This window comes from Paenibacillus sp. FSL R7-0210 (genome assembly GCF_038009085.1).
Lineage (GTDB): Bacteria > Bacillota > Bacilli > Paenibacillales > Paenibacillaceae > Paenibacillus_AQ > Paenibacillus_AQ silagei.
Window position 1 is genome coordinate 5073156 of sequence record NZ_JBBPAR010000001.1, and the last position, 57671, is coordinate 5130826.

The window sequence follows — 57671 nt, forward strand, 5'->3', positions numbered from 1 at the left end:
TACTCTCAATGAAGATGCCAAACGCCTTCGCAAGTGCTGTAGAGACCAGCGCCAGCTCTGTTGAATCCAGGGCCAAATCGTCATAGAGCCGCGATGATTCGATAATCTCATCCTCAATGCCAATATCCTCAATGATTGCTTTTACCTTCTCGAATACCATTAGATACACCCTCCCGGTTAAGTTAATGTGCCTTAATGTTCATCCTTCACAAGCCTTCAGCGTTCACAACCAGTGCCGAAGAGACACCCCCCCTCCCTCTGGACAGAATCAGCGAAGACTCCACAGCGGTCCGGCGGCTGATCCCCGGCACGAAGTTCAAGCCATTGTCCTGAACAGATTCTGCCAGATACGGAAGGCCGGGCAGCTCCCCGTGATTCATAGCCAGCACGCTCAGTGCCACATCGAACGCCCCTGCCGCTCCAATCGTGTTGCCGAAGACGGTCTTGGGGCAGCCCGCCCACTTGGCTTCTGTACTACTGCCGAACACCTCCTGAATGGCCGAGCATTCAATTCCGTCTTCGCGGGCGGAGGCGGCCCCATCCAGTGACAGATAGCCGATCCGCTCCGGCTGCGTCTCCGAATGCCCGATTGCCAGCTGGATCGCCCTGGCACACTGCGCTATACTCTCCTCAGGCGGGGCGGCGGCTTGGCCGTCATTCGTGAAGCCGAAGCCCTGGATGCTCGCCCGCACCCGGCGGGACGCCTCGCGCTTCTGGAGGCTGCGCTCTGATTCCAGGCAGAGGAACGCGGCTCCTTCAGCCAGAGCCAGCCCGCTGCGCCCCTCCACGAACGGCCGGTATGCCGTCTGCGGGCGGTCCGCACTCAGATTCAGCAGTCCCTCCGTGTTATAGAAGGAGAGCGCCCACGGATCGAGCGGCGTCTCGGCTCCGCCAACGATCGCCGCATCGATGATCCCGCTGCGGATGGCTCTGGCCGCATACGCAATGGCGAGCAGCCCGCTGCTCCGGTCGGCGATCACCGTCTTGCTGTAGCCCTTGATGTCGAAGGCCAGGGACATATGCCCTTGTGCCGCCGCAGGGAACCAGTTGCTCGCCAGATTTGGGTCAATGAAGGGTGCCCCTTCGGTGTGCAGGACACGCAGGCCATTCCGCGCACTCTCCCAGCCCCCCGAGTTGTTGCCGACGAAGATGCCGATCCGCTCGCGGCTCATCTGGTCAAGCTCCCAGTGCGCATCATCCATGGCATCCTTCGCAGCCAGGATCGACATGACAGAGAAGCGGGAGCATTTCTTGAGCAGACGCTTCGAGATGACCCGCTCCGGCTCCATCCCGCTGACTTGTCCGGCGAAGGGAGGCGCGGCTCCGGCTGTACCCTCAAGCTGAAGCGGAGTCATATAGTTCCGGCCACTCAGGAGTCCCTCCCAGAAGGCCCCGGCACTATTCCCGCACGGCCCCACCATCCCTACTCCGGTTACGAATACTGTATTCTTCATAGGCTGCACATCCATTGTTCAGTCTGAAGCTTGCCTGCCCGATTGCTGTATTCGTTCGCTGCCAGAATCATCGCGGAGTGAATCCCGGAGAATCCGCTGGCATTGGTCAAAATATGGTACAGGTCGCGCTGGATCGCTTGCTTCGGCACATAATTCAGATCACAGGCCGGGTCCGGCTCGTCCAGATTGGCGGTTGGCGGGATATAGCCCTCGTTCAAGGCCAGCAGGCAATGCACAATTTCAATGGCACTCGCTGCCGAGAGCGGATGACCTACCATCGATTTCGTGGAGCTGATCGGGATGGAGTAGGCGAGCTCTCCGAACGTTCTTTTATAAGCCGCGGTCTCAAAAGCATCATTCTGCGGAGTCGAGCTTCCATGTGCGTTGATATATTGAATGTCCTCCGCTGTCAGGCCCGCGTTGCCCAGCGCCTCGTTCATCGTCAGACTGAGCGCATCCCCGTCCTGTGGCAGATCGGTCATATGAAAAGCGTTATTCGTACTGGCGAATCCGGTCACCTCGCCATAGATCGGCGCCAGCCGCCGGAGCGCATGCTCCAGCTCCTCCAGCACCACTACAGCACAGCCTTCGCTGAGAACGAAGCCGCTGCGGTTCTTCTCAAAAGGTCTCGAAGCCCGCTGCGGGTCATCGTTGAACCTGGAGGTCAACGCACCGATGGCATCGAAGGAGGATATGGTCATAGAGCTGACCGGTGCTTCCGCTGCGCCGCAGATCATGACGTCATGTTCCCCGGCTGTAATCGACTCATAGCCATATCCGACAGCATCAATGCCGCCCGTGCAGCCTGTGGACATGACCAGTGCCTCTCCCTGAAGCCCGAACTCATGCGCCACTTCGAAGGCAATATAAGAGAACATGCCTTTGCGGTACAAATCCTCCTGACAGAGTCCATGATCAATCGGCCCCTGCCCGCCCTCCGTCATCCGCAGGAAGGTCTGCTCCGAGAACGGGGTGTCGGCAATCGCATTGGCGATGCAAACCCCGGAACGCTCCCGCAGCTCCTTCGTGAACGCAAGCCCCGCATCGGCAACCGCCCTTATCGCGGCGTTGACCGCCAGAATACCCGGCCGCCCCATGCCTGCCCGCTGCGCTTCATCAGCCGTCCGGCCCAAATGCTCGAACTGCGGTATTGTGCCGGTAACGCGGCTTTTCAACGCCATATGCTCATAGCCCTGCAAGCGGTCATATCCCACCTTGCCCTGCAGGCTGTTCCTCCAGAACTGCTCCAGCGTATTCCCCAGCGGGGTAAGCAGCCCCATGCCGGTGATCACGACTCTTTTTCTTGTCACATTCTCCATATAAGCCCTCAGCTCCGAACCGTTTGCTTCTCGATATTGTGCTTGATCGCCGTCATCTGCTCCTTGGTCGTGCGGTTCAGATGCGCTTCCACCTGCTCTCCGGTCAGCCCGCTTGCCGGATCTACCTCGAATTCCTGAATCCAGGTCATATACGTCCCTTCGTCCTGCTCCTCATAGAGCCATTCGAGATTCATATGCTTGAACGGCAGCAGCGGCGCCAGGCGTCTGGCCGTAATCCGGAAGTTCGGCCGGTCCAGCCAGCGTTCCGATTCCCATGTGCGTGAAGGCCGATTCCCCTCGGGATGTGTCGTCAGCTCAAACCGGATGTAGGCCTCCCCTTGCTCCAGCACCCGCGTTTCCTTATATTCCGTGAATAAATCTGTCCAGTGCGCAATATCATTCGTACGCTCAAATACGGTGATCCGGTCTGCGTGAATCCAGATACTGTTCTGAATCGTTGCCACTCCATATGCCTCCCCATTCGTATTAATGACATCGTAACGCCTAAGCCCGGAAGGGGACATAACCCGGCTGTTAAGCTTGCGTTAATTTACAGTTATTGTTGATTTATGGGAGGAGACGGAAGATTACAATCTATGTGTTTCCCGGGCACAAAAAAAGACCTGACAGAACTCTGTCAGATCAATGGGTTCACCGAATATCCGATCCCCCGGCGAAACAGGATGATGTCGCTTCGTCCGGAGATGATCTCGATTTTGTGCCTCAGCTTGTATACGTACTGCCTCACAATCTCAGGGGATGTATACCTGTCCCATAGCTGGTGCAGAATCTGCTCGGTGGGGATGTACTGGCCCTGGCATTCCAGCAGCAGCTCCAGGAGTTCGAACTCTTTACAGGTAAGCTCAATGACGAATTCTCCGACCTTCAGGGATTTGGAGTGCAGATGAAGGGCGATATCCTTGATTTGTCTGGTGTGGTGTGTGTGAGGGGCCAGTCCTTCGTCGAACCAGCAGCGCAACCGGCTGAACAATTCCTCCTGGAAGCCGTTGCGCTCGAAGCTGCTGATGTACATATGATTGGAAGGAAAAGGGACAGGGGTACCCTGCGCGCTGATCTCTTCTACAATGAAGAATATTCTCAGCGTAAGCATCTGTTGCAGATACTGCATCGTGTGAATGAAGCCCGGGTTGAAATCAGGGGTGCTGATCACTACACCATCCAGCTGTAGGCCTTCCTTCACAATATCGACGAGCGCCTCAAGCTCCTTGAAATGCAATACCTTACAACCGTACACCTGTGAAAAAAAAGAATGAACATTCTTAAACCTGCAATCCTCACAAGGCTCTGTGGAATCTGCACAACACACCAGCGCAACACGCATGAACTTCTCTCCAATCCCATTCTTCTCAAATACTACCGGTTTCACAAAGATTACATTTTCTATAATATAGTATTTTTTGGGATATAAAAGGAAAAATATCATAGCTTCTTACTTGAAAAATGAACAAAAAAGGGCCGCGCATTTTCGCTACGGTCCTCTGTTTTACGGACAACCCTCTATCTGCATTACTTACCCGCTGTTTCTCCCCCCTCTGCCTGCTTAGCTACAGGGTAGTCGAAGCGTAGACGAAGCGCTACCAAGGCCGCCAGCATCAAAATCAAACCGGATAGCATATAGACAAAGATAAGCGAGCTTTGCGCCACCAGCATACCAGAAAGTCCTGTCCCGATCAGCGTACACCCGATAAAAATTGGAGTGATGAGGCCATTAATCCGTCCGATATATTCAGCTCGAACCAAAGTCAGCATATACGTGCCAATTACAGTCTGCGTTAAAGCCAGGAACAGACCGGTAATCAGCCGCATCCCGCCTGTTAGAATGGGCCAGACCGACCATACTTCAATCATCGTCCCCGCCCCGAGCAAAATCAAACCGGCGAAAACCACCCCTTTGCCCTTCAGGCGACCGGACAGGCTGGCGGCGATTATTGCCCCGATCAGGAGGCCCAAGCCGGACAAGGCGGTAAACCACTGCAAGTCTGCTTCTGCCAATCCCAGCCGCTCCGTAACCAGAAAGATGTCAAGCGGAGCGGTCAGACCAGCTCCCAGAGCAAGGACGCCAAACATCACCATCAACACTTTCAAGTTGGCATGTTCCCGCAGGTAGAGCAGTCCGCCGCGTAAATCCCTGACCACAGCCTGCACTGACAACCTTTCCATGGAGCGCGGCGAATCCGGCAGGAAGAGCAAAAAACAAGCGGAAAGCGCAAAGATTACCAGCAGGCTGCTCAAGGAAACCATAACTCCGAAGGTGTAGTAAACAAAGGTGCCGAGGATGGGGCCCAGAATGATAAACAGCGAGCCGACCATCTGGGTCATCGCCATGGCAGCCGTCAACTCTTGTTCAGGAACATGGGTTTTAAGCAATTTGGCCGAGGATGGCTGGGAGAACTGCGACACAATCGCGGAGATCATCGTCACAATAAAAACCGCCTGCCAGTATCCCCATGCCACCACAAATAAAATTGGCACAATGGAGAGAAAGCTTAGAACATCGCCCCAGATCATGGTGCGTTTGGGGCGCCAACGGTCAGCCAGCACACCGCCCACCAGGGAAAATAAGAAAATCGGCGCGTATTCCACCACCGTAAGCAAGGACACAGCCACCGGGTCACCCTGCGTCTGCTGCACCACATAATAGAGCAAAGCCATATTTCGCACCCAAATCCCCACCTGCTGCAGCACATCCGAGGCCATCACCAGCAGAAATACCCGATTTCGCAACAATTCTTTCATCGTATTACCTCCTTTTTCAATAAAACTGACCGTTCGGTTTAATAATTCTCAAATAAAGCGTGCCTGCCCGAGTAGTGCGGTTCAACGACTCGAACAGGCTGCGCTTCATTCATTTCTTCTTAATTCCCTCCAATAACACAGCCACCGCTTCTTGCGTATGCTGGTGCATCCCGTCTTTGGGGAACACTTGGGGGTACAGCGTCAAGCCGCTTAACATACTGGTGAATAACACAGCCAGTCGGCTCGAGTCCGCCTTAGTAAAAACCTGCTGCTCCATTCCCTCCCGGAAGATCTCGGTAAATACTTCAATCTGCACCATTGAGATCTCAATCAGCCGCTGATGTATCTCCTGGTAACCATCCTGCATATTCATGGAGAACTCTTCAGCCACCTTCGTCAGAGGACTCTGGAAGCTGTTCACAAAATGCAAGCTTGCTCCCATCAGTCTGCTTCCGACCTCCGGAAATTGGCGGCGAATCTCCGACCACTCCTCCACCCATTCGCGGTTGATTTTTTCGACCATACTCACAAACAAATCATCTTTGCTGGAAAAGTGGTAATAAATGCTGCCCTTGCTGACCCCGGTGTGCTTGACGATATCCTCCATCGAGGTGGCGGCATATCCCTTCTGCACAAAAAGCTCCAACGCCTGGTCTAGGATCATACTCCGCTTTACCGAACCTTTTGGTGTACTCATTTCATTCCTCCTAAAAAACCGACTGTTCGGTTTAATTATATGGGTTCATATTTGGGAATGCAAGCCTGATTATTATACGGAGTGCGACAGCGGAGAAAAGAGCATAATCCATGCTATCTCCGGATTATTTTTTTGCTTTTCTCATAAAAATCCTACGAAGTGCATCCGTCTCGATTTTCTTTCCCAATGATGATTCGTTGCCTTCTTATGCTATAATCGTTGACCAAGAGGGCTGGTTATACGAACTCAAACGGAAAGGAAGATGCGAAATGGAACATTTCGTTTTGAATAACGGAGTCCAGATGCCGAAGGTGGGTCTGGGTGTGTATAACATCAAAGACAATAATGAAGACGCTCTAGTATGGGCGCTTCAGAACGGGTACCGGCATCTGGATACGGCAGCAGCTTACCGCAACGAGGAGCTGATAGCCAGGGCTATTCAGAAATCGGGTGTACCTCGAAGCGAGCTCTTTATTACGACCAAAGTATGGAGCACGGACCTGGGGCGAAAGACCCGTAAAGCCTTTGAAGCCAGTCTTCAAAAACTCCAAACGGATTATGTCGATCTCTACCTGATCCACTGGCCCGCCAAGCACTATCTGGAAAGCTGGCATGTCCTGGAGTCTTTATACAAGGAGGGGAATATCCGGGCGATCGGGGTGTCCAATTTTGAGCCGGAGCATCTGGACAAGGTCATGAAGCAGGGGACGATTGTCCCCGCAGTGAATCAAATTCAGACGAACCCGCTGCTCCAGCAAGGGTCGCTTCATGATTATATGAGGGGGCACGGTATCCAGCATGTTGCGTGGAGCCCTTTTGGACACGGTAACCTGGAGATGCTTGCGCACCCTGTACTCACCGAAATGGCAGAGAGGTATGATAAAACAGCGGCGCAAGTCATCCTGAGATGGAACCTTGAGCGGGATATCGCTGTGATTCCGAAGTCCGTTACTCCTGCAAGGCTGAAACAGAATCTGGAGCTGTTTGATTTCTCCTTGTCGGACGAAGAGATGAAGAGAATCGCAGCCCTGGATCAGAATAAAAGAGGATTTACCGATCCGCAAAATAAATTTTACCTGTGGACCACCCGGTTTACCCCGTTGTCCTAAGTTTTTTCGTATTATTTTCCGGACAACTGCAACCTTTCGCCGTAAAGAACCATCTGAGTATATAGAGGTGATGCACAATGAAACCAACTAATCTAACGAAGCACGCAAAAAAAATGAGCATCGCGTGCGGAATCCTGGCTGCCAGCTTATCCTTCGGAGCGTCCGCATTTGCCTTTTCGGACCTCAAGGGAAATTCAGCCGAAACCAAGATCAATACACTGCATAGCGCCGGTGTAATTAACGGAATTACGAACGACCTGTTTGCTCCCAATGCCAAAGTGACGAATGCGCAAGCCGTACAGTTTCTTGTAAAAGGATTGGCGCTTGCACCGAAAGCCGGTTCCGACAGCAATACTAAGGCCAGCCAGCTCTTTGACAATGTAAAAGATAATGCCTGGTACGCCTCCTCCTTCGCCCTTGCGAAGCAGAGCGGCCTGACACTGGCAAAGGATATCAACCCGAATGCACCGATGACCCGCGCGGAATTCGCCCATCTATTGACCCAAGCCTTGCAGAGCAAGGGCAATTTCCCGGTAACCAAGATGTTCTTCATGATTGAGGATGGCGATAAACTTACTCCAGAGGTTAATTACAGCCTGCAGGTGCTGCTGAACACGAAGGTGCTCACACTGGATAACGGGAAATTCCGCCCGTCCGATGCGATTACCCGCGCTGAAGCCGCTGTTATGATCCATGATGCCGCTGAATTCGCCGACCGGGTGATTACGCCGAACAATCCGGGCAATGAGCCTTCTGAGCCGGAGCCGGTTCCGGCTAACAATTACGTCTCTGATGTAGTCCTGGACAAAGTCGCTGAAGGCGTTAACAAAGCCACCATCACCGTTGACAATCTGCCGAACCCCGGCTACGGTCTCGCGGTAGAGCGTATCGAGTTCACCAGCGCCACTAAGGCGGTAATCTACTTCAAGGTAACCCTGCCTGACCCGGATAAAATGTACCCGCAAGTGATCACCAAAGGCTCGGTATCCACATACCTGCCCGCAGGCTACACTGCAACGGCTGAGCCTGTAATGGGTTCGCGCTGGCTTGATCCGTCGGCTCCAGCGAAGTAAGCTTCTCTATCTATAGATAGATAAAAGCAGTTCCCGTATAGGGAACTGCTTTTTCTTGTTTTACGCCTACTTACTCAACCGCAGCCGGTTCCGGTAATCCATCGGGCGGCAGCCGTAGGTCTTCTTGAACATCTCCGTGAACCGGTTCACATTGCTGAAGCCGGTCATGCCGGAGATCTCCATGATCTTCTTATCCGTGGTCTCCAGCAGGCTGACCGCCTCCGAGATCCGGTATTCGTTCAGGAAGTCCATCGGGGACAGGTCGAACTGCTTCTTCATGAACCGGCAAAAGTAAGACGTGCTCATGTTGACCTGCTGCGCCATATCGGAGAGCGTGATCCGCTTACTGTAGTTCTGCTGGACGTAGGCCAGCGTTTTTTTGGCCAGCATGGAGCTGTTGCCGCCCCGGGACTGCCCGGGCAGTCCTGCCCGCGGATGCTCAGCCGCACACTTTTCCAGCCGGTACAGCACCTCGAACAGTCTAGCCTTAATCAGCATCTCATAGCCGTGCGCCTCCTGCTGATAGAGATCCCGCACCTCCTCCAGCAGTGGAATCAGCCGCAGCTTCTCCTCCAGCTCCCGCCCGATCAGCAGCGGATAACGCCGGTTGTCGAGGAAAAGCGGGGAAACAAACTGCTGCTGAATCTGGTCTCTCTCCAGGCTGGAGAGGAAATTGAAGTGCACCAGCACCGCGCAGAAAATAATCTCCTCCTGATCCACCCGAATCGCCGAATGCAGCATATTGGGTTGAATGAAAACCGCCTCTCCGCTCTGGACGACCAATTTCTCCTGCCCCACATGGAATTTGGCCGTGCCCTTGATCATGAACAGCAGCTCCAGCTCTTCATGCCAGTGGGAATACAGCACCAGATTATTGAGCGAGGATAGCTTGGTTACATGCACACTCATGCGGAATTGTCTGCTGCCATGCATAAGCTTTTCCTTCATATCCTGAGATACGGGTTCGCCGATGGAATCGAGCAGTTCAAGACTTTTTTTCACTGAGGTTCCCTCCTCCCGGCCCACTGGATGCTGCACGCAGCGTCAGCTATACGCTCAGCCCTTCACCGCACCGATCATTACGCCCTTCTCGAAGTACTTCTGGATAAACGGATAGATAATCAGCACCGGCACCGTCGATACGATAATGACCGCATATTTGATCTGATCCGCGAACTGCTGGGCATAGCTGCCCGCACCGGCCCCGGCACCTGATCCGGCTCCGCCCGCGAACGCCTGATTGGATAATAGAATATTGCGCAGGACGATCTGCAGCGGCTGTAAGCTATCCGTGTTGATATAGAGCAAGGCGTTAAAGAAGTCGTTCCAGTGACCCACCATATAATAGAGCGTGATGACGGAGATCACCGCCTTGGACAGCGGAACCACCACCGAGATGAAGTAGCGGAAGTGCGAGCAGCCATCCAGGGTAGCCGCTTCGTGCAGCTCCTCCGGTATAGAAGTCTCGAAGAAGGTTCTTGTAATAATCAGATTGTATACACTAATGGCGCCGTTCACAATCATTACCCAAGGCGTATTCAGCAGATTCAGGTCACGGATAAGCAGATAGGTAGGAATCATGCCCCCGCCAAAATACATCGTGATCACGAACAGCGGCATAATGAACCTGCGTGCCCGGAATTTCCGCTGGGACAAGGCATACGCCGCAGGGAGCGTGACCAGCAGATTGAGCAGCGTGCCCAGCACCGTGTAAATAATCGTATTTTTATATCCCTGCCAGATCCGGGTGTCCTTGAATATCTGCTCATAGCCGTACAGGTTAATGTCCTTAGGCCATAGAATAACCTGTCCCTGGTTCACCATGGTGGAGTTGCTGACGGAAGCTATGATGATGAAATACAGCGGGTACGCGACCATGATGAACGCGGCGATGCTTATAACCGCAACCACCAGCGTATACAGCCTGTCTGCGATACCGCCCGAATGCTGTATCTTTTGCGAATGAGCGGCGTGACTGTTTGACATCCCATTTCCTCCTCACATCAGACTGATTTTTGAAGTTTTTTTGGCCAGTGCATTCGCCAGCATCAGGAACGTGAAGTTGATCAGGGTATTAAATAGTCCGACCGCTGAACCGAAGCTGAACTGGTTGGATTTCACGCCCACATTGAAGACATACGTGGAGATGACCTCCGAGACGGGCTTGTTAAGACTATTTTGCATAAGAAAAGTCTTCTCGAAGCCCACACTGAGTATGCTGCCCATATTCATAATCAATAAAATAATAATCGTCGGCAGGATGGCCGGAAGCTCCACGTGCCAGACGGTCTGCCAGCGGTTAGCCCCGTCAATCCGGGCGGCGTCATACTGCTGCGCATCCACCGAGGACAGGGCGGCGATGAAGATAATGCTGTTCCAGCCGCAGGCCTGCCAGATGGCAGAGATGACATACACCGGAACGAAGGCACCAGGGTCACCTATCAAATTCGTATCCGCAGGGATCAGGTGCAAGGCCTTCAGGAAGCCGTCGATCAGTCCGGTGGTAGGAGACAGCATAATCTGCAGCAACGCAACCAGAACAACGGTAGAAATGAAGTAAGGCATATACACCGTAGTCTGCAGGATACGCTTGCGTCTGTTGCTGCGGATCGAGTTAACCACCAGCGCCAGCAGAATCGGCATCGGGAAGCCTAGCAGGATGGAGAAAAACGCAATGATAAACGTATTTCGCAGCGTAGGCCAGAACATCGGGCTGTTGAAATACTGCTCGAAATATTTGAACCCGGCCCATTCCCCGCCCGTCAGTCCTTTACTGAAATCAAATTCACGAAAAGCAAGCTGGATACCATACATCGGACCATAACAGAAAATGGCGATGTAAATGACCGCAGGAAGCACCATCAGCCATAGCTGGTAATGCCCGGCCTGCTTACGAAGCCATCCGTTCCCGCGCAGCGTCTGATGCGGCACCGTGGTCTGTGCTGGTTTCATTTGGGAGCGCCCCTTCCATTCAAGTCCACTATTTCAAGGTCGAGAGGTATTCGTCATAAGCCTTTTGGCGGATTTGCAGATTCTGCTCCAGGCCGGAGCTATTGACGGAGGCGACATACGCAGCCCACTCCTTCTCAATATCAACCTTGGTGGTCAGCCAGTTGGCCCACTTTTGATCCGTGATATTATTGACGTTCGCCTGATTCATTGCCAGGGTGTTGGTGTCCTCCGTGCTGTACTTCATGAAGTTCTGCGGGTAGACATTGCTCTTCTCGTCTGCCTTATTCAACAGCTCATCATAGACAGCCTTCTCCTTCAGCACATTCTGCATATCCGAGCCAAGCGTCACCTTGTCCTTCAGCGCATCGGCAATGTACATCGGACCATTATCCGCGAACGAATTCGTCCATTTCCACGAGCCCGGGTCGAGGGATGCATCCGCCGGAGGAAGAATCGCATACGTGCCGTCCCCGTTATCCTTGATTCCCTTATCTGTGTCATTCATCCCGCCGAACAGGACCTGCAGACTAACCTCCGGCTCATAAAAAGCATCAATGAACCGCATCGCGGCTTCCTTGTTCTTGGAGCGGGCACTGACCGACACCGCATTGGAGCCGTAATTCTGGTAGTAGTAGTCATTGCTCCAGTACAGCTCATTCGTAGAGTCTGCATGCTGCTTCAGCTGCGGCAGGGTAACATATTGATCCTTCAGCTCATTGCCGAAGCGGTCTCCTGTCTCCCAGCCCCAGGTGAATCCGACCTTGGCTGTAGTTCCATTCCCGCGGGCAACGGACTGGTATTTGGAGTAATCCTGCGTGACCACTTCCTTGCTGATCAGGTTCTGGCTGTACAGCTTCTGCAGGAATTGCATGAGTGTCTTGAACCGCTCATCTACATAGAAATTCTTAACCTGGGCCCCTTCGGTGAAGTAGCCGTCGCTCGCCCCGTTGGACAGAGGCAGCCCAAGGCTGCCCAGCAGCAGCTTCGGTGTGAAATCCCAGCCGATCGGGTTGAAGTCCATCGGAATCTCATCCGTCTTATCCCCGTTCTGATTCGGGTCTCCCTCGCGGAAGGCAAGCAGCACAGTCTCTAGCTCATCCCAAGTCGTAGGCACCTGAAGGCCGAGATTGTCGAGCCAGGTTTTGTTAATGAACATTGAGGCGGTGGAGCCGGGCCAGATCCCCTTATAACGCGGAGTGCCGTAGAGCTTCCCGTCAATTTGAGTAGCAAGCGTTTTCAATTCCGGGTGCTCGCTGAACATCTTTTGAATATTAGGAGCGTCCTTCTCAATCAGCGGGCCCAGATCCTCGAACAACCCGTTGAATTGTACAAAATCGGAGTTAGAGGTCGCATTGAACAGCAAATCCGGAATTTCACCGCTGGCAAACAGGGCACTTTTCTTCTGATCCCAGTCCGCAGAGATTTGCTGCCATTCAATTTCGACATTCGCCTTCTCTTCTATTTCAGCGAGCCATTTCATTTGCGTGACATCTTTGGTTAGTGAATGCTTCACGATAATCGCCTTCAGTTTCGTCTTCCCCTCCGGCGTGTTGCTGCCGTCGTTCCCCGCATCCGGGCTGTTCCCCTTACTGCTGCAGCCTGTGAGTGATAGTCCTGCCAAAGCGCCTGCCAGCATCAAGGCAAGAATACTCTTTTTTCTCATTTGACTTACCCCCTTAGTAGGAATTCATAAATGATCTATGCTTAAGAGCGAAGCTCTGTTAGCCGGGAGACTCGGAACTATTAGGTCACAAAACACTCAGGTAATACAAGCTATTCCTGCTTCGCATTATTCACGAAAGCGTTATCATTATTATAATTTTTCTTCCGCACCCTGTCTCACCGTATATTACCTTTTAATCATCGTATATTGACCTTTTTGGCTGCAAAAGTAGCTGAATTCAGGCGAAGATTCGACTTTCGGTAGGTGAAAATTGACACATGATGAATTTTTTTCGAGTGTGGAGAATCAGTGCTGCGGGGTTAGAGAATAATAATTCCATCTATGGAGTGGCGGGCTGCAACCTTTTGCTCCTAAATCCCATCTAAGAGGATACGAGGTGATGTACAATGAAGAATACATTAACCCGGATGCGCACGGCCAAAATCTCGCTGGCCTGTAGCATTCTGGCGGCAACCTTAGCTATCGGGGCACCGGCTTCCGCTTTCTCAGATCTGAAGGGCCATGCGGCCGAAGCCAAAATCAATGCCCTTCATCAGGAGGGCATCCTTAACGGAGTGACCAGCGACAAGTTCGCGCCGAAGTCCAGCCTTACGTATGCGCAAGGCGTGCAGTTCATGGTGAGCGGCCTGAAGCTTGCTCCGCAGCAACCCTCTGGCAAGAAGGCCAGCGATTATTTTGACAACGTAAAAAATACCGCCTGGTATGCCTCCGCATTCCTGAAGGCCAAAGAAAGCGGCTTGTCGCTGGAGCGCTCGGTTGACCCTAATGCTGTGATGACACGGGTACAGTTCGCACAATTGCTGCTTCAGGCGCTTCAGAACAAAGGGGACTTCGCCTATACGGAGATGTATGCCAACATTACAGACGGCGGCAAGCTATCCCCTGCGGAGATGAACAGCCTGCAGATTCTGATCAACACCGGACTGGTCACGCTGGAGAAGAATAACACCTTCCGTCCGAATGAGGCGGTTACCCGTGCAGAAGCTGCCGTCCTGGTCTACGATGCCGCCAAATTCGTGAAGGAAGTGATTATGATGGATGAGAACATTTCGGCCCCGTCCACCACATACGATGCCGCCGTTACGCTGGACAAAGCCGCCGCTGGTGTGAACAAAGCTACGGTGACTGTATCCAATCTGCCGAACCCGGGGTATGGCCTGGTCATTGAACGGATTGAGTTCGGTGCTGACAAAACCGCAGTGATCTACTTCAAGGTCACCTCACCGAAGCCCGGTTCCATGAACCCGCAGGTCATCTCGGCAGGCACCGCCGTCACCTATCTGCCGGAAGGCTATACCGCAGTAGCCCAAGCTACACCAGGCTCGGCAACCTCGGCTGCTTCCAGAGTGACAAAGTAACAGCCTCCACCTAACTAGTACAGTGTCAGATTTAAAAGGGTGAGTAGGAGCGATAAGGTATGAAGAACTTAAAGAGCGAAGTCATTGGACCAGATGTATGCGAAAAAGAGAACACATTGTGCTGGTGCCAAGGTAATCCGCCCAAATGTATACGAAAAACGGAACACAATCGCAGCATCAGATTTAATAGGGTGGATAAGCTTGCGAAACTCCATCCCAAAATCTAACGGACCGGAGAGGCCTTATCCCCACGAGAACGCCACCTTTTGCAGCGTAACGGACTCAGGCGACCTTATCGCCTCTCTACGAGACGTTTCGGAGCTGAATTGCAGGGGATAAGCTCCATGGGGTCCGTTACCCGCCCAAGTGACGACTTTCTTACTTAATAAGAGCGCCTCAGTCCGTTACGCTAAGCCAAACGTCCCTGAAGAACAACCCCCGCTTGGAAAAGATGATATTTTGAAGGGGAATTGCATCTGTTCCACCTTTTTAAATCTGACGATCTACTAGATGCATCACAAAGAGCGCACCGCCGGATACCCGGCCGGTGCGCTCTTTGTGATGCTTGATTTTACAATATCCATGAACCAGTAAGTCCACCCGTTGCGGACTGAAGATCTCACACTCTGGATCGGCTGGTTAGCGCGGCCTGCGGCTGGCTGGTTAGCGCTTAGTCCAACTCCTTATAGTACCGGATCTCCTGACGCCCGGTCTGGAACCCGGCTGACCGGTACAGAGACAGCGCGGAATCATTCGTGGTCAGTGCGACCAGCTGCGCCTGCTCCAGCCCTTTCTCCTGAAGATACATTAACGCATGATTCAGCAGCGCCTTGGCAATGCCCCTTCTTCTCCAGGGCTTGCAGACAAATACATCTTCAATGATGCCAAGCTCCTCTTCCTGCCAGACCATCAGACTGCCCGCCACCCGGCCTGCATCCCGCACAACCATCCATGTCCAGAGCGGATGCTCCTGATATTCCAGCAGACGCTCCATTCCGAGCGGGGTCTCCGGCCAGATCTCCGCCTCCAGTTCCAGATAAGCCGCCCGCTGCTCCGGCGAATCCATAGGCGCATTGGTCAATTCAAGGCCTTCCTCCAGCTCCACCGCATGGACGGGTTCACGAAGGTCGCGCTGGAGCGTATACAAGCAGCTATCCGGCAGGTAACCAAGATGCTTTGCGAAATAAGCATGGCAGCTCTCCTCCGGCGCATAATTGCCTGTGCACAGGAGGGTCCCATATTCCGGGGGCAGCGTACGCTTCAGCACCTGTGCCCGTTCCAGCAGAAGCGCGTAGACGCTGTCACGCAGCTCCAGATCCTTTTCCCGTCCGGGCAACGTCTTCAGATTCACGAAAATCTTGTGTTTACTCTCCGCCGCGCGTCCCGGAGGCACCACATTAAAGAGCTGCAGCTGGCCCTTGGCCACCATCTGCTCCCCTTCAAAAGCGCAGAAGACATTCTCCCAGTTGTCCGCATCCCCGACCCACCAGAACAGCACATCCTCCTGCGCCGACACCTGCTCGTACATCGCGCCAAGCGCCGCCATATCCCTCTCTTCAAACTGCCGGATCACTCTTTTGCTCAATTCCCAACCGCCACCTTCTGTTTCTGTCCATCATAACACCACCTGGCAAAGGGCTTCCGTTCTTGAATAACTATAGTTGTTTTATACTGCTGGGGTGGTGGCGCTTGCGTCCTCGTTACAAAAACACAGCTGCGGATTTCACAAGGGTAACTACACCGAATACAAACAGTACTCCCCCGGACATTTTGTTAAATAGGGAGAGCTTGAAGGGTCCCTCCAGTACCTTATTCCGAAGCAGCGCAGCCGCTCCTGAGAGGAGGACCCACCATAGTGCTGAGCCCAGGAACACGCCTGTAACCAGAAACACCATATCTGTGAGCTTATGCGACAGTAGAACACCAGTAGCTCCGAATACGCCCAGAAAAAATATAATCGTCATCGGGTTAGACAGCGTGAGCAGAAACGTCATAGCATAAGAACCCAGCACACCTGGGCTGGCAGTAGAATGAGCTGCTTCTATGGCCGGAACCCGTAGTAACGATCTTATCCCTAAGCAGCAAATAAACAATCCGCCAACCACCTGCAGTATAATGTTGTAATTCACTAGAGCAGCAGTCAAAGCTGTCAATCCTAATCCTGCCAGTATGCCGAACACAGCATCTGCGGTTGCCGCACCCAGCCCGCTGTACAGCCCTGTTCTGAATCCTCTGGTAATTGTCGTTCTGATGCACAAAATACTGATAGGCCCAACGGGAGCCGCGATGGACAGGCCCAGCAATATACCTTTCGATATCCATTCCCATGACATAGATAACCGCTCCTTCGCTTCTATTCCTCTTTCAGGGCAGATAGACTGAAAATGGTGTTCGATCGGACAATGCTGTAACGGGCTTTAAGCGTTTGTGTAATGAAGGTCTCAACACCGGATAGATCTGCTAATGCCACTTTCAGAAGATAATCATATTCACCGGAAATATGATGGCACTCCAGTACTTCCTGGGATTGGATGATACTCTCACGGAAGCCTTGAGTATCCACCGAGCTGCTGAGCTGGAGGAAAATATAGACTACACAGTTCTTGCCCATAGCCTTACGGTCCAGCTTGACGGTGAACTGCGCTATGACCCCGTTTCGTTCCAGCTTCCGGATTCGCTCCGCAATGGATGGAACCGACAGATGAATCATTTTCGAGATATCGGAGCTGGTCATCCGGCTATTCCTCTTCAGTAACCCCAGGATTTGCAGGTCAATATCATCCATTTGCATCCCCTCCATTTTAAGTAAATTATACAATATGTATTAAATAAGAAAATACTTCCTGGTAAATACGTAATTTTTTTAAGCTCATTTGATTTTGTATTAAAAAGTTTAATAATTACCAGATTTCAACGCGGGCAAACTTAAATAGTTAAAGTCCCTTCAATCATCTCTAATCAAAACGCCAAAATAGGCCAACCGAATAACTGGCTGACCCATTCTTTTATTCTCTCAACTTTTACTGATTAGAGTTGGAATTGAGAATTCTAAAGCCCTTTGACCAAGCCGCCATCCACCAATACGGTCTGGCCTGTACTGTAGGAATTGGCTTCGGAGCAGAGGAAGACGATCATTCGCGCAATCTCCTCAGGCTGGCCGTAACGCCCAAGGGGAACGCTCCGCTCGGACTCCGCTTGGACCTCTTCTATACTGACCTTCCGGGCCTCTGCCTTGAGACCATCCAGATACAGCGTCCGGTCCGTGGCAATGCGTCCCGGTCCCACCGTGTTAATCAGAATACCGTATGGAGCGAACTCACCAGCCAGCGTCTTGGCCAGACCGGCGATCCCGGTGCGGAACGTATTGGACAGAATCAGTCCATCGATGGGCTGCTTCACGGAGATGGAAGCGACATTGGCGATTCTGCCGGCACCGGATTTCTTCAAATACGGCAAGGCGCAGCGGATCAGCCGGATCACGCTCATCAGGTTATGCTGGAACGCCAGCTCCCACTGCTCATCCTCCATTTCCTCGAAGGTTCCTCCGGGCGGGCCTCCTGCATTGGTTACCAGCACATCAAGCCCGCCAAAGGATTCAACGCTTCCCTGTACGAACGCTTCAATGTCCGCCTTAACCGTTAGATCGGCCTGGCGGCTGTACACCTTCACCCCGTAACGCTCCCTGATCTCCTCCGCCGTCTTGCGGAGCTGCTCCTCATTCCGGGAGCAGAGGGCCACATTCGCGCCCTCCCTGGCAAATTCCTCGGCCACCGCTCTCCCGATGCCTTTGCTGGAGGCAGCCACTAGTACGTTTTTACCTTTAAGATTCAGATTCATGAATATCTACTCCCTTTTAGTGAAATATCGTTAGACAGCTTAAAGTTTGCGGATCGGTGTCACCAAGGCAATAATTACCTCAAGCAGTTTGGCAGCTGCGGCCACAGCGAACACTGCACGGGGATCCGTCCATTCTGACAAGGCCGCTCCCGTCATTGCTCCCAGAGGCATTGCCAGCCGGGTAAGCACTCTAGAGAAGCCCAGAACACGTCCAATCATATCCTGTGGAATCGTCTCTTGCCGGACTGAGGTTACAATGGTATTCCAAGCCACATTACAAGTAGTAACCCCTAGAAAGGCAATGCCGGGAGCCAGCCAAAAGTCGCTGATTGCAGCAAAACTGAATCCCAGAGTCCCCACTCCGAGTAATACAGGAATTAACAGTCCCCGGCGGAAACGTCTCTCCAGCGGAACAGCAAGCAGACTGCCGATCATTCCGCCAAAGCCTAACAAGGTATAATTAATGCTGCTCTGCTGGGTATTCAAATGCAAGGTGTTTAACAAATAGAACATTAAGACACCAAAAACAGCACTATACCCGAAGTTACCGATCATAGCCTGAAACGAAAAAGACAAATTGATCTTCGAGCGTACCAGCCACTTGAACCCTTCTCCGATATCGCTAAAAATCCTCCCTATACTCGCCGCTGAGCGAGAGTGCCCCAAGTCTGCCATTAACATAAGAACAATAAGCGTACCTCCAAAGGACAACGCATCTAGCCAAAGCGTATTGAAGCCGCCGATCCCAGCAATAATCACTCCGGCAAGTAAAGGTCCAGCCATCTCAGCAATTTGGTTGGTCAATTGGTACGAAGCATTGGCTCTTGTCAATTGTGCAGGCACAAGTTGCGGGATGATCGCGACTATCGACACATCGAACATCAAAGACAGTATAGTAAGCACGAAAGAGATTGCATACAGGTGCCAAAGCTGAAGCAGGCCGGAAAAATGCAGCAAGGGAATCAATGCGACCAGTAGCGCCCTTAAAATATCCGTTACAATCATCAGCCTTTTTCGGTCCCATCGGTCAACCAGACTCCCTACAACCGGACCAAACAGAACGATGGGCAAGACACTTACCGCATACATAGAGCCCATTACAATACTCGATTTCGTTAATTCGTAGGAGATCCATGGAATCGCAAAGGTGAACAAAGAATCCCCCAACCTGGAAATAAACATCCCTGCCAGAAACCGGATATACGCCAGTGGCAGCTCCAGCAGCTTGCGCACCGGCACTGCCTGCTCGTCCTGATCCGTTCGCAAGGGTGAAGCCGTCTGTGGATCACTCATAAATTAACCTCTTTCGTTTTGAATGCCTCCTTGTGCCATAGTTTTATCAAAGCATATGTCATGCTTAAAACAAATGATATTCTCCACATGAATCTCCAACTCAAATTCATAAGCCCAGCCTACAAGTGGAAACGGCTTTGCCGTCCTTTTAAAGGACGGTACCGTTTCAGCGAGAAATAGAAGGATAAGTTATCGTGTGAAACATATGAATTCTATATTTCAAAAAAACTGTGCAATCCTGATGAAGGAAAGCACAGCTCATTTTTGATTCTCCGGTCCTTTGCGGACCAGGATGCCGTTATTCACTTTGAAATGCCTCTTTTGTCAGCCTAAACGGACTCAAAAGACGCTAAGGAGGCTGTCAGGCCTATTTACAGGCTCCGAAGCCTGACTTAACGGCTCCTGAGTCCGCAAACGATCAGCACAACGCCGATTTCAGCGAAATAAGGTGCTCTGAGTCCGTAACGTCCTCTACTTCTACTCCCCGCTGCCCGCCGCCTCGCGCGGCTGGCGCATCGTCAGGCTGACGCGGCCTTTCTTCACATCCACGCCGAGTACCCATACGGTGACATTGTCGCCGACGGAGACCACGTCCATCGGATGCTTCACATAGCTGCCGCTAAGCTGGGAGATATGGACCAGCCCGTCGTTCTTGATCCCGATGTCGACGAAGGCACCGAAGTCGATTACGTTGCGCACCGTGCCCTGCATCTCCATGCCGGGCAGCAGGTCTTCCATCTTCAGCACATCCTTGCGGAAGATGGGCAGCGGCAGCTCCTCGCGCGGGTCGCGGCCCGGACGCTGAAGACTCTCCAAGATGTCGCGCAGCGTAGGCACGCCCACCGCAAGCTTCACCGCCAGCTCCTCCGCATCCTGAGCGCTTAGCTGCTCTGCAACCTCCTTGCTGCCGAGCTGCTTCACATCCAGCCCCAGCTCGCGGAACAACTTGTCGACCACCGCGTAGGATTCCGGGTGGATCGGCGTGCGGTCCAGCGTATTGTCGCCTCCGGGGATACGCAGGAACCCGATGCACTGCTCGTAGGATTTCGCGCCCAGGCGCGGTACCTTCTGCAGTGCCTTGCGCGTAGTGAACTTGCCGTTCTCCTCGCGGAACTTCACAATATTCTTGGCAATCGTCGTATTCACTCCTGCCACATAGGAGAGCAGCGAGGCCGAAGCGGTATTCACATCGACGCCGACATGGTTAACCGCCGACTCCACGACGCCCCTTAGGCTCTCTTCCAGATGCTTCTGCGACACATCGTGCTGGTACTGCCCGACACCGATGGCCTTCGGGTCGATCTTGACCAGCTCCGCGAGCGGGTCCTGCACGCGGCGGGCGATGGAGGCGGCGCTGCGCTCCGCCACATCCAGATCCGGGAACTCCTCCTGCGCCAGCTTGGAGGCCGAATACACACTGGCCCCTGCCTCGTTAACGATCAGGTAGGCCAGCTCAGGATCGCCGACCTCGGCAATGACCTCGGCCGTGAACTGCTCCGTCTCCCGCGAGCCGGTGCCGTTGCCGATCACGATGAGCTGGATGCCATATTTGGCAATCAGCTCCTTGAACTTGGCCGCCGCCTCACGCTTCTTGTTGTTCGGCGGCGTCGGATACGTGACCGCTACCTCCAGCAGCTTGCCGGTATCGTCCACTACGGCCAGCTTGCAGCCGGTGCGGTAGGCCGGGTCGACGCCCAGCACATGCCGTCCCTTCACCGGCGGCTGCAGCAGCAGGCTGCGCAGATTGCCCGAGAAGATGGAGATCGCCTGCGTCTCCCCCTTCTCTGTCATCTCTCCGCGCACCTCGCGCTCAACGGAAGGGGCAATCAGCCGCTTGTAGGCATCCTCGGTCACCGCTTCCAGCAGCTCCTTGACCGGAGAAGGCCCCTTCACCAGCTTGCGGATGATGAACGCATGGATCTTGTCCGGCACCACCTCGATGCCGACCTTGAGGATATTCTCCCGCTCCCCGCGGTTGATCGCGAGAATACGGTGCGGTGGCATCCGGTGCACAGGCTCCCGGTACGCATAATAATTCTCGTATACACTTTCCTGCTGGGCATCTTTGGCTTCGGAGACCAGAATCCCCTGACTCGCTGTATACTGGCGCACCCAGGAACGGATAGCCGGATCATCGGCAATATTCTCGGCAATGATATCCATCGCCCCTTGCAGCGCCAGCTCGGCACTCTCCACACCTTGGTCCGCATTGATATACTTCGCAGCCTCTTCCAGCGGAACCCCTTGGCGTCTCTGCTCCATCACCCAATCCGCCAGCGGTTCAAGTCCCCGTTCCTTGGCGACACTGGCCCGTGTCTTGCGCTTCTGCTTGAACGGACGGTACAGATCCTCCACTTCCTGCAGCTTCACCGCCTTCATGATGCTCGCCTGCAGCTCAGGAGTAAGCTTGCCCTGCTCCTCGATGCTGCGGATCACATCCTTCTTGCGGTCACCGAGGTTACGCAGATATCCGAGCCGTTCTTCGACATCGCGGAGGACATTCTCGTCCAGCTCCCCGGTCATTTCCTTGCGGTATCTGGCGATGAACGGAATGGTGTTGCCCTCATCTAGCAGCCCCACCGTAGTTCTTACCTGCTTCAGACTGATGCCCAGCTCCTTCGCAATAGCTGCAAGTATCAGTTCCTGCTCCTGACGGGCAGCGGCATCTTCCGCCGCCTTCGCCGCCTGATTCGTATCAACGCTCAAGTAGATCCCTCTTTCTATACACAGTCTGAGTTCATAACTCTCTACTGAAATACTATCACAGTTTGCCGCAGGACCAAAGTTTGTCCCTTACACAAGAAGAAGCGGCTGCACCGTCCCCACCGGGATAGCGCAGCCGCAATCATAATCATAAGTCCGTTATTCTATTCACGCTCCGGATACTAGCGCACCGCAGTAACCTGCTTGCTTCTTCTCCGCCGGGCATAGCCAACCGACAACATGAAGCTGATGAACAAGACGAGCGCAGCCACCGCATAAGGGAAATTGATATCCAGGTCGAACAGAACCCCTGCCACAATCGGGCCGGCAATGTTGCCAAGGCTCGTATACGCGGAATTCATTCCCATCACCAGGCCTTGCTGCGAATCATCTGCCATCTTGGAGAGCTGGGTGCCGACCGCCGGGCGAAGAATATCCATAGCCAGAAAAACAACAAAGGTCACAGAAACAATCGCTACGAAGCCATGCACGAACAGGGTCAGGAGAATCGACAAGCCCGCGATCAGCAGACAGGCGGAAATGACCCGGCTCTCCCCGAATTTGTTCAGAATCCAGCTGAAAGCGGTAATCTGCACCACCGCCCCGGCAATGGAGCCGAAGGTCAGAACAAACGCAATATCCTTAGGGGTGAACGCGAATTTATGATCCACGAACAGTCCGAATACCGTCTCATAATTGGCCAGTCCGAAGGACAGCACGAATACAATAATTAATCCGAAAAAATAAGGCTCACGATACGAGCGCATGAGCTGCATGATTAGACTATCATTATTCCCTTCCATCGTTCTTGATTCTTCGCGCAGCTCCGCTGAACGCGATTCCGGCAGGACTAACAGGGTGATAACCGCAACAATGGCGGCTGCCCCCGCAGCGACGAAGAAGGGGACGCGAATGCCCAGCTCAGCAAGATAGCCGCCGATTCCCGGACCGATGATGAAGCCGGTGGTAATGGCTGCGTTGATGAAGCCCATGCCTTGGGCCCGCTCCTCTGAAGTCGTGGTGTCTGCCACATAAGCCATAACCGCAGGCATAATCATCGCGGCACCGATACCGCCAAGCATTCTGGATACGAACAGCACCCAGGAGGCATTGGCCAGACCGAATAGAAGCTCCGAGAAGGCGAATACGGCCAGCCCGCCGACAATGATTTTTTTGCGGCCCATCTTATCCGACAGTCTTCCGGCGAAGGGCGAGACCAGTAGCTGCGTCAGCGAGAAGGCTGCCACCAGCAGTCCGACCACACTCCCGCCAATGCCCAGCTCGTTCATATAGGTCGGCATAATAGGGACAACCAGACCAATCCCCGTGAACGCCAAAAAGATATTTAACATCAGGAGCAGCATCGCTCCCCGGTTTTTTAACAGTAATGACATGGTGTTTCCCTCCGTATATCCCAGGGCCTTGCTATAAGCTCCGGTTGTAATACATCTATTTCTCTATTTATTGCTCCATCTTCCCCGACCCTATCCCCTGAAGCAGGATCTGAATTCCCGCACGGTAGTATGCCCTGATCGTCTCCGGGGTATCGGTCCTGCCTGTGATCTCATGGACCCGGCTGATTCCCTCCAGCATAGCACTGAGCGTGATTACATAGTTATCCAGGTCACCACGGACCAGGTAGCCGGAATCCATCCCCTCTTGCAGCAGCACACGGCAGGCCTCTGTGACCGATTCGAAAATATGTGAGAGACGCTCGCGGATATCCTCCGACAGCGTATGGGATCTACCGTATTCCTCCAGGGCATGGATCAGCGGATTCTGGATATCCTTTGCATAGTGATCCCCCAGCGCGTATAGACGGGCCTCCGTTCCGCTAATCCCGCTCCGCAGCTCCTCCCACTCATTGAGCCACTTCTGGGTATCCACCTCCACCACGTACAGGAACAATTCATCCTTGCCCGGAAAATGGTGATACAGACTGCCCTTGCTGACCTTCGCGGCTGTGCAGACCTCGTTCATGCTTACAGCGCCGTAGCCCTTTTGCGCAAATAAACTGGTGGCATGCTCCAGAATCCGGCTCTTCGTTTCTTCTCCATCTGAACGTCCCTTAATGGTTAACCCTCCTCTAGACCGACCGATCGGTCCAATTATAGCACGCAGTTATGCCCTCGCACAACCCCCATCATCAACACTCATCTATCCTCGGGTATATCAATAAGTATATATCGGTTAGGCGCCAAATAATCCCACCAAGTGGGGTTTTAGCTTCGATGACTCAGGTACTTTGCGGGGACCCCAAAACATCAAAAAGGCAGCACCGGAGCTGATCCGGCCTGCCTTTTGTTACGATGATTGATGTTATATCCCCGTAGGGTTCAGAAATCAATCAGCCCCAGGCTGATTTGCAGCGAATCATCCACCAGCTTCATGGTCTCATCGTCCAGGTGGGTGATTTTATCCGTTAAGCGTTGCTTGTCAATGGTACGAACCTGCTCCAGCAGAATCACGGAATCCCGGTCAAAGCCATGTGCAGCCGCATCAATCTCCACATGAGTCGGCAGCTTGGCCTTCTGGATCTGGGCAGTGATAGCTGCCACAATCACAGTCGGGCTGAAACGATTGCCAATATCGTTCTGAATAATCAGTACCGGCCTTACTCCACCTTGCTCAGAACCCACAACCGGTGAAAGGTCGGCAAAAAAAACGTCGCCGCGTTTAACAATCAATAGTTACACCCCGCTTACTAAGCGGCCAAGAGTACTGTCTGCATCTTCCTCAGCGAGAAAGGCCTCGCATGCCATGGTCAAATTAATCTTAGCCATTTCCATATAGCCCCGCTGCATGGACTCGCGGATGGTGCGTTTCCTCCGATCGCTCAAGTACAGCTTCATGGCCTGCCTGATCAATTCACTACGGTTAGAGTTCTCCAGTTGAACGATCCCATCTACTTCCTGCAAGAGATGATCGGGCAAGCTGATCATGATTCTTTTGGTGTTCTGCAAATTGGCCACCTTCTCTTCCACCCCCACAAACCTTCTGCCCTTGTGTTCCAGTGTTACAATATACAAGGAATTTTATACAAGGAATATATGCCGCCAGTATATCAAGTATGCTGCATCCCATTATAAACTAGAAATGGCGGTTCGTATAGACTATAAGTCACAAGCTCTATACGGTACGTTCCTTATATTCAGTTCCTGTACTAGGTATCTGGTCAGGGTATTAGGCTTGCAGCAAGGGATTAACGAGGTTGGGTAGCATACCATGGCGTACATACACGCGCGGTACCCGGTGAGCCAGCATACAGATTACTTCGTAGTGGATCGTCCCTAAATGGAGCGCCAGTTCATCTGCCGTGATCGACTCGGTGCCCTGGCGGCCGATGAGTACAACCTCTTCGCCTGCTTTGATTTGTTCCGCTTCTAGAGCGAAAGATTTCAGTGATACCATACACTGGTCCATGCAGATCGTTCCGACGACAGGAACGCGGCGTCCGCGTATTAGCACCTCCGCTTTGCCTGTTAGCATGCGGGAATATCCGTCAGCGTACCCCACGGGGAGCGTAGCGATAACCTCATCGCCTGCCGTGAAGTACCGGGTGCCGTAGCTGATGCCTGAGTCAGGCGGCAGGGTTTTGACATATACAGCCTGCGTCTTCAGCGTCATTACCGGGTGCAAGGCCACCAGCTCACGGTTCACCTCAGCCGAGGGGTAGAATCCGTACAAGCTTATGCCTACACGCACCATGTTAATGGATAGTAGAGGTGTATCAATGGCCGTAGCGCTATTGCCCGTATGTATGATCGGGATGGTAATGTTCATGTCCCGAAGCGCTTCCGCCACGCTCATGAAACGTCGGTGCTGCATTAGTGTATAGCTTTTGTTGTGTTCGTCTGCTCTGGCAAAATGGGTGAACATGCCCTCCAGCTCCGCCTGTTCCACCGCATGCACCTCAGCGATGAATGCGGGCGCATCCTCCGGCAATAATCCCAGTCTGCCCATTCCGCTGTCAATCTTGATGTGTACCTTCAGCCGGTGCTCCTTCTCAACAGGAAGGGCGCTAACCGCTTCCAGTACCTCCGGTGTGAACAGTGTAACGGTAATATTGTTCTCCCAGGCTACGGCAATGCCTTCCGGTGAAGTATAGCCCAGCACCAGGATAGGAAGTAGTATTCCCGCCTGACGCAGCTCCAATGCCTCATCGAGAAAAGCAACACTGACGTAGTCCGCTCCAAGCCGCTCCAGCTCCCGCGTCACTTCCACTGCCCCATGTCCATACGCATTTCCTTTGACGCATCCCATGAACTTGGTCTCCTGCGGCAATACGCCGCGAAAAGCTTCGTAGTTGGCACGCAAATCATCCAGGTTAATCTCGGCTGCTGTCGGCCGATAGCTTGCCTTCACTTCAGGTCACCTTCTTACATTGTAGTAAAACATCTCTGCCTTATTCGCACAGATCAGAAGTCTTACTGCCAATGGTAATGCTCGTGAAGGCCGCTGTCAATGTGAGCAGATGTAGACAAAAAACGGATACCGCGGGTAGAGGAATGATTCCCACCTTGCGCAGTATCCGCCCACTGTTTTTTATTTACCCGATTGTTCCTCCATAGAAGCGGCTATTTGCATCATTTCCGTAACTGGCAGATTTGCGCTTGTTATCCGGTACTCTACACCCTCGCTCATCCAGGTCAGCGTCTGCTGCTCATCCCCGCTAAGCAGGCCTGCCGTGAAGCCCAGATCGACCAATGTTCCGGGAGCCAGCGACACCGCACGGTCCAGCGGACGGGCTTCCATAATCGTATACTGGTAAACGCCGTCATAGCGGATCAGCACCGCATGGTCCTTGCTGCCTTCAATTTTGTTCGTGTCCTTCAGCTTCACACCAGCCGGAATGTAAGCCGGCTCAATGATCCCGAAGTCGCCCAGCTCGGCCGTAACCGGCTCACCGGCCTGTTCACCATCTTCAGAGACCACCGGATTACCTTCTTGGTCCACTTCCGCCATCGTGTTCTCGGAAGGGCTGCCGGCCGCCATATTCTTCTGCATATCGAAGGAATCTGCTGTGAATTCCGGATCGAACTTGAAGCTGTCGAAGGTCACATTCACCACAACCTTGGCTTCGGAATCCGATACCTGCACCTGCTTCGGCTCATAGGTCTTTTTATTCAGCCAGATCTTCTGGCGGACCAGCGCACTGCTCTGATAGTTCGCAGCGACCTCGAACACATAATTATCCCCGTCCTCCACGAACTGCCGGTTGTTGTCGGAGACAATTCCCTTCAGCAGCGTCTGGTACAGATACACCTGACCCTGGCTGTCCGGCCAGTCGCTCTGGAAGCGGAAGCTTTTGCCAAGGCTCGGGGTCAGGACGAATACGCCCTCATCATTGCGCAGCACAATCTGCTTCACATCCTTCTGGACGTTCGACAGGCTGATCCGGTAATACGAAGGATTCTTATACCATACCTCCACCTTGTAATCCTGCGGCTGCTCCCCGGTGTACAAGGTCATCGTGCCTGAGCCCTGATAAGCTCCCTGCTTGCTCTCCAGCTTGTCAGACACTTGATTCAGATCCTTGACCACAGAGGCGGCATCCTTCTTCCCGCACCCCGCCAATACTAAGGCCACGCTCATAATGATCGCGAGTACCCATGTTATCCGGCGCATGACATCATCCCCTTAACCTGTTTTGAATGCATTGATTAGTACATGTCTATGAAGGACTTGGCCTCAATATGCAGACGGGCATGACAAGCATGAAGAGAAGTGTTATTCCAGCCGCGAATCCGCTCCCGCCACCCGGGAATCTAACAATCTATGTATGGTTCCTCTTATTTCCTTATATATAGTAGAAACACTATTGCAAAAAGCACCAGCCCGCGATCCCCGCCACGCTCCGGGGTTGCAGTCTGGTGCTCTGATTCATCCCATGCCTGTCTATGCCTCGTACTTGTTCCCTTATCCGCTGCTCAGCAGCTTACCAGTTAATGGATTCTGCAATCTTCAGGACCTCTGCACGGTCAAGGCCGCGGGTGCTGAGACCGTATATCACGCCGTTCGCTTCCCAGTCCAGCGTTCTGCCACCGACAAGAGCTGCATCCGTCCCCTTGATCTTCACCTGCTCAACCTTATCATCCGTTGCCATTGAAAAGGCATTCTCCTCATTGGCCAAGCGCAGCTGCATCCAGATTCGCTTATCCTTATCTTTGCTAGCGAAGAACAGTTCAACAATCTGCCCGCTTACACCCGCCTCGTCCTTATAGAACTCCCCGTGGTCAAAGGCAAAGCCCTCTGGCAGGTATTCCGGCAGCTTCACCTTGAAGAGAGCGTATTGATCCAGCTTAACTGCCTCCTTGACGGTAAACTTCTGCTCTGAAGCTTCCTTGTCAAGCTGCTCCTGCTCGCTCAGGGTAATCAGCTTATCCCCGTCGAAATTGACGATGGCCTCCCCGGCAGCATTGAAGATGGCTTCCGGCATGGGGTTAAACGAAGTGACGGGATTCCCCTCCTGGTCAAATATCTTGCCCTTCCAGGCATCCGGGAACTCCTTAGGGTGACTCCCGTCCATCTGAGCGACCTCAATATGTCCCAGATGGACGGAATTCAGCACACGCTCCAGCATTTCCTGTGCGAACGAGGGTCTGACGAAAGACACGCTCACCACGGCTGCCACCAGCAGAGAAGCTGCAATCATCACCGGGCGTCTGATTCGTTGTTTGTTCTTCATTCTATTATCCTCCTGTTGTTTCTGAATGGAACGGCTTCTCACTTGGCGCAGAACCGCCGCCGGATCGGACTCTCGGGAGAAGTCCTGCTTCGCCAGGTATTCGCCCAGCTCGTGAAGCTCCTGAAGTTCAAACCCTTCCGCCTGTGCAGCGTTCTTCTTGTTATTCATAGCTCTTCCACACTCCCTATTTCAGATTTCAGTTTTCGCATGCTGCGATAGAGAATGACTCCGACATTGCTCTCCGAGATTCCGGTAATCCGGGCAATCTCCGTATTCTTCAGATCCGCCCCGAATTTCAGAGCGATGAGGTTACGTTCCTTCGGGCTGAGCGTGTCCAGCGCATCCTGTAGCCTATCGCTGCGCTCTCTGCCGAGGATGAGCGTCTCCGGCTCTTTTTTGCCAGACACCAGCTCCCGGATACTGTCCAGTGAGAAGAAGCGCTGCCGCGCGCGGCTCCGGTAATAATCATTCACTACGTTGCGGGCAATGGCGAACAGCCACACTTCCAGCGGTGCTTTCTCCGGGGAGTAGGCGGGCAGCTTGGATAGCGTCTTCTCGAACACCTGGCTGGCCAGATCCTCAGCGGTGTAACGGCAGCTCACCCGGTAGGCGATATAGTTGAATATCCGTTTATAATAGACTTCGAAAACGGCTGAAAACTCCAGCTCTGTCTCTATATGGGATGAAACCCTGTCATGTATCAAAGGCAGCAATGCGCGCTCTTGCATTCCTTAAGCCCTCCCTTCCAGGCTGAATTTACTTGGCCAAGTATTCTACATGAGCTAATACGCTCTATCTATCGAATCCATTACATATGCAGACGAAAAAAGACAGAGGATCGAAGCTCCCCTGCCTACTGTAGTTTTTTTAGGATTCACTGGCTATGCGGATTATTGCTGAACGCCACGGCTCCTTTTCTCAAGCGTGCTCCTTCTTCTCGGTCAAAAAGTAGATCAGCGCCAGCACTGGCAGTGCCAGCCCGATCAGGGTTGTCAGACTCCAGCCGCCGTAAGCATATGCCCAGCCCCCGAGTGATGATCCCACGGCTCCTCCAATGAAGAAGATCGCCATGAACAAGCCGTTCAGCCGCCCCCGGGTCTCATTGCCCAGTGAATAGATCGCCCGCTGCCCCAGCACCAGATTACCGGACACGCTCATATCGAGCAGAATGGCCGTCAGCACCAGCAGGCCTAGAGTAAGATTGGAGGTATCCCGCAGCAGGTAAGCCAGGATAAAGGAGAGAACGGCCAGTGAAATGCCAAGACCAGTCAATAGCCGGGTCCAGCCCTTGTCAGCCAATCTGCCCGCAATCGGCGCTGCTACGGCTCCGCCCACACCAGCCAGGGCAAACAGGGCGATTCCTTGCTGGGACAGGTGATACTCACTGGACAAATGTAGCGGAACAGTCGTCCAGAACAGACTGAAGGCACCGAACAGGCTGGCCTGGTATAAGGCGCGGCGCCGCAGCACCGGCGTATGCATGAGCAATGTGCCCAGAGAGCGGAGCAATTGTCCGTATCTCAAGCCGGGAGCGGGCTTCCGGGCGGGCAGGACACGGGCTAGTAGCAGCGTCAGCAGCGCAGTTACGACAGCGGAGACGATGAAGATGGACTGCCAGCCCCAGAGTCCGGCCATGAAGCTGGCAACCGGGCGGGCGAACATAATGCCCAGCAAGAGGCCGCTCATCACATTGCCGACGACGCGGCCGCGATCTTCCTCAGTGGCCAGATAGGAGGCATACGGCACCAGGACCTGTGCGGCTACCGAGCCCAGCCCGATCAGCAAGGAGGCGGCCAGGAACAGCGGTGCATTTGGTGCCAGAACGGACAGCACCAGGGCGGCCACCACCAGAATCAGCGACATCACCGTCAGCCGGCGGTTCTCGATAATATCACTGAGCGGGACAATGAACAGCAGTCCGGCTACGTAACCGATCTGCGTCAGGGTAACGATTAGCCCTGTCGCTCCGGCGGACAGATGAATGGCCTGCCCGATGGGCCCAACCAGTGTCTGGGTATAATAGAGATTCGCCACGATTAATCCGCAGGATACAGCGAGCAGAAAAGTGATCCAGCCGGGGACAGCCTTTTGAGTAACAAGGGATACTGTTTGTTGTTGCGCAGGAATTCCATCTTTCATTTGAAGCGCCACCTTCCAATTTTTAAATAGTGAACGTCAAGTACATTAATTAACCATGACCAAATAATATACTAAACGTTCAGTATTGTAAATAGGCAGTTTTATGGTATACTCCAATTATAGTTGAACTAGCACTGTCAGGAGGAATCACCATGGAGAAAAAAAGAGGCCGCCCGCGCAATACCGAGGCCAAGAACGCTATTCTGAACGCTTCATATCAATTATTGCTGGAGACGGGCTTCGGCGCAGTTACCGTAGAGAAGATCGCGGAGCAGGCCCAGGTCAGTAAGGCAACGATCTATAAATGGTGGCCGAATAAAGCGGCGGTGGTGATGGACGGATATCTGTACGCTGCTAACGCCAGACTGCCAATCCCGGATACAGGTTCCGCCAAGGAGGACATTCTAATTCATGCGGGGACGCTCGCGCAGTTCCTCACCAGCCGGGAAGGTAAAGTCATTACGGAGCTGATCGGTGAAGGGCAATCCGATGCCGGACTGGCGGAGGCGTACCGGAGCAGATATTTCGGCCCGCGCCGCGAGGAAGCCCGGAAGCTGTTTGAACGGGGGATTGCCCAGGGCGAACTGAAGCAGGGACTCGATATCGGGAGTTGTATTGATCTCGTCTATGGCCCCATCTTCTACCGTCTGCTGCTGACCGGGGGAGAGCTGAGCGAAGACTCTGTCAGAGCCCTTGTGTTACTTGCCCTTCAGGCGCTTGAAGCTTGAGGTTTCTGCAAGTCTTCTATTAGGATATGGCAAATTGCATTTGTCCAGGCACAATGCAGTATGGGCAGTATATGCTAGGGCTGTAACAGGCTTGTCTTATCTTTGTTAACAGAACGTGACCGCAGGCGGAGTTTTTCATTTATAATACAAGAGATTGGAATTTCCAGACTCCGGAGGTTATCTTATGAAAAAATTAATTACCGCTGCCGCTATTGCCCTGCTCCTCGCAGGCCATGCGGCGGGTTCATCCATAGATATTGCCCATTCTGCTGCTGCTCCTCTATCCCTTGTTGTGGACGGACAAGCCGTTCTCCCCGGGGCTCCCCCCTTCCACTCCGGCGGCACATTATACGTACCTGCCCGCGCGCTGCTGGAATACTTCCCGATAGAGCTGCAATGGAATAACACCCTCAAGCAACTAACCCTGTCCACAAGCTGGGACAAGACTATTCTTACGCCCGGCAGCGCTTCCATGCAAGTGACTTATACGCAAACGGACGGAGGATACCAAGAGGATCTGGACGCCCCTGTGCTGCTGAAGGCAGGCCGTGTATACATCGCGGCAGCTGCTCTGGATTCCCTTACGGGAGCTGTTACAGAGCTGAATCCGGGAGGAAGCCGGGTTAATATTACCCCAGGCAGTCTTAGCACAACCGTCAGAGTACCCGCTGCCCCCCTTGCCGTTGCAGAGAATAATTCCAAGGTGAAGCTGTACGCCGCGCTTAAGGACGGCGATACCTACAAAGGATTCATCCTTGAAGTGAACGGGAAAAAGCAACACTTCAACTGGACGGTATCCAGAGACTACTCGCATCCGCCTCAGCTCTTCTATGCTGATGTAGATTCTGACGGCAAACCGGAGGCTACGGTTGTGTTCACCCTGGGAACCGGAACCTCGCTGGTTGCACAGGAGGTTCATGTCGTGAAGCCGGAGCAGGGGAAGGAGCTCTCCGTGCCTGCTGCGGACGAGGCCGCCCGCGCAGCAGTCTCATCCAGTATTGTGCTGGATCAAAAGGACGTCCTGCTGAAGCTTGAGCTTACAGGACTCAAGCCGTCCAAGATGACGCTCAGACTACAGGACCGTGCTGAGGACGGCCTGAAGTATTTCGGCAGCAAAGCGGCCATTGGCGCAGTAACCTACTATTCAGTAGAGAATAACAAACTGCTTGCGGACACCAGCTTAATGGTCGGCATGACCGAGAGTGTCGGTACCCTGAAGCTGGAATATAAGGCAGGCAAGACGGGGATGGAGCTGGGGTCTATTGCTTTTGAGCCGGATGAACGCGGTGAAGCCATTTTGGAGAAATAAGAAGGTTGCCGGGGAAGGAGCTTAGCCATGATTGATGCCCATATTCATCTAGACCAATATGAGGATCACGTAGTGTCCTCGCTGCTGGAGGGACTGCCAGAGCAGGGCATAGAGTCGCTGATAGCCGTCTCGATGAATCTCGCTTCGAGCAAGCGAACTCTGGAGTTAGCAGCCAGCTATCCGGGCCTCGTGAAGCCTGCGTATGGCTTCCATCCAGAGCAGGCGCTGCCTGCGGAGAAAGAACTGAACGTGCTACTGAAATGGATTACAGACCATGCTGGAAGTATGGCCGCTATTGGTGAAATCGGCCTTCCCTACTACTCCCGGACCGAGGCTGTGGAGCGTGGCGAAGCTTGGGATATGGCACCCTATATTCAGCTTCTGGACAGACTTCTTGGACTGGCTGCACGTTTGGGCAAGCCTGTAGTACTACATGCCGTCTATGAGGATGCGTGGACCGTATGCGATCTGCTGGAGCAGCATGGCCTTACGCAGGCCCATTTCCACTGGTTCAAGGGCCCCGCTGCTACCGTTGACCGGATGATTAGCCGCGGTTACTACATTTCCTTCACTCCCGACATCCTCTACGAACCGGAGATTCAGGAGCTGGCACGCCGCTATCCGCCGGAGCTGGTCATGGCAGAGACGGACGGCCCGTGGCCGTTTGAAGGACCGTACGCCGGGCGCACCACCCATCCGGCTATGGTCCATGACGTTGCTGCCGCCTGGGGGGCGCTGCATGGATATTCCGTTCCAGAGGCCCAGGCCCTGCTGACGGCCAACACAAAACGATTCTATGGGCTATAGGGTTAGCAGTTCCACTTAAATACAGCACCAGACTTAAATCTGTTAAGGTACAAACTAAGCTATATACTTAAGTGCATTCCGTACAATTAAAACGTTTGATTCACTGCCAAATATACGTTTAGTTGTATTTCATACATTTAAAATAGCTCATTATCGGGGATCTCGCCCACTCAGGCAAATTTAGTTGTACAAACTACAGTTAGAAGAGCTACTCCTTCCTTTTGACTGTTTTTAAATGCACATAATACAACTAGCCCTGAATGTTAGCTTCGACCAAACTAATCCAATTGCCCTTAGGGCCCGTAACGCTGGTCCCGATAATCAATTAACAGCTGCTGCATTTTTTCCACCGTGCCGTCTTGATGAGGAACATGGATGGATACGGTCAAATTTGAGTCGTTCAAATACTGAAACGATACAAGATCGAAATTCAATTTCCCGAGATTCGGACAATGCAGCGTCTTCGGAGCATCTATGGCATCGAGAATCTCATGAGAGTCCCAAAATTCACGAAACTCACTGCTAACCTTGGACAGTGCCTCGAACTGCTCAGACCACCAAGGGTCTTCGCCGTGACGGGCGTACCCGGCATGGAAAGTAGCAACGATTCGCCTGGCATGCATTTCCCATTGCTCTCCCTTAACGTAGCGGAAACGGGCAGAAGTAAACGTCATCCAGACAAAATTCCGTTCACTCTCCGACATAGCCGCGAGATCCCCATTCATTGCACAGTAGGCTTCATTCCAGGCAATGATATTCATATGCGCATCCATGACATTCGAAGGTGACAGGGTTTGGCTATCCAAAAAACGTTGAAGTTCCGCTGTTACCTTGGAGGGTTGATGAGTATTGATCAAGGGAAATTGCTTTCGAGCCAGATGGTACAGATGCCTGCGTTCTGCTTCATCGAACCGAAGCACTTCTGATATTTGGTCAAGTACCTCAGCGGATACGTTAATAGGACGCCCTTGTTCCAAATAGGTGTACCAGTCCAATCCTACATCTGCCAGCTGGGCTACCTCGCTTCGGCGAAGTCCAGGTGTACGTCTGCGTCCGGTTTCCGGCAAACCCGCTTGCTTAGGAGTCATTCGTTCACGGCGTAAGCGCAAAAAACGAGACAATTCCCCGTAACGGTCCAGTCTGTCCGCCATAATCTCCTCATGCCTCCTATCTATTCTTGAACGTAGGATTTCCAATCCTACGATAACCAGATATCTCCCTAACCTCGTTAGGCTCATGTACACTAGTCTATGTCCTCCATAGGAGAAGAGCAAGAATGGTTAGGACAAGTTGATATTAGTTTTGGGGGGATTAAGATGTTTGAGCATATGGTGCTATTGAAATTCAAGCCTGATGTTTCTATTGCAGAGCAAAAGGACGCTGTTAGGCGCGCGCAGAACTTTAAGGGGGAAATTCCAGGTATCGTAGATCTTAGCGCGGGGATTAACGTGACTGAGGAAATCGAGCACACCCAGGGGTTCACGCTGGGGATCAGAGTTACTTTTGAGAATCAGCAAGCTTGCCGTGAATATATTCAACACCCGCTACATCAAAATTTATTGCAATCCATAGGCCCATTTGTTGATGGAATCATCGTTATTGATTATCCGTTTGCGGCCAGTTGATCACGAAAAGCTAAAGAGGCAGCCACCACATTGGTCGGCTGCCTTCTTGAGATTATTATTGAGTATCATTCAGCTTCGGCTGTTTCAAACCCTTTATAACATTGTGGAATCACCTCGGACTCTACTCAGCTTAAAGCGACATCCGCCGGACCGACACTTCATCTTCTCCGAACTCCATGACATAAATATCCGGCTTGGTCGTCTGTAGTAAGAAGTCCAGACCGTATCCCGGGGAATAATGGCCCATCATCAAGGACATCACCATACCATGGGTTCCGATGGCCACTCTTTTCCCTTCATGGGTCCGCAGAATATTCTGCAGCGCCTTCACTGCCCGTGCCTGGCACTCCCGGTTCGATTCCCCGCCCGGCAGGGCATAATCGGGATCGGTGTACATCTTCTGGAGTTCATCGTATAAGCCTTCGTCGGATAGCTGCTGGTTGCCCTCCATCCAGACCTTTTCTCTAAGATCATCGATCAGAATGATTTCCTGCCCCAGCTTATCAGCCAGATCGGCTATCGTATTGACAGCCCGGATATACGGGCTGCTGTACAATACATCTATCCCTTCATCCTTCAGGCATTCCGTGACCTGCAGGGCATCCTCCTCCCCCTTGGGCGAAAGGCCGCGTGTCCATTCATCCACCCCGGTACGGAGCGAGTCTCCGTGCCTTACCATGTAGATATAAGTTGTCATAAGCTCCTCCTAATCGTACATACAGAAATTAGTGATCCGTTAACCTTCTTAGCTACTCTCTACCGCTGGCTGAGCGGCTTCCGCTGTAGACCTCGCCACCGGCCAGAGCTGCCGTCTGAACGCCACACCCATCAGACCCAAGAGCAGCTGCAGTAAGCCAATGTTAACAAAAATGCGGGCCGGACCTGCATATTGCACAAGCACGCCGCCCAGCAAAGGTGCCACAATGAGTACCGTGCTGAGGACGGTGTTCTGAATGCCGAAGATGCGGCCGGTCATGTGCGGCGGGGTTTCTTTTTGCAGACAGTAATTGAAAGTAATCATGAATACCCCGTTGCCGATCCCCAGCACAAACCCGATCAGCAGCACCCAAATCATAGATGCCCCCGGCTGAAGCAGACCCAGCGCCGCAATTGATCCGCCGATCAGGACATACCCAGATCCCAGCTTCCAGCCATAACCTTCTTCCAATTTCAGCTTGTTCAGGATTAGGATGATGAGCACAGCTCCAGCTCCGGTAGCAGCTACCATCCAGCCGAGCAGGGATTCCCGGTCTGGTGCGAATACCCGGAACAGGCTGGTGAATTGAAAGTCGACGACCTGAATCACTAACGACCCGGCAAGTCCGAACAGCATCGTATTCAGCAGCAGCCGGCTGCGGAGCATGAAGCTCCAGCCTTCCCGCCACATGGTGCGGAGTGGTATCTTGTTGTCCGGCGCTTCCGGCTGCTTGCTGTCTTCTTCCTCCGTATGGATGTTTTTTACGGATAGCAGCAGCAGATAAGAACAGCCGCGCAGCAAGGCATTGAGCAGGATGCACCACTGCGGCGTAAGGAAGGCGAGCGCCAGACCTCCGAGCAGCGGCCCGGCGATTTTGGAGCCTTGGTTGACCAGTCCGTTGAGTGATGAGGCTTGCAGCAGCTGGTCCTCTCTCACAAGACTGCGGGTCAAGGACTGCTGGGCCGGCATATTCAGTGTAGACAGCGCTGAGCGCAGCGCCAGCAGCGGCAGCAGCCAGACCATACTCGGGGCGAACAGCACCAGCAGGGTCAAGAGCGCTGTCAGCAGATCGCAGATGCGCATCAGCTTCAGCTTGTTCAGCCGGTCGGCGGCTACCCCGGCAATCGAGCCGAGCAGAATACTCGGCAGCGCCAGCGCTACCGGAATGAGGGCCAGCATCAGCGGCCCGGCCTGCCAGCGGTAACCGACCAGCACCTGAATCGCCAGTGCATCGAACCAGTCGCCGAAGCTCGCTGTGGCAAAAGCGCTGTACACCCGCATATACGTTTTGTTATGAAGCAGACTGTTTCCCTGCTTGGTTGATCGTTCCATCTGACACTCCTCCAGGTTACCTAAGATCGTAGATGAAGCTTCATCTATGATTCTAAAGTAACGGAGAATTGTCAGAGAATTATCATGGGGTCTCCAGCAGCGGCAGCAGGATGCGCTCCAGAGTGTGTTCTAGTCTGTCCAGGCCACAAGCTTCAAGCTCGGCCGCAAACAGGCTACTATACTTTCGGTCCAAGGTACTTCCGGTCAGGAACATCCGGCAAAAATGATGAATCTTGTACAGTGCATAGAAGCGCAGCGGCACGAATCCCGACATATCCAGCACCTGCAATCCCTCATTGATGAGCCGCTCCCCCTCTGCCCACTGTTCACGGCGCAGCTTCCAGAGTCCCTTCACTACCTTGTAGTTGCCAATCTCCCGCAAAAAGGGCTTGTCCTGCAAAATCCGGCTGACGGCTTCATCCATCCGTTCCAGCTCTTCATCGCAAGCTCCCGCTGAGAGATGGATGAACAGCTCTGTAATTACCGTGACCGGGATGAAATTCTCGAAGCCGGGTCCGGCGATCACCTGGTAGGAACGCTTCAGACGTTCCAGTGCTTTTTCCGGCTGACCTGCAAGGGTGTACATGTCCAGCATCGTCAGAATCTCAAGCTCGGTTTGTTCTGGCGGGTTCAGCAGATTCCGCGCAATCAGGCGCTCGGCGTACGCCACCTTCTCCCTGGGATCACCAATGAAGAAGTAGAACAGATTGAGGTAAAAGAGCCGGTCCTTCAGCGGAATCTCGTCCGTGTGGACCAACCAATCCAAATCTCCCTGCACAAAATGAACAACCATAGAATAATGCGGGTCCAGCTCGTAGCCGAGGATGTCCTGCTGGCGGGCAAGAGTGAGCATGGAGTTCCCCTGACCGTAGACATGGAACTTCATGAACACCTCACGCATCGTGTCGCGCAGCTCCGGGTCATTCGTTGCCGGATTTACCGCTACGCCCGCAAGGCCGCCCGGAATTGCCAGACTGTACCCGAATCCGCGAATCGTCTTAATGTCAATCCCGCCCAGTAACCGCAGCTTCTTGCGCAGCCGGTAGATATGATCGTCAACGGTCCGTTCCACCGGATATTCCATCGGCCACACTTTATCCAGCAGCTGCTCCCGGCTGAAGGTCCGCCCGCGGTTACGGTACAGAAACTGCAGCAGCGCAAACTCCTTGGGCAGCAGCTCTACCGTTAATCCTCCGGCAGATACCTTATATTCATTTCCGTTCAACTCCAGATGCATGGCGGTGCCTCTTTTCTTCTTCTTCTGCTAATAAATCCACAAGTCGATTATATCAGCTTGAGCCAAAAAATCCCCCTACAGTTGCCGCTGAAAGGGGATTTCTCTTTACAATATTGATGTGACTACAGTCGCTCTAATCGTCCCACCTGTTGACGCGAGGCTAGCCTGCCATATTATTAATGGAGTCCTGCTCCGAGAACACCGAGATATGATCTACCGTTCCTGTGGATTCCGGGATGATGAATTTGAGCTGATACTGCTTGTTGGCCTGATAAATATAGATGTTATGCTCGCCATTCACGGTAGTATCATCCGGCTTGCCGAGTACTTCTTCAATCTGATCCAGTGTCAGGTTACGCAGGTCTGGGGCGCTGGAGCGCACATCGAAAATCTTGCTGCCCTTATTGAAGCCGATTACTACCTGCTTGCCTGAATATGTGGAATAGATCCCTTTGCCTGCCGATTCCTTGAGGTCCGGCTCTCCCCACGCGGCTTCCACCTCATCAATAAGTCCGGTGTGTGCAGCATATTCGACGCCGGGCACCTTGCCCTGCTTAGCAAGCTCCAGCAGCTCCTTCAGCTGCTTGCTCCGTTCCTGCGGGGTGGCGGGAGCTACGGTATCTGCTTCAGCCCCTGCAACCTCAGTAACCGTAGACTCTGTTGAGGCTCCCGCTGCGGCTTCAGAGTCAGCAGTTACAGGCTCTGCGCCCGCAGCAGCGCCGTCATCTGTACCAGATTCGCTCACCTGCGCACCTTCTGCTGCCGATGAAGCGCTATCCCCTGGCTGTACAGTTGCTGTAGCCGCAGCCGTATTGTTAAGCGATGGTTCCGTTTTGCCGGAATTACAGGCTGTAAGGCTGAGCATCGCCCCAACGATAAGAATACCTGTGATTGTTCTAATTAATGTAGTCATGCTGCCATCTCCTTCGTTATGGGAACCATCCTCTTTTGTCTAAACTGTACCCTATGACGCAGGGGCTGTAACAAAGGTTGCAGGTGCAGACCTCCTGTTTCAGGTATTATACGCATTGCCTTATGCTATGAATTTCCCTGTCTGATAACGGTCCAGCGCCGTTTTATTCACCACATAAGTTCGGGCCATCAGATCATGCAGCGCCCGCTTGCGCGGGGTAAATGCGATGAATAGGCAATCCACGACCACTACCCAGCCAATAAAAGCATTCAAATCCGCTGCAAGCGGACTCCAGTTCACGAGACTGCTTGGGATGGAGGACAACGCCTCAGTATTCAGACCCACAATCACTGCCAGGAAGCTGTTAACAATAATAAAACTATCCCTGATCAGAGCCTGCCTGAGCAGTGGATATCTTCCATTCTCATCAACGATTCTTGCCCCCAGAAGCAGCCTGCCCGGTGTGCCTCCGTACCGAACAACCATAAATACATTGAACGCCATAAGCAGTACAAACTGTATAAAAAGCGGGAACGCTGACCCTGCCGATTCTGCAGCAGAAACTGAAATCCGTTCCAGCAAGTAGGTTGGAAAAATAAGAATCAGAAAATCGATGAAATTAATCAGCACTCTTTTCCAAAAGCCTACAAAATCGTACACATCAAGCTGCTCCTCGATCCTCGGCCCCATACTTTCACCCCTCACGCAAAAGTAGTCTCATCAATCATGTCCATCACTCGTTTCCAACACACCCTTCCCCCGCACATACCTGCCCACATGCTGCAAAATCTCATTATTCTGCTGTACGATGATCCGCTTAGCCTGATACTGTTCGGTTAATGCCATGATCGCAGGAATACCCTCCCTCCTGAAGCTGCGGTTCCATTCCAGCAGCATCACCCGGAGATACTTGAACGACTGCTTATAATTCCCTTGCTCCAGCCCCAGCCTGGTCTTCACGAACCTGCGGATGACCCGGGCATCCTGTACATAAGCGTTAGGCTGAATCAGGAATATCAGATCTGCTTGCCGGAAGCTTTCTGTTCCCCACTGGTAATGTACGCCCTCTATGATCCACGACTCCGCATCCATAGCTTCCGCGAGCTTGCCATCCCGTACCTCCGGGGAGTTCTTGGTGTTGTCCCTGCGATCCCAGACAAAATTATCCGTTTCATAGCACGGAATTCCGTAACTTTGAGCTAATTTCCGGGCGATATACGTCTTCCCGCTGCCGCAGCCGCCTATAATACGTACTCTAATCTTCAGTCCCTCCCCTGGCAGATCAAGAATATAACAAATCTCTCTCATATTACTATTCTCTATGTATCCTGTCACTCTACTCCACCCGGTTAAACACAGAAGCCAACCCATCAATAATCGATCGGCTGGCTTCTGGAGCCGCAGTATACGGCGGCATCTTGGTTGGATAATCTGGCCTTGTGCAGCCACTACTACTTTACAGCTTCACTGCTCCCTCTTTAGCATTCCAGGTGAACGGCAGGCCGAACAACGGCGTTAAGCTGCCCAGCGGAATGTACAGGCGGCCGTCTACACTTTTGGAGGCTAGCATCTCTACTGTTTTGCCGTTCACTTTGGCCTTCGTGCTAAGCGGCTTGTGAACTGCTGTCTTCTTGCCTATTGTGATAATGAGCGCCCCGGTTCCCGCCTCCTGCATCAGGCTTCCGCCCAGCAGCTTCACGGATTCACTCAGTGGAATGTATACCCGCGAATCCTCCAGCAGGAAGGAATTCTTCACCGGCAGCTTCTCCCCGCCCTTGACAAAAGCTCCCGCAATCATCGTAGATCCCAGACGGTAGCCGTTCTTCTCGGCAATGCCCGCCATCTCCAGGCCGGAGGTTGTAATGATTACCCGGGTATTCTTCTTAATCTTCGGATACAGCCAGTGAATATCATCATTGTGCATGCGGATGCATCCGGCGCTGACATATTTACCGATAGAAGATTCATTGTTGTTGCCGTGAATGGCGTAGGTGGTGCCGTAAGTATCATTGACCTCCAGCCCCAGCCAGCGGTCCCCCAGCGGATTGGCCGGATCGCCTCCGGGAATCTTATCCTTGTAGTAGGGTCTGTTTTTGATTTTGACCACCATCTTGAAGCTGCCTTCAGGCGTCAGGCTTTTCGTTTTACCGGTAGCGACCGGAAAAATCTTCACCAGCTTACCATCGCTGTAATACGCCAGTTTGTTCGTTTTTTTGTTCACAATGATCAGATCTGAGGAAGACGATGCCGCAGCAGCCGATCCTGTGAAGCATGCGGTCACAAGCATTACAAATACCAGTATTAGTGCGATGCTTTTGGGAAAATACGTTTGAATCCGGCTTACCTGTTCACGCTGACTCATAGTTGCCCCACCTCCAGGTTATGGATGATTCTGGATTGTCTTTTCTACATAGACGTTCATTTGCCGCAATAGTTGCAGAGCAGCCTGTACCTATTCTTATCAACTCGTCCCGCCCGGAGTGACGCAACGTTTGCAATATTGTAACCGTTCTGGGCGGAAGCGCCTCCCTTGCACACCGAAGCATGAATATTCGCCAGCGCCATCAGAGATAATAAGCCCGCATGACCAAAACACCCATCTCAAGGAGGCCAACTATTTTGAATACCAACTCATCTGCACAGATCCGGGAATGCGAGCAAATCGTTCAACAGCTGATGGCACAGACCCAGCAGGGAACGCAGAATTACCAGCAGCTTCTTCAGCAGGAGCAGCAGGATGCCGCCAAGCTCCAGGAGCTTAGCCAGCATAACAGCAAGGCCATTCAGATGATCCAGCAGGCGCTGCAGGGCCATCAGACCGCGATGCAGCAGCTGCAGCAGATCTCGCAGTCGGTCAGATCGATGGAGCAGTTCCCGCAGACTTCCGGCTTCAATACCCATACAAGCATTCCAAGCTTCAATTCCGGGAACCAGATTGGACTAATGCATTCTATGGGACAGAACCAGCCAATGGGCCAGAGCCACAATACAGGAATGGGAGGGTATAACTCCTCCTTCAGCCCGTCCTTCACTTCAAACAGCCAGCCGGTGAACTCACTGCATAGCCCGATCAACGCGGGGATTAACCATCAGCCGATGCATACGCCAATGCAGACACCGATGTCCGCAGGCTCCTCCTATAACGCTCCAATGAACCAGGGACGAAGCTTCCAGTAGGAAGAGCGGGGAGCATAGGCAGCTTCTCTTGAACGGCTGTTTTGTATCTAAAAAGGGTTCTCTCAGACCGCAGCAGCGGAAGCTGAGAGAACCCTTTTGGCGTACCCGCCACGCCATGAACGGTCCGCGCCTCGTCTAGACTACCAGCCTGCCGGTCTTCTCCGCGAGCCCAACCGTCGCTTCCACCCCGGAGTTGAACTCCAGATAATCGCTCTCCACTCCATCGCTGAAGATCACGCCATCCTCTGGCATCTGCGACGTAATGCGCAGCGGCAGACTGCTGCTGATTCTCCCGAATACCAGCTCCGCTGAGGTCGTCCGGCTTGGAAAAGGCTCCCGTACGGTGAAATACAACTCCGGATGATTCCAGGCCAGCCCGCTGCCCGCATTGACTGCGGCAACCTCCGCAGACACCCGGGCTGTCTGGTCAGCAGTTGCATCCTGCATTTGTGCGGCACGGCTGACGATACCCGCAGCTCCGGCGAGCACACTCTTGAGCCAGCCCGTGGAGCCCAGGCCGGTCGAGACAATAATGCCGCTGGAGGACTGCTGCTCCAGCTGCCCGTTCAGCTCCAGCTGATACCGGGCCGAGACATGGGTCCGGCGGCCGATGAACAGATCGTTCACCCCGTACAGACTCTGCCCGTCATTCAGCTCCACCTTGGCAAGGGTAACCTCGCGGACCTGGCGCTGGGCACGCAGCACCTCACTCACCACTTGCCGCACCTCCTTGACTCTGAAGGGCAGCAGCACGCCATCCCAGCGCAGCGGGTCAGGATTCACTCCGATCAGCGGCTGCTCCTGAAGGTATTTCAGCGTATTGGCGACCAGACCGTCCTGGCCCAGGACCACTACGGTATCCTTAGCCCCGAAGATGAAATTCGGCACATGCTGCCGCTCCAGCACCTGGAGCCGGCCGATGGCGCTGAGCTCGGTCACTGCGGTCTCCACCGCTTTGCGGTATTGGAAATCCTCGCTTAAGTAGTCGCTGAAATCGGCTCCCAGCCGTTCAATATAGAACTGGGCCTGCTGGATTGTGTTGTAGCGGACCACCAGCTCCTCCAGGCGTGTCTTGCGCTTGATCAGTATGATTTTGTTCTCCGAACCCCGGCTGCTCATCGTCCGTTACCTCCTCTTTCTGCTCCGGCTCCACCTCCTGCCGAGCCGGCCATGATTCCTTGCAGCAGATCCGGTGTAATGTTAAGCTGGCCGATCTTCCCGGCATTCACCGCTAGCTCCTGGAAGGCGATGGCGATCAGCTTATCCGGGTTCATGCCGACATTCGTCAGCGCCTGCAGGACGTTAGGCGATACATTTTGCAGCGAATTCATTACCGCCGTCAGCTCGTAAGCCTTGGCATCCGCTTCGGCTCTCTTATTCGCTATGGCCAGCTCAATCAGCGCCTGCTTCTTCTCCTCCAGCTCCGTATCAAAAATCAGCTGCTCTTCCTTCATCTCATTCTGCTTCTGCTTCGCTGACCGGTCAGAATCAAGCAGCGCCTCACGCATCTGTCTCTTCTTCGTCTGAACGGCGATCTCCGTATTCAGCTCATTCTCCTTCACCCGCCGCTCCTGCTCAATCGAAGCATTGCGCCGCTCATATAGCGCGTTATCCGCGCTGCGGAGCATCTCCTCCCTGGCCTGCGCTTCCAAGGCCCGCAGCGTCTCCTTATTCGGTACAATCGCCAGAATGGACAGGCCCATCAGCTCAATGCCCAGCTTCTCAATCTCCGCACTCTGGCCGATTTCATGGGTAATCATCTTGGCAAGACGTTCACTCGACTGGATAGCCTCCTTCAGCGGGAGCTGCCCGAGCTGCTTCTTGGTCAGGACCTTGGCGATATTAATCACCCGCTGGGCCAGCTTGTGCGGATCGTCGGAGAGATAGGTGTTCTTTTTGAGATTATAGGTGTAGTTGAGGATCTGGGTGGTCTTGCGGTAATCGACAATCCGGTAGGTCAGCTGCCCCTGGACGGTTACCGTCTGATAGTCCGCCGTAATTTCCTCGAACATAAATGGAACATCGATCGAGGAGACAGGCACGACAACCACCGAAGTTGTCGGCGCATAATAATGAAAAGAAAGCCCGACCCCTTCACGCACTACCTTGCCATTCTTCACCTTGAGCACATAATCACTAGGCTGAAATTTCACAAACCGGAATCCAAACATGATCATTACCTCCTAGGGGGTGTATTCTGAGTCATCTGTTGAGCAAAGGTGAACTCAGTTATTAATTAATTGTTATTATTAATTTGTTATTAACAACATCATAGCAGACCTTTTTGATATTATCAATATGTTATTAACAAAACGAGCAAAAAAATATTGTACAAATTCAAATGCTGCCTCGTGTTTTGTCCATTGAGTAACAACTGGCTATAATTTATGATGATCTAAACGATAATGATTATCATTATTGGTAATCACAATACCTTTGGGAGGCATACATACAATGAACAAGACTCGACAACCCTTCGCTATCCTGGGCATGCTCTTCCTGATGGGCACTTTACTGCTCGCCTGCAGCAGCAATAAGAATAATCAGGGGAGTAGTGCAGCAACCACCGCACCTGACGCGCAAACCACTGCTGAAGCTGCAGCTACTACCCGTTCACACACGGATTACAAAGGCCATACGGCAGAGATTCCAGTGAATCCGCAGCGGATTATCTATTCCGGAGAAACGTATGGCGATCTGCTGGCACTTGGTGTACAAGCCATCGGCTATCCGCTCTCCATGGGGGAGGGCCAGGTCTTCGAGGACAAGCTGACCGGAATTGCAGATGTCGGGTTCCCGATCAATCTGGAGAAGACGCTGGAGCTTCAGCCCGATCTGATTATCTACGCCGGTATTGATGAAGCTGATTACGACGCTCTCTCCAAAATCGCTCCAACGATTATCTTCGATACCTTCGCCCCCCTGAAGGAGCGGATGCTGGATATTGGAGATATTTTAGGCAAGAAGCAGGAAGCGGAGGCTTGGCTGGCCCAGTATCAGGCGAAGGAGGATGCGATGTGGGCCCAGCTTAAGGCTGCGGGCATGAAGGACGGTGAGACCGCTTCGGTCTTCACTTATTATCCGGGGGACCGGCTCTTCGTAATGGCAACGACGGGCCTCTCGCAGGTACTGTACGGAGAGCAAGGCTTCAAACCTACCCCTGCTATTCAAAAGGTGCTGGATGCCGATATGGGCTTCCAGGAAATCTCACTAGAAGTGCTCCGGGAATACGCCGGAGATCGTATCTTCCTGCTGACTCCGGTAGCAGACGAAGCCAAGCAATCGACCGACAATCTGCTGAAGAGCGCGGTGTGGAACAGCCTGCCTGCCGTTAAGAACGGCTACGTCTACACACAGGACATCACGAAGACCTCCAGTGATGCTACCACCAGAGAGTGGCTGCTCGGCGAGATTCCTACCATGCTGGGCAAGCAATAATTCCGGGGCAGACAGACTGAAAAGCAGCTTATCAACGCCTGTTGATAAGCTGCTTTATTTTATATACAATATTGTTTATTGATAATCGTTCTCAATATAATTCAATTCTAAGCTGTCTGAAAGGAGTGCCTGCCTTGCGCGAGCCTGACCACGACCACCTGCCTGCACTCCCGTCCGCCCCTCTCCGTTCCCTGCTGTTTCAATTCAGGAGCATTGAACTGGTGATGCTGAGCGCTGACACTATATCGGCTATGCAGACAGCGGAGCAGCATACGCTACTGCTGTTTACGGGCGGGCGCGGTGAACTCGGAATCACTGAGCAGACCTCACTCTCTGTGCATGCGGACAAGTGCTGTCTGCTGCCTCCCGGAACCTCATACAGTCTGAATAACCGGGAGCTGACGCTTTATTTTTATGTGTTGACTTTTGCCGCTTTGACTACAGGGGATTCCCCTGCGTTCTACGTAGATGAACTGCTACCGGGGCAAAAAGAGCTGATTGTCCACCCCTTCACCAGAGTGATCCGGCTGGCGGAAGAGCTGCTTGCGGATCATAACGGCAGGGATGAGCTCCAGCATGTCAGACAACAGCTCCAATTCCAAGAGCTGCTGCTCCTGCTGCTTGAACAGAACTACTCCACCCGCCAGCTGCCAAGTCCGGCGCAATCGGTGGAGAGTACGATACACTTCATGCAGCAGCATTATAGGGAGAGTATCACGGTGAAGCAGCTCGCGGAGCTGGCCGGTGTCTCCCCCTGGCAATACACTCCGATCTTCCAGAAACTGACCGGCCAGCGCCCACTCGATTATCTGACGGATCTGCGCATTGGGCACTCGAAGACTTATCTGCTTGAAGCCGCCGAGCCGCTGCGCGAGATTGCCCTGCGGGTAGGCTTCTCCGACGAATACTACTTCAGCCGCCGCTTCCGGCAGAAGACGGGAATGACTCCCGGGCAATATGCCCGGTCGCAGCAGCGCCGGATTACGGTCACGGACTGGACCGGACATTCGGTGGACATCCCGGAGCGTCCGAAGCGTGTTGTCTACCACGGGGAGACACTGGGCGATGTGCTGGCGCTGGGGGTGAAGCCTGTCGGCGGCGACGAGGCGTTTGCCCGGGGCAGCGTCTATAGCCACCGGGTCAAGCGCTTAGCCAATGTCGGATTTCCGCTGGACCCGCAGCTGACCCGGTCCATCCGGCCTGACCTGATTATCCTCGCAAGCCCGGATGAACAGATCTACCGGGGTGTATCCGGCATCGCCCCAACACTCACCTTCGACTCCTTCGCACCGCTGGAGCAGCGGCTGCGGATTCTTGGAGAGTGGCTCGGGAAGCAGCGCGAAGCTGAGGTCTGGCTGCAAGCCTATCATGCCAAGAACGCAGCCATGTGGCAGCATCTGTACGCCGGGGGACTCTTGAAGGGTGAAACAGCTTCGGCGCTGTTCTATGACCATGGCAACCATCTATACGCCATGGGAATGACCGGCTTGTCCACGGCCTTGTATGCCCCTGGCGGCCTGCAGCCGACAGCGGAGATCAAGGACATTCTGGACAAGGATCTGGGGTTCCGCGAAGTGGACCCGGCGATGCTGCACAGCTACGCAGGGGACCGTGTCTTCATGCTGATTCCAGAGCGGGAGGACTCCCGGGAGGCCATGGAGCAGCTGCTCCAGACGGAGCTCTGGAGCAGTCTGCCTGCCGTGGAGCAGGGCCATGCCTATATGCTGGATGGAGCCAAATGGAATTCCGGCGATGCGCTGACCCGGGAGCGGCTGCTGACGCTGCTGCCCAGACTGCTGGGCCTCTAACAGGGCTTGAGAAGCGCACGGATGGCTTGGAGCCGCTCCGGGTCAATAGGCTTTAGCGGATCGCCCTCCTCCCGGACCGCCGATCCGAAGTGTACCCGGCGGACTCCGGTCCTTGTAACGAAATCCTTCAGATCTGCGGCGTTCAGACCGCTGCCTGCCAGGATGGAGAGCGAAGAACCGGCAGACAGCCGTTCCAATACGGCGAGCCTTACCATACCGCCGGGTGTATTGGCCGCAGCAGTCCCGCCGGAGGTCAGGATATCGGTAATCTGCGGATACCGCTTCAAGACCTCAAGGGCTTCAAGCTGGTCCTGCACCTCGTCGAACGCACGGTGGAAGGTAACCTCCATCCCCCCTGCCCGCTCCAGCAGCCGATTCAGCAGTTCTTCATCTATTGTCCGGTCCTGGCGGAGCATGCCCATAACCAAAGACAGTCCGCCTACCCCGGCTATATGCCGGATATCGCGCAGCATGGTCTCCACATCGGATGTATCATACACGAAGGAGCGGGCGTGCGGCCTGACCATCACTCTCACAGGAATACTGACCTTCTCCCGGACCGCTTCGATCAGTCCCAGACTGGGCGTTAATCCGCCCTCCCGGATACCCGTGACCAGTTCAATCCGGTCAGCACCATAACGCTCCGCTATGACCGCATCATTTACTGTAGTTGCTATAACCTCTAACAGCATAAATTGCTACACTCCCCTTCTTAGTCGTAATCCTTATAAACCGCTCTACCCTTAGTATAAAGATAAACATTGTAAATAGCAGGAAGATTCCTGACTATGTCAGTACTAGACCTGCGACCAGGATTTTTCCCGCCTTTTGGAGAGTGTGTTCTCTGGATGAAGCCTCTATACTGAAGAAGTTGAAATTTGGAAATCCGGAATGGAGCGCCCTGAATGATAAGACAAAGTATACACGCGTGGAAAATGCTGATCCTCTCTCTGCCTAAAGGAATCATCGCCTTCGTAATTGCTGTTACAGGTCTATGTGCAAGCCTGCCCTTGATTATTGTATGGGTAGGGCTGCCGCTGCTGGCCCTGACCTTGGCCTGGTGCCGCAGTATGATGTCCAGTGAACACAAAACAGTTGAAGCCTGGTCCAGCGGCAACAGCCGACGTGGAACAGGACTGCCTGCTGCCGCAGATCATGCTCCCGCCTTCCACTGGGAGGGGCTGCGGGCATTAGGACACCAGCTCCGCGAAAGGGAGTCGTACCGGGGAATCCTGTACAGTCTCCTCCAGCTGCCCGCAGGTATTCTGGGGTTCACACTAGCACTGGTTCTGCCTGCGGTGGCCTTCAGTGCTCTTGTGTCACCTGTGGCCCAGCGAATCAGTTCATCGGTATTCTCCTATGATCTGAATATGCTGGACCCGGAGTTCTTCTTCTTCCTGTCCGGCACAACCTCAGATGAACGCTCGTGGATTCTATGCGGAACCGGATTTGTACTGCTGCTGATTCTGCCGCTGCTGCTTGTAGGTCTTGGACGTCTGTACGCGGCCTGGATCAACGCAGTTTCAGGAACACCTGTGAATTCCACCAGTACCCCGCTTGAAGTCATACATACCTGATCTCTTACCGCATATCTATTAATAGTTCACTTGCCAAAGCTTACGAAGCGGGTTGTGCCCGAAGTGATTGCAGCAAGGGCAGCCCGCACAACCTTGTGAGGAGGCGGTTCAGTGCTCATGATTCTGGTGTATCTGTTTGCTGTGCTTGGCGTGTCTCTCCTGCTGTTGGCTGCGGTTCTTCAGTACAGACTCTCCCATCCCAGGGCTGCGGGCCATAGCGGGGCTACCCATGCCCTGTCCGCCTTCAGCCTGAAATTCCCCCAGCGGTTCATAACTCCAGACGAATCCCATCTGATTGCCCTGGATGAAGAAGGCCAGGCGCTCGCCATCGGGCTGCTGCATCCAGGGAAGCCGGAGCCGGCGACAGCCACCCTGTATACGTTCGATGCCATCCTTGGAGCAGAGATTGTCGAGAATGCCCTGACGCTCAGCAAGGTCAGCAAGACCAGCCGGATTACCACCAGTGCACCGAGAACAAGGGCAGGTACCGCCGTAAGCTATGAATTCACAGAGCCTGTCCAGGGCGGCAGTCCTGCCGAAGAGATCCGCGAGCTGACGCTCAGAATCTATTTTAGCAGCGCAGATACGCCTGTGGTATCCATTCCTTTTCTCCCGCCGCGCCTGCCGGCCCGCAAAACAGATCTTCAATATTCCGCAGCCTTCCTGGAGGCGCAGCAGGTACATGAGAGAATCCGCGACATCGTCTCTGCATAAGGGAAGCCTTAGCCTTCAGAACTCGCAATTACCGGACAACCGCTGTAAAATCCTCCAGAGCCCTCCCCTGTCTCAGCTTATCAATAATTGTAAGCAGGAAGCTCTCCGCGAGGCTGCCGGGTAATATGGCGTCCGCAGCTTCATCCAGTGTGAACCAGGCTGCGTGGTCCAGCTCGTCGCTCATGGCACTCAGGTCCTCCGTGTCAGCCACACTAATGTAATTGAGCATTAATGTATTAGACGGGGGGAAATACTGGCTGCGCATATATTCATAAGCAATCACCTCAAGCCCCGCTTCTTCCTTCACTTCACGGGTCAGGGCCGCTTCGGCGTTCTCTCCCTTATTCACATACCCGGCGAGCAGAATGTAATCCTTGCGCTTATACTGCTGGATGAGCAGGATTCTATCAAGTCCGCGGTTCAGTACGGCTGTACTCATCGCTGTGCTGAACACAGGGAATCTGAAGACGGCGCATGAATCACAGTAGGGTACCTCACCTTCTCCATTGCATTCCTTCATTACCAAGCGGCTTCCGCATTCCAGACAAAACTTCAAGCTTTATCGCTTCTTTCTGTAGGTAGTATAGTTGTTGTCTATTCTAAGCGATTGCTTCCGAACGTACCACGGTAAAATTCAAGAAACCCGTCCTTTATAGAACAGGGGACAGGGTTTCTTGACGTGATGTGGAATATACTATAAGGGGCCCGGACACTACGGGCTGCATTACATCATAGAGATGGAGGGAACTACTCGACATGAACATCATTAATTTCGCGCATCGCGGCGCATCCGCAGCCGCCCCGGAGAACACAATGGCGGCCTTCCGCAAGGGTCTGGAGCTTGGTGCAACCGGCATTGAGACCGACGTACAAATGACCAGTGACGGAGCAGTAGTAGTGATCCATGATGAGAGTCTTAACCGCACCACTTCAGGCAGCGGTTATGTGAAGGATAAGACGCTTCGTGAGGTGCTGGAGGTGGACGCAGGCTCCTGGTTCAGCCCTGAGTTCGCAGGAGAACGGATTCCGACACTGGACGAGCTGCTGGATCTGCTGCAGGGCCGGGAGACGATTCTGAATATAGAGCTGAAGAACGGGACCTTCCTCTATCCCGGTATGGAAGAGAAGGTCATCGCCGCTGTAAGGGAGCAGGGCATGAGTGAGCGGGTGGTGATCTCCAGCTTCAACCATTACTCCCTGGCGTACTGCAAGTCGCTGGCACCGGAGATCCGTACGGGTATTCTCTACGGAGAGGGGCTGTACCGTCCTTGGAATTACGCAGCTACATTGCAGGCAGATGCACTGCACGCCCATCATTCCTCGGTCCTGCCGGAGTTCGTGAATGCCGCAGCGGAGAAAGGCATTGTCTATCATCCGTGGACGGTTAATGATCCCGAGCGGATGCAGGCTCTTATCGATGCTGAGGTGGCGGGGATCATTACCGATCATCCGGATGTTCTGGCCGGACTGCTGGCTGCCAGAGGCGTCTGACATATGTAACACGGCTGCGCTGTCCATAGGATGGCGCAGCCGCTATTGTCAAAAAAAGCCCCACAAAGTGGGGCTTTAGACGAAATATTTATTGTGCCCTTGAGCTGCTGACCAGCTTCACGGAAGGAATACGGCTCTCCTGCTTGTATACGGCATAACGCCCGCTTCCCAGCTGCTTGGCACTGTACATAGCCGAATCCGCCTCTTGAAGCAGCTGCTTCGGGTCAATCCGGCCCTGGCTAATCGTCACGCCTACACTGGCGGACACGAATAATTCATGGCTCTCCAGCTTATAGGTCCGGGTGATGCGCTCCAGAACCTTAAGGGCAAGCTGCTCTGACTCCTTACGGCTGCAGCGTTTGGCGATAATGACGAATTCATCTCCGCCCACCCGGAAAATATGCCGCTTGCCTTTGCAGGTAAATTGCTGCAGGCTGGTTCCTACAGCCTCCAGTAAAAGATCCCCTGTATGATGGCCGAGGGTATCGTTAATCGATTTGAACCGGTTCAGGTCCAGATATAATACCGACAGCTGCTCGCTCAATTTGCAGTGATCCCAGAAATGATCCATTCCGTTCTTGTTCAGCAGGCCGGTCAGCGTATCCCGGTATGCCAACTCCTTGAGCTGGTCACGCTCTCCAAGGATCATGCGGATCCGCAGGAACAGATACAGAATACCGGCAAGTGTCAGCATGTACAGGAACAAAGAGATCAGCAGGCTTCTGCCTTCTGTAGTGAAGCCGGTTATGGCTCTTCTGCCCAGCAGATGCATGCCGCCAAGCCCGGCACTGATTACCAGCACCACAAGACTCGAGCGGACCGCCCGGGTTCTTTGCGGTTGTCTGGAGAAATCCTTTGTCAATCTGAGCGTGCTATATACGGTCAGGACCCCTATAAGTATGGATAGAATCGTCAGCATATAATTGCGGGCCTCTTCCACTAGTCTTACGCCCTCCTTCAGCCTATCAATGAATTTATGGTTTTATCGCTTTTAAGCGCTACTGTACAGGATCCGACTGAACATATTCTGAACAACTCCGGCAGGGGATGCTGGACATTAATACCCCCACCGGATCAGCACTAAGCATATTATCGGCAGGACCGGCGCTTTATTGTAATGAAATGCTCGGAAATATCCCGTCCTATCCGTCCATATGCTCCGCGCTGTTGTACAATTCACAGCTCCAGCTGTCATTCTCATTGACCAGGCAGGTGATAGAGGTGTTCTTCAGCAGCACGCTCACATCCAGGGAAGGCACAAGTCCGGCCAGCGTACTCCGCAGAATAGCCCCGTGGCTGACGACCAGCACATTGCTGCCGGGATGGCGGGCAGCAAGCTCTTCAATCGCCCGGACTCCCCGCTCGCGGGCCAGCTCCTGGCTCTCCAGCTTCAGATCCATCGTCTTCCACTGGCTGCCGAAGCGCTCGATCCGCTCGCTCTCTGTGGTTCCTTCAATCAATCCGCCGTTCATCTCCCGGATGTCCGGAAGGAGACCGGCCAGCGGGATGCCCAGCCTCCCGGCGATAGTCTCCGCCGTCTGTCTGGCCCGCAGCAGGTCGCTTGAATAGATATAATCCCACGCTTCGCCGCTAAGCCGCTCCGCAAGCACGCCGGCCTGCCGGAAGCCTTCCTCGTCCAGAGGATTATCCGTGTGGCCCTGGACCCGGCCCTCCTGATTCCAGCGAGTGCTGCCGTGCCGGATTAAGCCTATTCTTGTCATGATCGCTACCACCCTTATATGCAGATATTCTAATGTGTTCCCATTATAAACTAACCCGCTGCTGGATGCATGCTCCATTGACGGTAACGGAAGACGATTATATGATGGTAGCTCAAGTGCTGCATTCTGGGGCCTGTTCCAGAATCATCCTAACCTGCAGATCAACCTGCTATAAGCAAAGGAGATTTTGTGTATCATGAAAAAAATGCTCACCCTCTTTACCGCCTTCTGTCTGCTGGCTGTCCTTCTTCCAGCACTGCAATCCGGTGCCGCTGCGGCGCCGCAGGCCAAGCTTGCCGTATATGTGGACAAGGAGAATCACTCCTTCATCCCGGTCCGCTTCCTGAACGGCTTCGCCGGTATCCAGTCTGTGCTTACCGCTTCCGGCGGCCAGATTGAGATATCACGCGGCGAGAATTCCATTAGCTTCACTCCAGGCAAGCCCGGGGCTTCCGTCAACGGCAAGCCCGTTACCGCAAGTGTGCGGCCTTTCAGTGAGAACGGGACCACCTATGTCCCCTTGTCTCTTGTAAGCCAGACACTTGGCATACAGCTCCAGTGGAACAAGGAGGCCGGTTCGCTTACGCTGACAAGCGGGGCTGAAACAGGCACCGCTGAGACAGCCACCCTGCCTGTACAGAACGGCAGCCTGATCAAGAGCGGATCGCCCGCTGTAGTCAGCGGACATCATACCTACAAGGTCGGCGGCCGCTCCTTCAGCGTCCAGACGGTCACAGTCTCCCTGCTGCATCCTTCGGTGAAGCTGGATGCTGTTCTGGCCGGGAATACCGTCGGCAAGACAGAAGCTCTTGCCAGCATCGCCAAGCGCAGCAATGCCGCCGCCGCGATCAACGGCACATTCTTCGCCGCCTATACTGACGGCGCCTTCAAGGTTCCTTACGGCTACATCATCAGCGGCGGGAAGATGCTGAAGAACAGCTCCGGAGATAAACGGGCTGTCTTCGCTTACGACAGTAATATGCTGTCTGAGCTGATTCCGGGCAGTGAATTCAAGGCACGCTTCGATTCCGGTTCCGTTCTCGGCGCACTCCAGGCGGGACCACGGCTGTTGGTCAACGGGAAAGTCGCGCTGAATGTGGCGGCCGAAGGCTTCCGGGACCCCAAAATCCTGACTGGCGGTGGCGCCCGCAGCGCATTGGGCATCACCCGCGATCATAAGCTGATTCTGCTGACCTCCGGCGGGGCAACCATCCCCCAGCTGGCGGAAATTATGAAGCAGGCCGGAGCCTACCAGGCGATGAACCTGGATGGCGGTGCCTCCAGCGGCCTGTACTACAATGGCAAGTATCTGACGACTCCGGGACGCCTGATCAGCAACGCTCTGGTCGTACAGACTAAATAATGCACCAAGCTTAGAGTGTAAATCTTAAGTGTGTTGATGAAACTGCCTTTATGGAATGCTGAGAAGCGGCCATTCCTATGGGCAGTTTCTTTTTTTGATTCCAGCGGCTCCTCAAGCGGGCTCAGTTCAGTCTGTAATCAGGCAGAATAAGGAATACGCCTACGGGGGATAATACACCAACACATCCAGATTTCAGCAGAAGGGAGCCCCCGAGATGCCTCAAGAGCCGAAGAAGAGCCGCCAGACTACCAAAGATCCTGTAGAAACCTCCGTGCCTGCACCGCTTCCGCTGAAGCTCTCCCTTGAGGATAATTTACAGGAGTTCAGCCGCCGGATCGGCAGCAGCTCGGATATTGTCATCCGCCATTATAAGAGTGAAGCCAAGCCTCCACTTACCCTTGCCTTCATTTATATTGACGGTCTGGTCAACGCAGATACGGTCAACCAGGCGGTGCTCCAGTCTTTAATGGAGAACAGCACGCTGAACGGAGATAGCATTACCACAGAAGCTGCCTTCAACCTAATCAAGGAGCACATTCTGCCGGTTGGGGGAGTGAAGGAGGCCCGGACCCTGGAGGTGCTGCTGCCCCTGCTTTTTGACGGCTATACCCTGATTCTGTTCGAGGGGCTTCAGGTCGCACTGGCCGCCGACACCTCCGGCTGGGAGAAAAGAAGCATTAATGAGCCGACCTCCCAGGGGGTTATCCGCGGGCCCAAGGAAGGCTTCACCGAGAGCCTGCGCACCGGAACCGCCATGCTGCGCCGCCGCCTGAAAACCGCTGATCTGCGGATTGAGGAATATACCATCGGACAGCGTACAGGGACCGGAATTGCCCTCGTCTATCTGAAGGGCCTTGCCAGTGAACAGGTGCTGACCGAAATCCGCCGCCGGCTGAACGCCATCAATACCGACGCCATTCTGGAGAGCAATTATATTGAAGAATTCATACAGGACGGCGGACTGACGCCTTTTCCCACCATTCAGAATACCGAACGTCCCGACGCCATGGCCGGGGGCATTCTGGAAGGCCAGGTGGGGATTGTCATTGACGGCACCCCCTTTGCCCTGCTGGCCCCGTCCACCTTCTTCAACTTTTTTCAATCCAGCGAGGATTACTACCAGCGGTATGATATTTCCTCCTTTCTGCGGCTGATCCGCTACGGTGCGTTCTTCGTCTCTATGCTGCTGCCTGCACTTTATATTGCCGTTACTACCTTTCACCAGGAGATGCTGCCGACCACGCTGCTGATCAGTCTGGCTGCCCAGCGGGAAGGCGTTCCGCTCCCCGCCTTCGCAGAGGCACTGCTGATGGAGCTGACCTTCGACGTCCTGCGTGAAGCGGGGGTACGTATGCCGCGGACCATCGGACCGGCTATCTCTATCGTCGGTGCGCTGGTGCTGGGGCAGGCTGCCGTTCAGGCCGGGCTGGTCTCGGCGGCGATGGTCATTGTGGTTTCTTTTACCGCCATCTCGAACTTCGTGATTCCGTCACTGGCCATCGCCAACTCCATCCGGCTGATCCGCTTCGTGATGATGTTCATCGCTGCCTCGCTCGGCCTGTTCGGCATTATGTCCTTCCTGATGGTGCTGCTGATTCATATGGCAGGCCTGCGCTCCTTCGGAGTTCCCTATCTGTCTCCGGTAGCGCCGATGATTCCGCGTTATCTGAAGGATATCTTCATCCGCGTTCCGCTATGGGGCATGAATATGCGTCCCAAGACCAATCTGGGCAAGGAGACCCGCAGACAATCACCGCACCAGAAGCCGCAGCCGGCTGAAGACGCAGCCAAGCCATCACCGGCACAGCCTAAGCCGCAGGGAGAGGGTCCAGCATGAATGGAAAAATTGGCACCACGCAAGCCGTCCTGCTTGTCGTCAATACCATACTGCCGACAGCTACCGTCGTGCTTCCTATCATTATCAGCACCTATACTGAGCAAGACGCTCCGCTCGCCATTATTCTGTCTACCCTGGCGGGTCTGCTTATTGCCTGGATTGTCGGAACTGTGATTCAGAACAGCAACGGCGCTCCTTTTCTGGACTGGGTCGGGGAGAAAAGCTCTCCGGTAGTGTCCGTGATCCTCGGTCTGCTGATGCTCCAGTTCTACCTGGACACCACGGCAACTATTCTGCGTGAATTCGTTAATTTCCTTAAAGACAACGTCCTGATCAACACCCCGATCACGGTGCTCGTCATTCTGATTCTCTTCATCACCATCTATATGGTAAGGCAGGGCATTGAAGCTATCGCCAGAGTGAACAGTCTGGTGATTCTGCTCTATCTGTTCTTCGTACCGCTGTATCTGCTAGGGCTGTACAGCGACCTGAATGTGCATCATTTGCTGCCCATGTTCGACCATAGTCTGGCTGAGATCACCCTGGCGAGCCTGACACCGACAGCATGGATGTCTGAAGTGGCGGTACTGCTGTTCCTTGCCCCTTATCTGCAATATCCTCAGCGGGCCAAGATTATCGGCTGGACAGGCCTGCTGTTCGTTGCAATCCTGATGATGTTGATTCTGATCACCGCCCTGATGGTATTCGGCCCGGAATTCATTAAGCTGAGTGCCTACCCCGGCTTCGCTACCATCAGCATCCTCCGGGTCGGCCGGTTCATAGAGAAGCTGGATATTCTCTTCATCTCTTACTGGGTGCTGTCGATCTATCTGA

General features: G+C 53.6%; 56 protein-coding genes (2 of these 56 cut by a window edge). 16 read left to right on the top strand and 40 right to left on the bottom strand.

Annotated features, from left to right (window positions below):
• The 7 genes from MKY64_RS21490 to MKY64_RS21520 form a co-directional block, all read right to left on the bottom strand.
• A protein-coding gene (locus tag MKY64_RS21490; protein ID WP_036723283.1) for a phosphopantetheine-binding protein crosses the window boundary here: on the bottom strand, positions 1 to 160 show its 5' portion. Its footprint begins 59 nt before the window's first position; the window shows 160 of its 219 coding nt (coding positions 1-160); it begins with the start codon at positions 158 to 160; its stop codon lies off the left edge, out of view.
• 46 nt (positions 161 to 206) lie between these two features.
• The gene (locus MKY64_RS21495) at positions 207 to 1454 is read right to left on the bottom strand and encodes a beta-ketoacyl-[acyl-carrier-protein] synthase family protein (RefSeq protein WP_340955594.1); all 1248 of its coding nucleotides are present in this window, start codon (positions 1452 to 1454) and stop codon (positions 207 to 209) included.
• Complete coding sequence (locus tag MKY64_RS21500; protein WP_340955596.1) at positions 1451 to 2773, bottom strand: beta-ketoacyl-[acyl-carrier-protein] synthase family protein; 1323 nt, start codon at positions 2771 to 2773, stop codon at positions 1451 to 1453. The genes MKY64_RS21495 and MKY64_RS21500 overlap by 4 nt, the downstream gene beginning before the upstream one ends.
• An 8-nt stretch (positions 2774 to 2781) precedes the next feature.
• Positions 2782 to 3237 carry an SRPBCC family protein gene (locus MKY64_RS21505; protein WP_339313015.1) on the bottom strand — a complete coding sequence of 152 codons (456 nt, stop codon included), beginning with the start codon at positions 3235 to 3237 and terminating at the stop codon, positions 2782 to 2784.
• 173 nt (positions 3238 to 3410) lie between these two features.
• Positions 3411 to 4010 (bottom strand): winged helix-turn-helix domain-containing protein, encoded by a 600-nt coding sequence (locus tag MKY64_RS21510; protein WP_162174671.1) that lies wholly within the window; start codon positions 4008 to 4010, stop codon positions 3411 to 3413.
• 290 nt (positions 4011 to 4300) lie between these two features.
• Positions 4301 to 5530 carry an MFS transporter gene (locus tag MKY64_RS21515; protein ID WP_036723276.1) on the bottom strand — a complete coding sequence of 410 codons (1230 nt, stop codon included), beginning with the start codon at positions 5528 to 5530 and terminating at the stop codon, positions 4301 to 4303.
• A gap of 109 nt (positions 5531 to 5639) precedes the next feature.
• Positions 5640 to 6227 carry a TetR/AcrR family transcriptional regulator gene (locus tag MKY64_RS21520; protein WP_036723275.1) on the bottom strand — a complete coding sequence of 196 codons (588 nt, stop codon included), beginning with the start codon at positions 6225 to 6227 and terminating at the stop codon, positions 5640 to 5642.
• Between the two features lie 269 nt (positions 6228 to 6496).
• On the opposite strand from MKY64_RS21520, the gene MKY64_RS21525 reads away from it, so the two are divergent.
• Together MKY64_RS21525 and MKY64_RS21530 are read left to right on the top strand one after the other, a co-directional pair.
• Positions 6497 to 7336, top strand: coding sequence for an aldo/keto reductase (locus tag MKY64_RS21525; protein WP_340955601.1), 840 nt, complete (start codon positions 6497 to 6499; stop codon positions 7334 to 7336).
• Between the two features lie 77 nt (positions 7337 to 7413).
• Complete coding sequence (locus tag MKY64_RS21530; RefSeq protein WP_340955603.1) at positions 7414 to 8409, top strand: S-layer homology domain-containing protein; 996 nt, start codon at positions 7414 to 7416, stop codon at positions 8407 to 8409.
• A gap of 66 nt (positions 8410 to 8475) precedes the next feature.
• Here the strand turns inward: MKY64_RS21530 and MKY64_RS21535 are convergent, their stop codons facing one another.
• The 4 genes from MKY64_RS21535 to MKY64_RS21550 are packed head-to-tail and all read right to left on the bottom strand — an operon-like array spanning position 8476 to position 13024.
• The gene (locus tag MKY64_RS21535) at positions 8476 to 9411 is read right to left on the bottom strand and encodes an AraC family transcriptional regulator (protein WP_340955604.1); all 936 of its coding nucleotides are present in this window, start codon (positions 9409 to 9411) and stop codon (positions 8476 to 8478) included.
• 54 nt (positions 9412 to 9465) lie between these two features.
• Positions 9466 to 10395 (bottom strand): carbohydrate ABC transporter permease, encoded by a 930-nt coding sequence (locus tag MKY64_RS21540; protein WP_340955605.1) that lies wholly within the window; start codon positions 10393 to 10395, stop codon positions 9466 to 9468.
• Positions 10396 to 10407: 12 nt separating this feature from the next.
• Positions 10408 to 11361, bottom strand: a complete 954-nt coding sequence (locus tag MKY64_RS21545) for an ABC transporter permease (RefSeq protein ID WP_339254090.1) — start codon at positions 11359 to 11361, stop codon at positions 10408 to 10410.
• 28 nt (positions 11362 to 11389) lie between these two features.
• Positions 11390 to 13024, bottom strand: a complete 1635-nt coding sequence (locus tag MKY64_RS21550; RefSeq protein ID WP_209878751.1) for an extracellular solute-binding protein — start codon at positions 13022 to 13024, stop codon at positions 11390 to 11392.
• A 407-nt stretch (positions 13025 to 13431) separates the two neighbouring features.
• On the opposite strand from MKY64_RS21550, the gene MKY64_RS21555 reads away from it, so the two are divergent.
• A complete protein-coding gene (locus MKY64_RS21555; protein WP_209878753.1) occupies positions 13432 to 14403 on the top strand; it encodes an S-layer homology domain-containing protein in 972 nt (323 codons plus the stop codon).
• Between the two features lie 670 nt (positions 14404 to 15073).
• Here MKY64_RS21555 and MKY64_RS21560 read toward each other — a convergent pair.
• The 15 genes from MKY64_RS21560 to MKY64_RS21630 form a co-directional block, all read right to left on the bottom strand.
• Entirely contained in the window at positions 15074 to 15988 is a 915-nt protein-coding gene (locus MKY64_RS21560; RefSeq protein ID WP_340955608.1) for a GNAT family N-acetyltransferase, read from the bottom strand.
• Positions 15989 to 16103: 115 nt separating this feature from the next.
• A complete protein-coding gene (locus MKY64_RS21565) occupies positions 16104 to 16736 on the bottom strand; it encodes a LysE family translocator (RefSeq protein ID WP_340955612.1) in 633 nt (210 codons plus the stop codon).
• A 20-nt stretch (positions 16737 to 16756) separates the two neighbouring features.
• On the bottom strand, positions 16757 to 17188 hold the full coding sequence (locus tag MKY64_RS21570) for an Lrp/AsnC family transcriptional regulator (RefSeq protein ID WP_209991716.1): 432 nt from the start codon (positions 17186 to 17188) through the stop codon (positions 16757 to 16759).
• Between the two features lie 263 nt (positions 17189 to 17451).
• The gene (locus tag MKY64_RS21575) at positions 17452 to 18240 is read right to left on the bottom strand and encodes an SDR family oxidoreductase (protein ID WP_340955615.1); all 789 of its coding nucleotides are present in this window, start codon (positions 18238 to 18240) and stop codon (positions 17452 to 17454) included.
• A 39-nt stretch (positions 18241 to 18279) separates the two neighbouring features.
• Entirely contained in the window at positions 18280 to 19533 is a 1254-nt protein-coding gene (locus tag MKY64_RS21580; RefSeq protein ID WP_340955617.1) for an MFS transporter, read from the bottom strand.
• 477 nt (positions 19534 to 20010) lie between these two features.
• The gene (locus MKY64_RS21585; RefSeq protein ID WP_445165093.1) at positions 20011 to 22173 is read right to left on the bottom strand and encodes a Tex family protein; all 2163 of its coding nucleotides are present in this window, start codon (positions 22171 to 22173) and stop codon (positions 20011 to 20013) included.
• A gap of 245 nt (positions 22174 to 22418) precedes the next feature.
• A complete protein-coding gene (locus MKY64_RS21590; protein WP_339313008.1) occupies positions 22419 to 23630 on the bottom strand; it encodes an MFS transporter in 1212 nt (403 codons plus the stop codon).
• 67 nt (positions 23631 to 23697) lie between these two features.
• Positions 23698 to 24357: a TetR/AcrR family transcriptional regulator gene (locus MKY64_RS21595; RefSeq protein ID WP_340958144.1), complete on the bottom strand. Its 660-nt coding sequence runs from the start codon at positions 24355 to 24357 to the stop codon at positions 23698 to 23700.
• A gap of 215 nt (positions 24358 to 24572) precedes the next feature.
• Positions 24573 to 24923, bottom strand: coding sequence for a type II toxin-antitoxin system PemK/MazF family toxin (locus tag MKY64_RS21600; RefSeq protein WP_036697332.1), 351 nt, complete (start codon positions 24921 to 24923; stop codon positions 24573 to 24575).
• 3 nt (positions 24924 to 24926) lie between these two features.
• Positions 24927 to 25208, bottom strand: a complete 282-nt coding sequence (locus MKY64_RS21605) for a CopG family ribbon-helix-helix protein (RefSeq protein ID WP_036697455.1) — start codon at positions 25206 to 25208, stop codon at positions 24927 to 24929.
• A gap of 211 nt (positions 25209 to 25419) precedes the next feature.
• A complete protein-coding gene (alr, locus tag MKY64_RS21610; RefSeq protein ID WP_076079572.1) occupies positions 25420 to 26601 on the bottom strand; it encodes an alanine racemase in 1182 nt (393 codons plus the stop codon).
• Between the two features lie 180 nt (positions 26602 to 26781).
• Positions 26782 to 27864 (bottom strand): LolA family protein, encoded by a 1083-nt coding sequence (locus MKY64_RS21615; RefSeq protein ID WP_076079571.1) that lies wholly within the window; start codon positions 27862 to 27864, stop codon positions 26782 to 26784.
• 310 nt (positions 27865 to 28174) lie between these two features.
• Positions 28175 to 29092, bottom strand: a complete 918-nt coding sequence (locus MKY64_RS21620) for a DUF4367 domain-containing protein (RefSeq protein WP_339254075.1) — start codon at positions 29090 to 29092, stop codon at positions 28175 to 28177.
• Entirely contained in the window at positions 29089 to 29652 is a 564-nt protein-coding gene (locus MKY64_RS21625; protein WP_076079569.1) for a sigma-70 family RNA polymerase sigma factor, read from the bottom strand. Before MKY64_RS21625 ends, MKY64_RS21620 begins: the two co-directional genes overlap by 4 nt.
• A gap of 190 nt (positions 29653 to 29842) precedes the next feature.
• Positions 29843 to 31063, bottom strand: coding sequence for an MFS transporter (locus MKY64_RS21630; RefSeq protein WP_339313007.1), 1221 nt, complete (start codon positions 31061 to 31063; stop codon positions 29843 to 29845).
• A 152-nt stretch (positions 31064 to 31215) separates the two neighbouring features.
• Here MKY64_RS21630 and MKY64_RS21635 point away from each other — a divergent pair, with 152 nt between their 5' ends.
• From MKY64_RS21635 to MKY64_RS21645, 3 genes are all read left to right on the top strand, one after another.
• Positions 31216 to 31791, top strand: coding sequence for a TetR/AcrR family transcriptional regulator (locus MKY64_RS21635; protein ID WP_340955620.1), 576 nt, complete (start codon positions 31216 to 31218; stop codon positions 31789 to 31791).
• A gap of 184 nt (positions 31792 to 31975) precedes the next feature.
• On the top strand, positions 31976 to 33100 hold the full coding sequence (locus tag MKY64_RS21640) for a stalk domain-containing protein (protein ID WP_340955622.1): 1125 nt from the start codon (positions 31976 to 31978) through the stop codon (positions 33098 to 33100).
• A gap of 27 nt (positions 33101 to 33127) precedes the next feature.
• Positions 33128 to 33907 carry a TatD family hydrolase gene (locus tag MKY64_RS21645; protein WP_340955623.1) on the top strand — a complete coding sequence of 260 codons (780 nt, stop codon included), beginning with the start codon at positions 33128 to 33130 and terminating at the stop codon, positions 33905 to 33907.
• Between the two features lie 293 nt (positions 33908 to 34200).
• Here the strand turns inward: MKY64_RS21645 and MKY64_RS21650 are convergent, their stop codons facing one another.
• The gene (locus MKY64_RS21650; RefSeq protein ID WP_340955626.1) at positions 34201 to 35058 is read right to left on the bottom strand and encodes a helix-turn-helix transcriptional regulator; all 858 of its coding nucleotides are present in this window, start codon (positions 35056 to 35058) and stop codon (positions 34201 to 34203) included.
• Between the two features lie 165 nt (positions 35059 to 35223).
• On the opposite strand from MKY64_RS21650, the gene MKY64_RS21655 reads away from it, so the two are divergent.
• Positions 35224 to 35532, top strand: coding sequence for a Dabb family protein (locus tag MKY64_RS21655; protein ID WP_340955629.1), 309 nt, complete (start codon positions 35224 to 35226; stop codon positions 35530 to 35532).
• A 130-nt stretch (positions 35533 to 35662) separates the two neighbouring features.
• Here MKY64_RS21655 and MKY64_RS21660 read toward each other — a convergent pair whose 3' ends face one another.
• From MKY64_RS21660 to MKY64_RS21690, 7 genes are all read right to left on the bottom strand, one after another.
• Positions 35663 to 36229, bottom strand: a complete 567-nt coding sequence (locus MKY64_RS21660; RefSeq protein WP_340955631.1) for a histidine phosphatase family protein — start codon at positions 36227 to 36229, stop codon at positions 35663 to 35665.
• Positions 36230 to 36277: 48 nt separating this feature from the next.
• Positions 36278 to 37561: an MFS transporter gene (locus MKY64_RS21665; RefSeq protein WP_340955633.1), complete on the bottom strand. Its 1284-nt coding sequence runs from the start codon at positions 37559 to 37561 to the stop codon at positions 36278 to 36280.
• A gap of 82 nt (positions 37562 to 37643) precedes the next feature.
• Positions 37644 to 38798 (bottom strand): winged helix-turn-helix domain-containing protein, encoded by a 1155-nt coding sequence (locus MKY64_RS21670; RefSeq protein WP_340955636.1) that lies wholly within the window; start codon positions 38796 to 38798, stop codon positions 37644 to 37646.
• Between the two features lie 160 nt (positions 38799 to 38958).
• On the bottom strand, positions 38959 to 39711 hold the full coding sequence (locus MKY64_RS21675; protein WP_340955638.1) for a DUF4309 domain-containing protein: 753 nt from the start codon (positions 39709 to 39711) through the stop codon (positions 38959 to 38961).
• A 120-nt stretch (positions 39712 to 39831) separates the two neighbouring features.
• Positions 39832 to 40401 (bottom strand): RDD family protein, encoded by a 570-nt coding sequence (locus tag MKY64_RS21680; protein WP_340955640.1) that lies wholly within the window; start codon positions 40399 to 40401, stop codon positions 39832 to 39834.
• Between the two features lie 30 nt (positions 40402 to 40431).
• Positions 40432 to 41019, bottom strand: a complete 588-nt coding sequence (locus tag MKY64_RS21685) for a hypothetical protein (RefSeq protein ID WP_340955642.1) — start codon at positions 41017 to 41019, stop codon at positions 40432 to 40434.
• Between the two features lie 148 nt (positions 41020 to 41167).
• Positions 41168 to 42073, bottom strand: coding sequence for a L,D-transpeptidase family protein (locus tag MKY64_RS21690; protein WP_340955643.1), 906 nt, complete (start codon positions 42071 to 42073; stop codon positions 41168 to 41170).
• A 257-nt stretch (positions 42074 to 42330) separates the two neighbouring features.
• On the opposite strand from MKY64_RS21690, the gene MKY64_RS21695 reads away from it, so the two are divergent.
• Positions 42331 to 42888, top strand: coding sequence for a hypothetical protein (locus MKY64_RS21695; protein WP_340955644.1), 558 nt, complete (start codon positions 42331 to 42333; stop codon positions 42886 to 42888).
• 135 nt (positions 42889 to 43023) lie between these two features.
• Here the strand turns inward: MKY64_RS21695 and MKY64_RS21700 are convergent, their stop codons facing one another.
• Both MKY64_RS21700 and MKY64_RS21705 read right to left on the bottom strand, forming a co-directional pair.
• A complete protein-coding gene (locus tag MKY64_RS21700) occupies positions 43024 to 44007 on the bottom strand; it encodes a sugar kinase (protein WP_340955646.1) in 984 nt (327 codons plus the stop codon).
• Positions 44004 to 45059, bottom strand: a complete 1056-nt coding sequence (locus MKY64_RS21705) for an SPFH domain-containing protein (RefSeq protein ID WP_209878793.1) — start codon at positions 45057 to 45059, stop codon at positions 44004 to 44006. Before MKY64_RS21705 ends, MKY64_RS21700 begins: the two co-directional genes overlap by 4 nt.
• Positions 45060 to 45342: 283 nt before the next feature.
• Here MKY64_RS21705 and MKY64_RS21710 point away from each other — a divergent pair, with 283 nt between their 5' ends.
• A complete protein-coding gene (locus tag MKY64_RS21710; protein WP_340955649.1) occupies positions 45343 to 46326 on the top strand; it encodes an ABC transporter substrate-binding protein in 984 nt (327 codons plus the stop codon).
• A 134-nt stretch (positions 46327 to 46460) separates the two neighbouring features.
• Entirely contained in the window at positions 46461 to 48134 is a 1674-nt protein-coding gene (locus tag MKY64_RS21715; protein WP_339254043.1) for a helix-turn-helix domain-containing protein, read from the top strand.
• On the opposite strand, the gene MKY64_RS21720 is transcribed toward MKY64_RS21715, so the two are convergent.
• A complete protein-coding gene (locus MKY64_RS21720) occupies positions 48131 to 48826 on the bottom strand; it encodes a copper homeostasis protein CutC (RefSeq protein WP_339254041.1) in 696 nt (231 codons plus the stop codon). The two genes, MKY64_RS21715 and MKY64_RS21720, sit on opposite strands and share 4 nt — an antisense overlap.
• Before the next feature lie 213 nt (positions 48827 to 49039).
• Here MKY64_RS21720 and MKY64_RS21725 point away from each other — a divergent pair, with 213 nt between their 5' ends.
• Positions 49040 to 49711: a sensor domain-containing protein gene (locus MKY64_RS21725; protein WP_340955651.1), complete on the top strand. Its 672-nt coding sequence runs from the start codon at positions 49040 to 49042 to the stop codon at positions 49709 to 49711.
• Between the two features lie 111 nt (positions 49712 to 49822).
• Positions 49823 to 50425 (top strand): hypothetical protein, encoded by a 603-nt coding sequence (locus tag MKY64_RS21730; RefSeq protein ID WP_340955654.1) that lies wholly within the window; start codon positions 49823 to 49825, stop codon positions 50423 to 50425.
• Positions 50426 to 50453: 28 nt separating this feature from the next.
• Here the strand turns inward: MKY64_RS21730 and MKY64_RS21735 are convergent, their stop codons facing one another.
• Complete coding sequence (locus MKY64_RS21735) at positions 50454 to 50945, bottom strand: NAD(+) diphosphatase (protein ID WP_339254035.1); 492 nt, start codon at positions 50943 to 50945, stop codon at positions 50454 to 50456.
• A 236-nt stretch (positions 50946 to 51181) separates the two neighbouring features.
• Here MKY64_RS21735 and MKY64_RS21740 point away from each other — a divergent pair, with 236 nt between their 5' ends.
• Positions 51182 to 51916: a glycerophosphodiester phosphodiesterase gene (locus tag MKY64_RS21740; RefSeq protein WP_339254033.1), complete on the top strand. Its 735-nt coding sequence runs from the start codon at positions 51182 to 51184 to the stop codon at positions 51914 to 51916.
• An 88-nt stretch (positions 51917 to 52004) separates the two neighbouring features.
• Here MKY64_RS21740 and MKY64_RS21745 read toward each other — a convergent pair whose 3' ends face one another.
• Together MKY64_RS21745 and MKY64_RS21750 are read right to left on the bottom strand one after the other, a co-directional pair.
• Positions 52005 to 52856: a diguanylate cyclase domain-containing protein gene (locus MKY64_RS21745; protein ID WP_209878805.1), complete on the bottom strand. Its 852-nt coding sequence runs from the start codon at positions 52854 to 52856 to the stop codon at positions 52005 to 52007.
• Between the two features lie 202 nt (positions 52857 to 53058).
• Positions 53059 to 53637 carry a histidine phosphatase family protein gene (locus MKY64_RS21750; protein ID WP_076079535.1) on the bottom strand — a complete coding sequence of 193 codons (579 nt, stop codon included), beginning with the start codon at positions 53635 to 53637 and terminating at the stop codon, positions 53059 to 53061.
• A gap of 196 nt (positions 53638 to 53833) precedes the next feature.
• Here MKY64_RS21750 and MKY64_RS21755 point away from each other — a divergent pair, with 196 nt between their 5' ends.
• The 3 genes from MKY64_RS21755 to MKY64_RS21765 form a co-directional block, all read left to right on the top strand.
• Positions 53834 to 55000: a phosphodiester glycosidase family protein gene (locus tag MKY64_RS21755; RefSeq protein WP_339254030.1), complete on the top strand. Its 1167-nt coding sequence runs from the start codon at positions 53834 to 53836 to the stop codon at positions 54998 to 55000.
• Between the two features lie 214 nt (positions 55001 to 55214).
• Positions 55215 to 56837 (top strand): spore germination protein, encoded by a 1623-nt coding sequence (locus MKY64_RS21760; RefSeq protein ID WP_209878809.1) that lies wholly within the window; start codon positions 55215 to 55217, stop codon positions 56835 to 56837.
• A protein-coding gene (locus MKY64_RS21765; protein ID WP_209878812.1) for a GerAB/ArcD/ProY family transporter crosses the window boundary here: on the top strand, positions 56834 to 57671 show its 5' portion. Its footprint extends 266 nt past the window's final position; only the first 838 of its 1104 coding nucleotides appear in the window; the start codon lies at positions 56834 to 56836; its stop codon lies off the right edge, out of view. Before MKY64_RS21760 ends, MKY64_RS21765 begins: the two co-directional genes overlap by 4 nt.

Coding starts and splice junctions, on each gene's coding strand:
- MKY64_RS21495 (WP_340955594.1), bottom strand. CDS start 1,454: ATGAAGAATACAGTATTCGTAACCGGAGTAGGGATGGTGGGGCCGTGC.
- MKY64_RS21500 (WP_340955596.1), bottom strand. CDS start 2,773: ATGGAGAATGTGACAAGAAAAAGAGTCGTGATCACCGGCATGGGGCTG.
- MKY64_RS21515 (WP_036723276.1), bottom strand. CDS start 5,530: ATGAAAGAATTGTTGCGAAATCGGGTATTTCTGCTGGTGATGGCCTCG.
- MKY64_RS21520 (WP_036723275.1), bottom strand. CDS start 6,227: ATGAGTACACCAAAAGGTTCGGTAAAGCGGAGTATGATCCTAGACCAG.
- MKY64_RS21525 (WP_340955601.1), top strand. CDS start 6,497: ATGGAACATTTCGTTTTGAATAACGGAGTCCAGATGCCGAAGGTGGGT.
- MKY64_RS21530 (WP_340955603.1), top strand. CDS start 7,414: ATGAAACCAACTAATCTAACGAAGCACGCAAAAAAAATGAGCATCGCG.
- MKY64_RS21540 (WP_340955605.1), bottom strand. CDS start 10,395: ATGTCAAACAGTCACGCCGCTCATTCGCAAAAGATACAGCATTCGGGC.
- MKY64_RS21545 (WP_339254090.1), bottom strand. CDS start 11,361: ATGAAACCAGCACAGACCACGGTGCCGCATCAGACGCTGCGCGGGAAC.
- MKY64_RS21550 (WP_209878751.1), bottom strand. CDS start 13,024: ATGAGAAAAAAGAGTATTCTTGCCTTGATGCTGGCAGGCGCTTTGGCA.
- MKY64_RS21555 (WP_209878753.1), top strand. CDS start 13,432: ATGAAGAATACATTAACCCGGATGCGCACGGCCAAAATCTCGCTGGCC.
- MKY64_RS21565 (WP_340955612.1), bottom strand. CDS start 16,736: ATGTCATGGGAATGGATATCGAAAGGTATATTGCTGGGCCTGTCCATC.
- MKY64_RS21570 (WP_209991716.1), bottom strand. CDS start 17,188: ATGGATGATATTGACCTGCAAATCCTGGGGTTACTGAAGAGGAATAGC.
- MKY64_RS21575 (WP_340955615.1), bottom strand. CDS start 18,240: ATGAATCTGAATCTTAAAGGTAAAAACGTACTAGTGGCTGCCTCCAGC.
- MKY64_RS21580 (WP_340955617.1), bottom strand. CDS start 19,533: ATGAGTGATCCACAGACGGCTTCACCCTTGCGAACGGATCAGGACGAG.
- MKY64_RS21590 (WP_339313008.1), bottom strand. CDS start 23,630: ATGTCATTACTGTTAAAAAACCGGGGAGCGATGCTGCTCCTGATGTTA.
- MKY64_RS21615 (WP_076079571.1), bottom strand. CDS start 27,864: ATGCGCCGGATAACATGGGTACTCGCGATCATTATGAGCGTGGCCTTA.
- MKY64_RS21620 (WP_339254075.1), bottom strand. CDS start 29,092: ATGAATAACAAGAAGAACGCTGCACAGGCGGAAGGGTTTGAACTTCAG.
- MKY64_RS21625 (WP_076079569.1), bottom strand. CDS start 29,652: ATGCAAGAGCGCGCATTGCTGCCTTTGATACATGACAGGGTTTCATCC.
- MKY64_RS21630 (WP_339313007.1), bottom strand. CDS start 31,063: ATGAAAGATGGAATTCCTGCGCAACAACAAACAGTATCCCTTGTTACT.
- MKY64_RS21635 (WP_340955620.1), top strand. CDS start 31,216: ATGGAGAAAAAAAGAGGCCGCCCGCGCAATACCGAGGCCAAGAACGCT.
- MKY64_RS21640 (WP_340955622.1), top strand. CDS start 31,976: ATGAAAAAATTAATTACCGCTGCCGCTATTGCCCTGCTCCTCGCAGGC.
- MKY64_RS21645 (WP_340955623.1), top strand. CDS start 33,128: ATGATTGATGCCCATATTCATCTAGACCAATATGAGGATCACGTAGTG.
- MKY64_RS21650 (WP_340955626.1), bottom strand. CDS start 35,058: ATGGCGGACAGACTGGACCGTTACGGGGAATTGTCTCGTTTTTTGCGC.
- MKY64_RS21655 (WP_340955629.1), top strand. CDS start 35,224: ATGTTTGAGCATATGGTGCTATTGAAATTCAAGCCTGATGTTTCTATT.
- MKY64_RS21660 (WP_340955631.1), bottom strand. CDS start 36,229: ATGACAACTTATATCTACATGGTAAGGCACGGAGACTCGCTCCGTACC.
- MKY64_RS21665 (WP_340955633.1), bottom strand. CDS start 37,561: ATGGAACGATCAACCAAGCAGGGAAACAGTCTGCTTCATAACAAAACG.
- MKY64_RS21670 (WP_340955636.1), bottom strand. CDS start 38,798: ATGCATCTGGAGTTGAACGGAAATGAATATAAGGTATCTGCCGGAGGA.
- MKY64_RS21675 (WP_340955638.1), bottom strand. CDS start 39,711: ATGACTACATTAATTAGAACAATCACAGGTATTCTTATCGTTGGGGCG.
- MKY64_RS21680 (WP_340955640.1), bottom strand. CDS start 40,401: ATGGGGCCGAGGATCGAGGAGCAGCTTGATGTGTACGATTTTGTAGGC.
- MKY64_RS21685 (WP_340955642.1), bottom strand. CDS start 41,019: ATGAGAGAGATTTGTTATATTCTTGATCTGCCAGGGGAGGGACTGAAG.
- MKY64_RS21690 (WP_340955643.1), bottom strand. CDS start 42,073: ATGAGTCAGCGTGAACAGGTAAGCCGGATTCAAACGTATTTTCCCAAA.
- MKY64_RS21700 (WP_340955646.1), bottom strand. CDS start 44,007: ATGAGCAGCCGGGGTTCGGAGAACAAAATCATACTGATCAAGCGCAAG.
- MKY64_RS21705 (WP_209878793.1), bottom strand. CDS start 45,059: ATGTTTGGATTCCGGTTTGTGAAATTTCAGCCTAGTGATTATGTGCTC.
- MKY64_RS21710 (WP_340955649.1), top strand. CDS start 45,343: ATGAACAAGACTCGACAACCCTTCGCTATCCTGGGCATGCTCTTCCTG.
- MKY64_RS21720 (WP_339254041.1), bottom strand. CDS start 48,826: ATGCTGTTAGAGGTTATAGCAACTACAGTAAATGATGCGGTCATAGCG.
- MKY64_RS21725 (WP_340955651.1), top strand. CDS start 49,040: ATGATAAGACAAAGTATACACGCGTGGAAAATGCTGATCCTCTCTCTG.
- MKY64_RS21735 (WP_339254035.1), bottom strand. CDS start 50,945: ATGAAGGAATGCAATGGAGAAGGTGAGGTACCCTACTGTGATTCATGC.
- MKY64_RS21740 (WP_339254033.1), top strand. CDS start 51,182: ATGAACATCATTAATTTCGCGCATCGCGGCGCATCCGCAGCCGCCCCG.
- MKY64_RS21750 (WP_076079535.1), bottom strand. CDS start 53,637: ATGACAAGAATAGGCTTAATCCGGCACGGCAGCACTCGCTGGAATCAG.
- MKY64_RS21755 (WP_339254030.1), top strand. CDS start 53,834: ATGAAAAAAATGCTCACCCTCTTTACCGCCTTCTGTCTGCTGGCTGTC.
- MKY64_RS21760 (WP_209878809.1), top strand. CDS start 55,215: ATGCCTCAAGAGCCGAAGAAGAGCCGCCAGACTACCAAAGATCCTGTA.